Below are 57671 nucleotides of genomic sequence, written 5' to 3'. Positions count from 1 at the left end.
CCCCGGGGGCCTCCCGGACATCACTCAGGAAACGGTCGGACAGCTACTTGTCGCCGCCCTTGCCACCCTTGCCCTTGTCGTCTCCGCCGGCGCCCATGGACTCGTAGATCTCCTTGCACATGGGACACACGGGGTACTTCTTCGGGTCGCGGCCCGGCACCCAGACCTTGCCGCACAGCGCCACGACGGGCGTACCGTCGAGTGCGCTCGCCATGATCTTGTCCTTCTGGACGTAGTGGGCGAAGCGCTCGTGGTCACCGTCGCCGTGGGAAGTCTGCGGCGTGGGCTCTACGAGTGTCCCCGTACCAGTCCCGCGCTCGGGCTCGAGAGTGCTCATACGGCCAAGGGTACTGAAGCCGACAGGCAACGGTTGCGCGAAGGACGGCCGTCAGTTGAGCGAGGGATCGTCGGGGTACGTGGCCACCATCGCGAGCTCGCTGCGCTGGCGGCGCAGCACCTCGCGCCAGAGCCGTTCGGGGAACGGCGAGTAGACGTCGCCGGGCTCGGACTCCACGACGTACCAGGCGCCCTCGACCAGTTCGTCCTCGAGCTGGCCCGGGCCCCAGCCGGCGTACCCGGCGAAGATTCTCAACGAGCCCAGGGCGGAGGCCAGCAGCTCGGGCGGGGCCTCCAGGTCGACCAGGCCGATCGCGCCGTGCACGCGCCGCCAGCCGAGCGGGGCGACGTCGCCGGACGTGCCGCCGGGGATGACCGCCACACCGAGTGCGGAGTCCAGCGAGACCGGTCCGCCCTGGAAGACGACCCCGGGCTCACCGGTCAGCTCCGCCCAGCCCTCCAGGATGTCGCCGACCCCCACCGGAGTCGGCCGGTTGAGGACGACACCGAGCGAGCCCTCCTCGTCGTGGTCGAGAAGCAGCACGACCGCACGGTCGAAGTTCGGGTCCGCCAGGGCGGGGGTGGCCACGAGCAGCCGCCCTGTGAGCGAGGACACCTCGGTCATGCCAGACATGATCCCGCAACTTCCCCCCACGTGGGGAGTCAATCCGGCGACAGGAGTGAACGCAGCTCAGGGCGGACGGAAGCGTCCCCGGCGCACGGCCGCCCGTCCGGCGGCCTTCGTGACCCCACGTGCCCGGTACAGAACGGTTCGTGTTGTGACAGAGCTATGACAGGGCTGAGTGGTCCTCGGGCTTACGGCAGGGGGGTCGACGGCGATTACTCTGTCTCTCCGGCCCTTGCCCAACTCATCGGAACGCGAGATACATGACCGTCAACGACGATGTCCTGCTTGTCCACGGCGGCACCCCGCTGGAGGGCGAGATCCGTGTCCGCGGTGCGAAGAACCTCGTACCGAAGGCCATGGTCGCCGCCCTGCTCGGCAGTGCTCCGAGTCGGCTGCGCAACGTCCCGGACATCCGTGACGTCCGTGTGGTCCGCGGTCTGCTCCAGCTGCACGGCGTGTCGGTGCGTCCGGGCGAGGAGCCGGGCGAACTGGTGCTCGACCCGACGCGGGTGGAGAGCGCCAACGTCGCCGACATCGATGCCCACGCGGGGTCGAGCCGCATCCCGATCCTCTTCTGCGGCCCCCTTCTGCACCGCCTCGGCCACGCGTTCATCCCCGGCCTCGGCGGTTGCGACATCGGCGGCCGGCCCATCGACTTCCACTTCGACGTGCTGCGGCAGTTCGGCGCGACGATCGAGAAGCGGGCGGACGGTCAGTACCTGGAGGCCCCGCAGCGGCTGCGCGGTACGAAGATCTCGCTGCCGTACCCGTCCGTCGGCGCGACCGAGCAGGTGCTGCTGACCGCCGTCCTCGCGGAGGGCGTCACGGAGCTCGCGAACGCGGCCGTGGAGCCGGAGATCGAGGACCTGATCTGCGTCCTGCAGAAAATGGGCGCCATCATCGCGATGGACACCGACCGGACCATCCGCATCACCGGTGTGGACCAGCTCGGCGGCTACACCCACCGCGCCCTCCCGGACCGGCTGGAGGCCGCCTCCTGGGCGTCCGCGGCGCTGGCGACCGAGGGCAACATCTACGTCCGGGGCGCGCAGCAGCGGTCCATGATGACGTTCCTCAACACCTACCGGAAGGTGGGCGGGGCCTTCGAGATCGACGACGAGGGCATCCGTTTCTGGCACCCCGGCGGCCAGTTGAAGTCCATCGCCCTGGAGACGGACGTCCACCCCGGCTTCCAGACGGACTGGCAGCAGCCGCTGGTCGTGGCCCTCACCCAGGCCACGGGCCTGTCCATCATCCACGAGACGGTCTACGAGTCCCGTCTCGGCTTCACCTCCGCGCTCAACCAGATGGGCGCCCACATCCAGCTCTACCGCGAGTGCCTCGGCGGCTCGAACTGCCGCTTCGGCCAGCGCAACTTCCTGCACTCGGCGGTCGTGAGCGGCCCCACCCGCCTCCAGGGCGCCGACCTGGTCATCCCCGACCTGCGCGGCGGCTTCTCGTACCTCATCGCCGCGCTGGCCGCCCAGGGCACGTCCCGGGTGCACGGCATCGAGCTCATCAACCGCGGCTACGAGAACTTCATGGAGAAGCTCGTGGAGCTCGGCGCCAAGGTGGAGCTGCCGGGCAAGCCGCTCGGCTGACGGCGGGCACAGCGGTACGCCGATGGGGCGGCCACCCGGTCTCGGGTGGCCGCCCCATCGGCGTTGTGCTGCGACGCCCTCAAGGGGCGCGGGGAACTACGCGACAAGCCACAACGGACCCGCGGCCGCCCCGCGGCGCTGATCCGGCGCGGCGTCTGCGCGCTTACTTGCCCTTCGCGGCTTCCTTGAGCTTGGAGCCCGCGGAGACCTTCACGCTGTAACCGGCCGGGATCTGGATCGGGTCACCGGTCTGCGGGTTGCGCGCGGTACGAGCGGCACGGTGGGTGCGCTCGAAGGTCAGGAAGCCGGGGATGGTGACCTTCTCGTCGCCCTTGGAGACGATCTCGCCGACGACGTCGGCGAACGCGGCCAGCACGGCGTCGGCGTCCTTGCGGGTCACCTCGGCGCGGTCGGCCAGCGCGGCCACCAGCTCACTGCGGTTCATGTTGTTACTCCCGTGTTCTTCTTGCCATTGAGGCGTGCCACGCGGCGGAGCCGCATATCGGGCACAGCGAAGCCGATGCTGCCAGGGTCCTCGGACGGTCCCGGACCCGGGTCCGTCGTCAGACGCTCGCGCCCAGGGACGCATCCTGCCCCCACCTGCGGCGGGAATGCCAATCCGGCACCCGCAGGAGTCGTGAGAACACCCTTGGGAGTCACACGAAAAGCGCCACTGACCAGGGGCCGGTCCCGCGGACGCTGCCTCCGGACAGGCCCTAGCCGCCCACCCTAGAGGGCGGCCAGGGTTACGACGTCCCGCGACGCGCCGGTCCGCGGGGCGGCCGTGGTGATCCTCACAGCCCGGCCGTCGGGGCCGGAGGGACGAGCGCCGGGGTCAGAGCCCGGACGGGTCGGCCGGGGCCGCCCCGACCGCCTTCGCGGCCTCCCGCACCGCACCCGCGACCGCGCCCGCGACCTTGTCGTTGAACACGCTCGGGATGATGTAGTTCGGGTTGAGCTCGTCCTCGGTGACGACGTCCGCCAGCGCCTTCGCGGCCGCGATCATCATCTCCGTGTTGACGGTGCGGGACTGCGCGTCCAGCAGGCCACGGAAGACGCCCGGGAAGACCAGCACGTTGTTGATCTGGTTCGGGAAGTCGGAGCGGCCGGTGGCCACAACTGCCGCCGTCTGACGGGCGATTGCCGGGTCGACCTCGGGATCGGGATTCGCGAGCGCGAACACGATGGCGTCGTCGGCCATGGCGGCCACGTCGTCGCCGTCGAGCACGTTCGGGGCGGAGACACCGATGAAGACGTCCGCGCCGCGCACGGCCTCCTTCAGGGTGCCCGTGATGCCCTCGGGGTTGGTGTTGTCGGCGATCCAGCGCAGCGGCGAGTCGGGGGCGGCCTCGACCAGGTCGTTGCGGTCGGCGTGCACGACACCGTGGATGTCGGCGACGACGGCGTGCTTGACGCCGGCGGCGATGAGCAGCTTCAGGATCGCCGTGCCGGCCGCGCCGGCGCCGGACATGACGACACGGATGTTCTCGATCGCCTTGCCGGTGACGCGCAGCGCGTTGGTCAGCGCGGCGAGCACCACGATCGCCGTGCCGTGCTGGTCGTCGTGGAAGACGGGGATGTCGAGGGCCTCACGCAGCCGTGCCTCGATCTCGAAGCAGCGGGGGGCGGAGATGTCCTCCAGGTTGATCCCGGCGAAGCCCGGGGCGATCGCCTTGACGATCTCGACGATCGCGTCGGTGTCCTGGGTGTCCAGGCACAGCGGCCAGGCGTCGATGCCGGCGAACCGCTTGAAGAGGGCCGCCTTGCCCTCCATGACGGGCAGCGCGGCCTTCGGGCCGATGTTGCCCAGTCCCAGCACGGCGCTGCCGTCCGTCACGACCGCGACGGAGTTGCGCTTGATGGTGAGGCGGCGGGCGTCCTCGGGGTTCTCGGCGATGGCCATGCAGACGCGGGCCACACCCGGCGTGTAGACCATCGAGAGATCGTCACGGTTGCGGATGGGGTGCTTGGACTGCATCTCGATCTTGCCACCGAGGTGCATCAGGAACGTACGGTCCGAGACCTTGCCCAGCGTGACGCCCTCGATGCCACGCAGCTGCTGGACGATCTGGTCGGCGTGCGCCGTGGACGAGGCCGCGATCGTGACGTCGATGCGGAGTTTCTCGTGTCCGGACGCGGTGACGTCGAGGCCGGTCACCGAGCCTCCGGAGGACTCCACCGCGGTGGTGAGCTGCGAGACGGCCGTTCCGCTCGCGGGCACCTCCAACCGGATGGTCATCGAGTAGGAGACGCTGGGCGCCGTTGCCATGGCCGACTTCCTCTGCTTTCACCGTGTCGCCGATTTGCCGTCCGATCGTCGCACCTACCGCCGAGTACGTGGTAGCCGCCCTGGATTGCGCTCATTTAGTTCACAGGCGAACAGCCTCGGTCCACCGACAGGTGACGACTTCGGAAAACTTCTTCCACCGTACGAGAGACGATCAGACAGGAAAAGAGGCCCACGTCACATCGGACGTGGGCCTCTCACCCGTTCAGTGACACCGACCCGCCATGCTCGCCTCGCGGCAAGTGGTCGCTCGTAGCGACGAAGGTTGGGCCCGGGGGCTTGGATCGGGTCGGTGCCACTGCCCAGGCTAACAAACGGATCCCGTACGGCCATTCCCGTCCCGCCGGTTGGTCCGGTTCAGTCCCTCAGCAGATCCGGCACCCCCGCCGCGTCGGGCTCGTCCCGCTCCCCGGAGACGATCGTGAGCTGCTGGGTCGCCCGGGTGAGTGCGACGTACAGCACACGCAGCCCGGCGGGCGACTCGTCGGCGATCTCCGCCGGCGAGACGACGACGGTCGCGTCGTACTCCAGGCCCTTGGCCTCCAGGCTGCCGAGCGCCACCACCCGGTCGCCGAGCCCGGTCAGCCAGCGGCGGGCCTCGTCGCGCCGGTTCATGGCCACGACGACGCCGATCGTGCCGTCGACGCGGTCCAGCAGCCGGGCCGCCTCCTCGCGCACGCTCTGGCCCAGAGACGCGCCGACGACGGCGAAACGCGGCTCCACGCCCGTGGAGCGCACGGCCCTCGGGGACTCGGAGCCGGGCATGGCCAGGGCCAGCACCTTGGCGGCCAGCTCGGCGATCTCGGCAGGGTTGCGGTAGTTCACCGTGAGCTCGAAGCGGCGGCGCGGGCGGGTGCCGAGAGCCTCGTCGCGGGCCTCGGCCGCCTCGTCCGGGTCGGACCAGGAGGACTGGGCCGGGTCGCCGACGACCGTCCAGGTGGCGTGCCGGCCGCGACGGCCGACCATGCGCCACTGCATCGGCGTGAGGTCCTGGGCCTCGTCGACGATGACGTGGGCGTACTCGGTGCGCTCCTGCGCCAGCCGCTCGGCCCGCTCCCACTGCGACTCCTCCCGCACCGGCATCAGCTCCTCCAGGCCGGTGAGATGGTCCAGCGGGTCGAGTTCGCGCCGCTTCCTCGGGCGGGCGGGGGCGCCGAGGATCGCCTGGAGCTCGTCGAGCATGGCGATGTCGTGCACGGAGAAGCCGTCGCGTCTGAGCGACCGGGCGACCTTGCGCACCTCCCCCGGGTTCATGATCCGCCGGGCCCAGCGGCCGAGGCGCCGCTCGTCGGCCATGACCGAGAGGACCGCGCGCGGGGTCAGCTCCGGCCACCAGGCGTCGAGGAACGTGAGGAAGTCGTCCTCGGTGGTGATGTCCTCGTCGAACGACGACCGCAGCTCGGCGGCCAGCTCCGGGTCCGAGTGCCGGCCGGCGGCGCCGGACCGCTCCCACAGGGCGTCCAGCAGCAGCTTGCGGGCGCGCGGGCGCAGCAGGTTCACCGGGGCCGTGCCGCCCAGCGCGGCGCGCCGGATCCGTTCCAGCTCACCGGCTTCCAGTTCGAGGCGGCGGCCGAAGGCCACGACGCGCAGGCGCTGTGGTGAATCGTTCAGCTCCAGCGTGGCGCGGGCGGCCTTCCGCAGCACCTTGAGCATGCGGTACGAGCCCTTGGCGCGAGCCACGGACGGGGAGTCGTACAGCACGGCCTCGGCGCCGTCGACCAGCGAGCCGATCGCCCGGATCGCGACCTGGCCCTCCTCCCCCAGGGAGGGCAGCACGCCCTCGGTGTACGCCACCAGCAGCGGCGTCGGCGAGACGATCAGGATGCCGCCCGCGTACCGCCGCCGGTCCTGGTAGAGCAGGTAGGCCGCCCGGTGCAGGGCGACGGCGGTCTTGCCGGTGCCGGGGCCGCCTTCGACGTAGGTCACGGAGGCGGCGGGGGCGCGGATGACCAGGTCCTGCTCGGCCTGGATGGAGGCGACGATGTCCCGCATGGTGTGGCTGCGGGCCTGGCCGAGGGCGGCCATCAGGGCGCCGTCGCCGATGACGGGCAGCTCGTGGCCGTCGAGGGACGCCTTCAGCTCCGGACGCATCAGGTCGTCCTCGACGCCGAGGACACGGCGGCCCTTGGAGCGGATGACCCGGCGGCGCACCACCCGGCCGGGGTCGACCGGCGTGGAGCGGTAGAAGGGGGCGGCCGCGGGCGCCCGCCAGTCGATGACCAGCGGGGCGTAGTCCTCGTCCAGGACACCGATGCGGCCGATGTGCAGGGTCTCGGCGATGTCGGCCGTGTTGTCCGGCCGCACGGCGCCCTCGGCCGGCTCCACGGCGGTGTAGGCGCCGTCCGGGCCCTTCTTGCCGTCCTTGCCTCGCAGCAGGTCGATGCGGCCGAAGAGGAAGTCCTCGAACTCGTTGTTCAGCCGGCTCAGGTGGACGCCTGCCCGGAAGACCTGTGCGTCGCGCTCGGCGAGCGCGCCGGGGGTGCCGACGTGGCCGCGCTGGGCGGCGTCGTGCATGAGGAACTCCGCCTCGTGGATCTTCTCCTCCAGGCGGCTGTACACCCGGTCCAGGTGCTCCTGCTCCGCGCCGATCTCTCGGTCGCGTACGGAGTCCTGGGCGGGGTCGAGCGCGGCTTCCTGTTGAGCCTGAGCGGCCACCGGGCCCCCTTCTGACGTGCTGGGCAGCCGTCTACCGTACGCGAAGGGGACCCCTGAAGGCTACGCGTGAGCCCCGGGTCCGTCACCTGACGGCCCCGGGGCTCGGGTCGTGACCGCTTCGCAGCAGTCGTCGTACCGCGCTACGCGCCGATCTCCACCAGCAGATCGCCGTCGAACGTCATGACCTCGAAGTGGTCGATCTCGTTCGGGGCGAAGGCGGCGCCGCCCTGGATGTAGAGCGGGTTCTTGGCCTGCTCGGTGGTGGCGTTCGGCAGGCCGTAGCCCCAGTCCGGTACGGACCAGTTGCTGAGCGTCTCCCGCTCGCCGTTCTTGCCCACGGCGATCAGCGAGCACTTCTCGGGGCCCTTGACGTTCTTCAGCTCCAGGACCGCGTCGGTGCCGTGGGGCTTCTCCTGCATGGCCACCGTGCCGCTGACCTGCGTCTTGGGGTCGGTCGCCGTGACCCGGTCGGGCATGCCCTTGAAGGCCTGCTGGGCCGGACTGACCGCCTGCACGGTGCGGTTGCCGCCGCCGGAGTCCTCGCCCCCGGTCGCCGCGACGGAGACCAGCGGGCCACCGACGATCAGCGCGGCCGCGGCCGCGACCATGTACATGCTGCGCCGGCGCTTCTGGGCGCGGCGTTCGGCGACCTCGTCGACCAGCTTCTCCGCCAGCCGCGGGCTCGGGCGGGCGGACAGCGACTCGCCGATCGAGGGCGTGCCGGTGCCGGGCAGGTCGGCGAGCGCGGCCAGCATCGGTTCCATCCCGGCGAGTTCGTCGAGCTGCTGGGCGCACCACTCGCAGCCGGCGAGGTGGACCTCGAAAGCGGTTGCTTCGGTGTCGTCGAGGATTCCGAGGGCGTAGGCGCCGACGGTCTCGTGTTCGTTCGGGCCCGTTGATCCCTGCATGGGGCCAGACATACCCGGACCCCCCGCTCCGTATCCCCCGTATGTGTTCATCACGCCGTCACCCCCCGCTCCTCCAGCGCCAGCTTCATCGACCGCAGGGCGTAGAACACCCGGGAGCGCACGGTGCCACTCGGTATGCCCAGGGTCTCCGCCGCCTCATTGACGGTACGCCCCTTGAAATACGTCTCGACGAGCACCTCCCGGTGGGCAGGGGTCAGGTCGTCGAGCGCGTCAGACAGCGTCATCAGCCACAGCGCCTTGTCGATCTCGTCCTCCGCGGGGATGACCTCCAGCGGCGACGGGTCGACCTCCTGCGGCCGGGCCTGCCGGCTGCGGTGGCCGTCGATGACGATGCGGCGCGCGACCGTCACCAGCCAGGGGCGTACCGAACCGGTCGCCCGATTGAGCTGACCGGCGTTCTTCCAGGCACGGATGAGCGTTTCCTGCACGACGTCCTCGGCGCGCTGCCGATCTCCGGCGACCAGCCTGAGGACGTACGCGAGCAGAGGTCCGGCGTGCTCCCGGTACAGGGCACGCATCAGCTCCTCATCAGGTTCCGAGGGCTGCGAGGACATGCGATGTCGGGCCCTCGATCCACGTTCATTGGCCACGGCCGCATCCTTGCGCACGCCCACCTCCGGTGTCCGGGGGTTCCCCCAGTCGGTCGCTCGACACGGGGTACGGACAGGGGGCGTTGAGTGTTCAAAGCGAGGGGACAGTTTTCTTCGGGGTGACGTGACGTGAGGGGACATGGGGGCACATTCCCCCCGCCTAGCCTTTACATTTCCGCCACATCGACAGGTCGGCCGCACCGGAAACCGCCACCGAAGTCTGAAACGGCGTGTTGTCGAAATCACTCGGCGGCCGGGAAGGCCAGGTACGCACAAGCCGCATAACGGGCCGTCAGGCTCGGGACACCGCCGCACGCCGCCGGTGCCGGGCCACCCGCTCGCGGTTCCCGCACACCTCACTGGAGCACCAGCGCCTGCGCCGCCCCCGGGAGGAGTCGAGGTAGACGATGGGGCAGTTGTCCCCCGCGCACTGCCGCATGCCCGCCCGGGCGACGGGGTCGGTGAGCAGCTCCACGGCGTCCCGGGCGATCGCGCCGAGCAGCGCGGCACACTCCGGCGGACCGTCCAGCTCCCGCACGAGCGTGCCGTCCTGACCGCGCCGGGCGCACGGCGCCGGGGGCGCGGCGCGGGCGACGGCGTTGACATGGGCGAGCGGGAGGTCGAAGGGCCGGGGCTCGGGGGACAGGGTGGCGCGGACCAACTGGTCCACGTCGCCGCGCAGTTCACGGAAGGCGGCGAGCCAGGAGGTGTCGGCCCGGGCCGCCACGGTGCCGGGCGGGACGAGGCCGGACCCGGTGATCCAGGCGTGCAGCGCCGCCGCGGAGCAGAGCCGTTCGACGGGGTGCGCGGTCGCCAGCAGATCGAGGCAGATCCGTCCGGCGCCGAACCGCAACTCGTAGGGGGCCGTGGCCATTCCCAGTGCCATGTGCGCCTCACCGCCTAAGCGCTCCGCCGTCCGTTGCCGCCTGCCGTCGTTCGTCTGCGGCGCCGTCGTGGCCGGTCGCGCGTTCCCCGCGCCCCTTCCGGACGCGCCGCCGAACCGCAGACCTCCCAATGTGCCTGCCCGCTCCGGCGATCGGTACCCCTGGGGGCCGGCGCCTTCTGGACGCCCGCCGCCCGGCACGACCGTCAGTCGTCGGCGTACTTGGCGTCGGCCGCCGGGTCCAGGGCGAGCCGGTAGCCCCGCTTCACCACGGTCTGGATCAGCTTCGGCGCCCCCAGGGCCGTCCGCAGACGGGCCATCGCCGTCTCCACGGCGTGCTCGTCCCGGCCCGCCCCGGGCAGTGCCCGCAGCAGCTCGGAGCGGGCGACCACCCAGCCGGGGCGGCGGGACAGGGCGCGCAGCAGCGACATACCGGCCGGCGGCACGGGTTTGAGGTCGCCGTCCACCAGGACCGCGTGGCCCCGGATCTCCACCCGGTGCCCGGCGACGGGCAACGAGCGGGCCCGGGTGGGCAGTTCCTTGCACAGGAGCTGGACGAGCGGGCCGAGGCGGAAGCGTTCGGGCTGGACGGTCCCGATGCCACGGGCCTGCAACGGCAGCGCGGTGACCGGGCCGACGCAGGCCGGCAGCACGTCGTGGTGGAGGGCGGCGAGCAGCTCCGCCAGCAGCCCCCGCTCCTCGGCGCGGGACAGCAGGGACGCGGCGGCGGGCGCGCTGGTGAAGGTCAGCGCGTCGACGCCGCGCGCCACCGTGGCGTCCAGCAGCCGGTCCACAGGCGTGAGGTCCTCCGGCGGCATCCACCGGTAGACGGGCACGCCGACCACCTCGGCGCCGCCCGCCCGCAGCGACTCCACGAACCCGGGCAACGGCTCACCGTGCAGCTGCACGGCGATGCGCCGCCCGTCGACGCCCTCCTCCAGCAGCCGGTCGAGCACCTCGGCCATGGACTCCGAGGAGGGCGACCAGTCCTCGGTCAGCCCCGCGGCCCGGATCGCGCCCTTCACCTTCGGCCCGCGGGCGAGCAGTTCCACGCCGCGCAGCCGGTCGAGCAGCGTCTCCCCGAGCCCCCAGCCGTCGGCGGCCTCGACCCAGCCCCGGAAGCCGATGGCGGTCGTGGCCACGACCACGTCCGGCACCCGGTCAAGAAGGTCCTTGGTGGCGGTCAGCAGCTCACTGTCGTCGGCGAGCGGCACGATCCGCAGGGCCGGCGCGTGCAGTACGGCCGCGCCGCGCCGCTGGAGCAGCGCCCCCAGCTCGTCGGCCCGCCGCGCGGCCGTCACGCCCACGGTGAATCCGGCGAGGGGCCCGTGCTCCGCGCCTCGCTCCGGTTGTTCAGGTCCCTGCTGTCGCTCGTGCATCACTCAGTCTCGTCCCGCACTCGGCTCGTTCCCACCCGCATGTCGTCGCCCTTGGATGCCGAACGAGCCTGTCAACGACGCGTGACAGGCTCGGTTCGGCGCGATGTCGGCGGTGTTACGTCACACCTCGGCATAGCTGAGCTGCGGCTTCGTCTCCGTGGCCGCCCGGGTGGACGGAGCCTGCGCGGCCGGACGACGAAGGTATACGGCCCAGGTGACCACGAAGCAGAGACCGTAGAAGACCAGGAAGGCGACGAAGGCGCCGGTGCCGGTGCCGACGCTGAGGAACGACTGCCGGAAGGCCAGGTTGATCCCGAGCCCGCCGAGCGCGCCCACCGCGCCGATGAGCCCCATGGACGCCCCGGACAGCCGCCGTCCGTAGGCCGCGGCCTCCTCCCCCTCGAGCCCCATGGCGAGGGCCTTGTTCCGGAAGATGCCGGGGATCATCTTGTACGTCGACCCGTTGCCGAGCCCGCTCAGGACGAAGAGCGCGATGAACGCGGTCGTGAACAGCGGCAGCGACTCCCGCATGCTCGCCAGGACGACCACGGCGGTGGCGGCGGCCATGCCGACGTAGTTCCACAGCGTGATCCTGGCGCCGCCGTACCGGTCGGCGAGCGCGCCGCCCACCGGCCGGATGAGCGAGCCGAGCAGCGGGCCGATGAAGGTGACGTAGGCGGCCTGCAGCGGCGTACGGCCGAACTGGGTCTGGAGCACCAGGCCGAAGGCGAAGCTGTAGCCGATGAACGAGCCGAAGGTGCCGATGTAGAGGAAGGACATGATCCAGGTGTGACCGGCCCGTACGGCCTCCTTGGCGGCGCCGGAGTCGTTGCGCAGCGACGCGATGTTGTCCATGTACAGCGCGGCGAGCACCGCGGCGACGACGATCAGCGGGATGTAGATCCCGAGCAGCAGCCGCGGCCCGCCGCTCGCGCCGATCACGGCCAGCCCGACGAGCTGCACCACCGGCACCCCGATGTTGCCGCCGCCGGCGTTCAGGCCGAGCGCCCAGCCCTTCTTCCGCAGCGGGAAGAAGGCGTTGATGTTGGTCATGGAGGAGGCGAAGTTGCCGCCGCCGACCCCGGCGAGCATCGCGCAGACCAGGAAGGTGGTGTACGAGGTCCCCGGCTCCATGACGAGGAAGGCGGCGACGGTGGGGACGAGGAGGAGGCCGGCCGAGACGATCGTCCAGTTCCGGCCGCCGAAGACCGCGACGGCGAAGGTGTAGGGGACGCGGACGACGGCGCCGACCAGCGTGGCCATCGAGACCAGGACGAACTTGTCGGCCGGCGTGAGGCCGTACTCCGGGCCCATGAACAGCACCATCACCGACCACAGGGTCCAGACGGAGAACCCGATGTGCTCGCAGAGCACGGAGAAGAGCAGGTTCCGGCGGGCGACCCGCTCCCCGGTCTCCTGCCAGAAGGTCTCGTCCTCGGGATCCCAGTTCTCGATCCAGCGGCCTCCCCCGCTGCTGGATGCGGGGGCTGTACTCGGGGCTGTCATGACGCCTCCACGGTGCTCCGGGCTCGGTGGTGCCGCGCTGAGTGGCTGAGTCCCGAAGGTAGGGAGGGCGCGTTTCCGGTCTGTGGCGGTGGGTGACCGGAAGGGAACTTTGCTCTCACCCCGGGCGGGGGTGGGGTGAGAGGTCGCCGACGGGTCAGCCCCGCGGGGGCTGCCAGTGGGGTGGGGGCCTGCGGGGCAGGCGTTCGTGTAGGGATGTCCCGGCATCGGCGTGCCCGGCGGCAGGTGGCCGGTCTCGTCCGTCAGCGGGGTGAAGCCGGCGGCCTGGAGGCGGGCGGCGTTCTCGGCGTTGCGGCGGCGGCCCCACGCGAAGGCGCCGGCGAGCAGCGCCACGCACACGGCCCACATGATCCCGGCGACAAGGAAGGCGCTGTCGCCCCCGGGACCTCACCCCGACCACCAGGCTGCCGACGGTGACGGCGAGCGCCCCGTATCCCAGCCGCTGCCGCTCGGAGTGCCGGCCGGTGAGGTCGAAGTCGATGCGGGCCTCGAGCACGCAACGCGGGTGGCAGTCTGCCGCAGCGGCGCGAGCCGCCGGAGCCGCCCGCGCCTCAGTCCCCGCGGGCCGGCCGGTCCGCCGCGGGCAGCCACGCCCCGTCCGGCACCCGCAGCCACCCGTCCTCCCGGCCGGCCTCGGCAGCCGCCCGCCACAGCGCCTCCAGCGCCGGATGCGCCAGCCCCTTGCGCCACACCAGCGACACCGGCGACAGGGGCACGGGGTCCACCAACGGCCGCCGCACCGCTCCGGGCATGGCCGGGAAGTCCACCACGGCGAGCACCGGGCACCGGGTCCGGGCCATCACCCGCTGGAACTCCTCGTCCCCCACCGCCAGCGGCACGGGCGCCGCGACCTCGATACCCCGGCCCTCGAACAGCCGCCGCGCGAGATCGGTCCACTCCGGCGTCCGCGGATTCCCGGCCCCGGCGTACACGGTCTCCCCCGCCAGCGCGGCCAGCGGCACCTGAGCCAGCGACGCCAGCCGATGGTCCTCCGGCAGCAGGACCGCCATCGGTTCGTACCGGACGATCCGGTGCTCCAACTGCCTGCGCAGCGCCGGGTCCAGTCCCGCGAACCGCCCGAACGACACGTCGATCCGCCCCGCCAGCAACTCCCCCGCGGCTCCGGTCAGCCCACTCTCGTAGCGGGCCATCAGCTCGTGCTCCGGGGCGAGTTCGCGGGCCCGGTGCAGCACCCGGCGCGGGGTGCCGAGGCCGGGGGAGTTCAGGTCGACGAGCAGGGGTCTGGCCTGCCCGAAGGCCGCGAGCAGCGCCTCCTGCGCCGCGAGCACCCGGCGTGCGTGCGGCACCAGCCGCTCCCCGTCCGCCGTCAGCGTCACCTGCCGGGTCGTCCGGACGAACAGCTCGGCGCCCAGCTCCCGCTCCAGCCGCCGTACATCCCGGCTCAGCGCCTGCTGGGCGACGTACAGCCGGGCCGCGGCGCGGGTGAAGTGCAGCTCCTCTGCGACCGTGACGAAGGCGCGCAGGAGGCGGGGGTCGAGATGGGCGGGTGCGGACATGGCGGGAACTTACAACAGGAGTGCGTGAATCGGGACGGAGAAGGTGTTGGACCCCTTGATCGTCCACGGGCGACGGTTGCCCCATGCCGCGACCGACGTCCGCCCGCCGACCGGGCCCCTACCGCCGCCTGTTCGCCCACCCCGGCACCCGCGCCTTCACGCTGGGCAACCTCGTCGCCCGGCTGCCGATGGGCATGTTCAGCGTGAGCGCGGTCGTGATGATCGCCGGTAGCCGCGGATCGTACGCCCTCGCCGGCGCCGTCACCGCTACCGGGCTCGCCGCGACCGCGCTGGTCGCCCCCTGGGTCGCCCGCCTCGTCGACCGGCACGGCCAGGCCCGTGTTGCCGTCCCCGCCACCCTCGCGGCGGCCCTGGGCAGCCTGGCCCTCCTGCTCTGCCTGCATCACGACGCCCCGGACTGGACCCTCTTCGCCGCCTACGCCGCCACCGCCACCACCCCCAACATCGGCGGCATGTCCCGCGCCCGCTGGGCCCACCTCCTGGAGGGCGACCCCGACGCCCTGCACACCGCCAACTCCTTCGAACAGGCCGCCGACGAGCTGTGCTTCATGCTGGGCCCGGTGCTCGCGGCCTTCCTCTGCGGGACGTTCTTCCCGGAGGCGGGCACGCTGACCGGGGGCGTCCTGCTGCTCACCGGCATGCTCCTGTTCACCGCCCAGCGCGCCACGGAACCGCCCGTGGCGCCGCGCACGAAGGCCCCCTCGCCGCTGCGCTCCCCCGGTATGCCCGCGCTGCTCGCGGCCTTCCTGGCCACGGGCGCGGTGTTCGGCGCGACGGAGGTGGTGACGATCGCGTTCGCGGACGCGCAGGGCCGGCGCACGGCGGCCGGCGTCCTGCTCGGCCTCCAGGCGGCGGGCTCCTGCGCGGCAGGGCTGCTCTTCGGCACGCTGAAGCTCAAGGCGCCGGCCGACCGCCGCCTGCCCTGGTGCACGGCCGCGATGGCCGTCCTGCTGGCCCTCCCCCTGCTGGCCGCCACCGTCACCTCCTCCCTCCTCGCGCTCGCCCCCGCCCTCCTCATCGCCGGGATGGCGACCGCCCCGACGATGGTCACGGGCATGGCGCTCGTCCAGCAGCGCACCCCCGCCGACCGCCTCAACGAGGGCATGACCCTCGCCGTGACCGCCCTGCTCGGCGGCATCGCGGGCGGCAGCGCGCTCGGCGGCTGGACGGTGGAGCGGGCGTCGGCGGCCACCGGCTTCGGCATGCCGGTCACCGCCGCCGCCCTCGCCCTGGTCATCACCCTCCTGCCCCGCGTCGCCCGCGGCTCCGGAGGGGCGGGCGGCGTGCCTCAGCCCAGTCCCCAGGCGAGCCCCAGCCGGTAGGCGGCGCACAGGTTCACGTCGAGCATGTACTCCCCGGCGGTACCGCACTGCGTACTGCCGCTGCCGGGGTCCACGGGCTGCCCGTGTCCCATCCCCGTGAGTGCGTACGTCTCGACGACCGCGCGGCCGCCCGCGTCCCGGAAGACCTGGTGCGGATACCCGGCGACCGAGTCGGACACGTCGGCCGTCTGGTCGGTGCCGTGCACGTTCGTCCACTGCTCGACCAGGTCGGTCATGTTGACGGGCTTGACGGTGTAGTCGGCCGTGCCCTGCAGCACGGTGAGGACCGGCCAGGGCCCGGTGTGTCCGGGCCGCGCGGCCCGTACCCGGTCGCCCCACTGCTTCGGGGTCTGCGTGGCACCGACGTACATGCACACGTACGGCGACCCGGCGGCCTGCGCGCACCCGTACGGCAGGCCCGCGACGACACCGCCCGCGGCGAACTTCTCCGGGTAGGCCGCCATCAGCACGGCGGTCATCGCACCGCCCGCGGACAACCCGGTGACATACACCCGCCCCCGGTCGCCGGAGACGTCGGCGAGCTGCCGGTCCACCATCTGCGCGAGGGACGCGGCCTCGCCCTGGCCGCGCGCGATGTCACCGGTCTCGAACCAGTTGAAGCAGGAGGAGAGGTTGTTGGCGCTCTGCTGCTGCGGCAGCACGACGGAGAAGCCCCAGCGGTCGGCGAGCTGCGTCCAGCCGCTGCCGGTGCCGTAGCCGGAGGCGTTCTGCGTGCAGCCGTGCAACGCGACGACGACGGGGCGCCCGGCGGGCAGCCCGTCGGGCACGTACCGGTACATCTTCAGCGCCCCGGGATTGCTCCCGAACCCGGTGACCTCCTGAAGCGACGCGGCCACCGCCCGCCCCGGCGTGAGGACGGCGGCGATCAGGGCGACCAGCAGGGTCACCAGGACGGCGATACGAGGCTGTGCGGCTCTGGTCTGTGTCATGGGGAGGGACCGTAGAACCGTGAACGACCCCTCGATATGGAGTCGGACCCCACAAAAACGACGAGAGCCCGGTGGTTGAACACCACCGGGCTCTCGTCGCATGGAGATTGTGGAGATGGCGGGAATCGAACCCGCGTCCAACGGTGCGGAATCAGGGCTTCTCCGTGTGCAGTCCGCTGCGCTTTTCTCGGCCCCGGAGATCACGCGGACAAGTCTCCGACGGGCTCAGTCACTGTTTGGTTTCCCTCTTCACCCCGTGACCGGGATCAAGGTTTAGTCCCCTAGCTGATGCCAGGATCCGGGTCGGGAACAGCCCCGGGCTGACACTTCGCAAGTCGCTACTTAGGCAGCGAGGGCGAAGGAATCGCGCTTGGTATTGGCGATTATTGTTTTCGGCCTGTGGTTTACGAGATCATGGCCGCTTCCTCGACACGCTTCCCCTGCTTCGACAGCCGCTGTCGAAACCGATCATCCCCATGTTGTTTTTTCAAACGCCGCACCCGCTGTGGGGTGCAGATGCCATCGTACGGGATCACCCGCCGCCGATGCCACCGTATTCCCGGCGGTCACTCCGCCGTCGTACCCGGTTCAACGCGACCCTGCGCCGGGGCATTCCCCGCTCAGGCCCGCTGCCGACGCCGCACCGCCGACATGGCGCGGTCGGCCTCGCGGCGGTCCTGCTTCTCCCGCAGGGTCTGCCGCTTGTCGTACTCCTTCTTGCCCCTGGCCAGCGCGATCTCCACCTTGGCCCGGCCGTCCTTGAAGTACAGGGCGAGCGGCACGATGGTGTGACCCGTCTCTCCCGCCTTGGACGCCAGCTTGTCGATCTCCTCGCGGTGCAGGAGCAGCTTGCGCTTGCGCCGGGCACTGTGGTTGGTCCAGGTGCCCTGGCTGTACTCCGGCACGTGCACGTTGTACAGCCACGCCTCGTGCTCGTCCATCTGGACGAAGCCGTCGACCAGCGAGGCGCGGCCCTGGCGCAGTGACTTCACCTCGGTGCCCGTGAGGACCAGGCCGGCCTCGTAGGTGTCCAGGATGTGGTAGTCGTGCCGCGCCTTCTTGTTCTGCGCGATCAGCTTGCGCCCTTTTTCCTTAGCCATAGTGCCGACCATTTTCGCACTACGAAGGGGGTGTGAGGGAAGCCGATTACCGAGGCGGCGCTAGCGGCCGAGTCCGGCGAGGACGGTCCGCGCCCTCTGGAGCGCGCGTTCGCCGGCCTCCAGGTCGGGGGTGATGCCGCGGCCGTCGACGCCACGGCCGGAGGGGGTGCGGTAGTGGCCGACGGTCAGCTCGGCGACGGAGCCGTCGGGCAGCCGGCTCGGCATCTGGACCGAGCCCTTGCCGAAGGTGCGGGAGCCCACGACGACCGCGCGGCCGCGGTCCTGGAGGGCGCCGGTGAGCAGCTCGGCCGCGCTCATCGTGCCGCCGTCGACGAGCGCGACCACGGGTCGGGCGGAGTCGCCGCCGGGCTCGGCGTGCAGGGCGAGCTGCTCACCGTCGACGTCGTAGGTGGCGACCAGGCCGCCGTCGAGGAAGGCGGAGGCGGCGGTGACCGCCTCCGTGACCAGGCCACCGCTGTTGGCGCGCAGGTCGAGGACGACCCCGGAGGCGGCCGGGGCGTGCCGTACGGCTTCGCGGACCACCTCGCCGGAGCCCTTGGTGAAGGCGGCGATCCTGATGACGGTGGCGCCGTCGGGGAGCGTGCGGACGGTCACGGAGTCGGTGGACAGCCGGGCCCGGCGCAGCGTCTCGGTCCACGCGCGCGTGCCGCGCTCCATCCCCAGGCGGACGGTCGTACCGGCGTCCGCGTCGGTGGCGTCGCCGCGCAGCAGGGAGACCACCTCGGTGACCGGGCGCCCGTCGACCTTGCGCCCGTCGACGCTGCGCAGCCGGTCCCCGGCGCGGATCCCGGCCTCGGCTGCGGGTGAACCGGTGGCGACCTCCGTCACCTCGATCCGCCCGCCCCGCTCGCGGCGGGCGGACAGGCCGACGCCGGTGTACTCGCCGTCGAGGGCCTCCTGGAACTCCTCGTACTCGCCCCGGGAGTAGACGGCGTCCCAGCGGTTGCCGCTTCGGCTCACCGCGCGTTCGGCGGCCTCGATGGGGGACTTGCCCTCGGCCATGGCCTCGGCGGCGGCGCGGGCGACCTCCTGCTGACTGCCGACGGGGGCCGCGGAGGGCGTCGTACCGGATGCGGCGCCGGGCTCGTCCCCCGGCAGCGAGCCGGTCGCGGCGCCGGCGACGAGCACGCTCGCGAACACCAAGGTCAGGGCGGCCCCGCGGCCGAAGCGGCGGGGCTGACAGAACAGGTCACGACCTGACATGCCGGTGAGTCTAGGACAACGCGAAGGGCCGTACGGTCGGTTGACCGCACGGCCCTCTTGGCATGTGTCACACCTTCAGGTACTTGCGCAACGCGAAGAACGCCGCCAAGGCGGGCATCAGGAGGCTCGTCGCGAGGATGAGCGGCAGCTTCGTGAGCACGGCGTCCCACCCGATGAAGTTGATCAGGTTCAGCTTCTCGGACAGGGCCAGGCCGTTGTCGATGATGAAGTACCGCCCCAGCATCAGGAAGCCGCACGCGAGGGTGCCGCCGATGAGTCCGGCGACCGCGGCCTCCATGATGAACGGCGCCTGGATGTAGAAGCCGGAGGCACCGACCAGGCGCATGATGCCGGTCTCACGCCGCCGGCTGAACGCCGAGACACGCACGGTGTTGACGATCAGCATCAGCGCCACCACCAGCATCAGGGCCATCACCGCGCGCGCGGCCCAGTTCATGCCGTTCAGCAGCTCGAAGAGGTTGTCCAGGATGCCCTTCTGGTCCTGCACCGACTGCACGCCGTCCCGCCCGTTGAAGGCGGTCGCGATGACCTGGTACTTCTCCGGGTCCTTCAGCTTGATGCGGTACGACTCCTGCATCTGGTCCGGCGTGAGGGAGCTGGCCAGCGGGGAGTCGCCGAACTGCTCCTTGTAGTGCTTGTACGCCTGGTCCTGCGACTCGGTCGTCACGTTGTCGACGACCGACATCTTCTTGAGGTCGGTGAGGATCTGCTCCTTCTGCTCCCCCGTGACCGCGCCCTTGGCGCAGTTGGGGTCCGACTCGGCGTCGCTCTTGTTGCAGAGGAAGATCGAGACGTTGACCTTGTCGTACCAGTAGCCCTTCATGGTGTTCACCTGGTCGCTCATCAGCAGCGAACCGCCGAACAGGGCCAGGGACAGGGCGACCGAGACGATGACCGCGAAGGTCATCGTCAGATTGCGGCGGAGACCTACACCGATCTCCGACAGAACGAACTGGGCGCGCATGGCGTCTGCTTCAAGCCTTTCCGTGGATCTCGCTGCTGTCTCAGTGCTGGTAGCCGTAGACGCCGCGGGCCTGGTCGCGGACGAGGCGGCCCTTCTCCAGCTCGATGACGCGCTTGCGCATCTGGTCCACGATGTTCTGGTCGTGCGTGGCCATCACCACGGTCGTGCCCGTCCGGTTGATCCGGTCGAGCAGCTTCATGATGCCGACGGAGGTCTGCGGGTCGAGGTTGCCGGTGGGCTCGTCGGCGATCAGCAGCTTGGGCCGGTTGACGAAGGCCCGCGCGATGGCGACGCGCTGCTGCTCACCGCCGGACAGCTCGCCCGGCATCCGGTCCTCCTTGCCACCGAGGCCGACCAGTTCGAGCACCTGGGGCACGGACTTGCGGATCTCGCCGCGCGACTTGCCGATGACCTCCTGCGCGAACGCGACGTTCTCACCGACGGTCTTGTTCGGCAGCAGCCGGAAGTCCTGGAAGACCGTCCCCAACTGGCGCCGCATCTGCGGCACCTTCCAGTTGGAGAGGCGCGCGAGGTCCTTGCCCAGAACGTGCACCTGACCGTGGCTGCACCGCTCCTCGCGGAGGATCAGCCGCAGGAAGGTGGACTTTCCGGAGCCTGAGGACCCCACAAGGAAGATGAACTCACCCTTTTCCACCTCAAGGGAGACATCCCTGAGGGCGGGGCGGGTCTGCTTGGGGTAGACCTTGGACACGTTGTCGAATCGGATCACGGATGCACCACGGGTCGCCGGGGGTAGATGTGCGTGACCATACGCGACGCGGGTACGCAAGCGCAGGCACAGGCGGTGGTTGTGCAATACTTGTGCACTTTTGTCCACTACACCTTTCTGAGAGCGCCCGCGCCCTTTCCGGAGGAACCTGGCACAGTGGAGGGGGAACGTTTGCGTTCCCCCGGGCGTTGTAAGCACGAACCGGTACCGGTGCGAGGAGGCGAGCACATGACGTACGACCGACTGGTGTGCGCGAACTGTGCCGCGCCCGTGAACGAGGGCCGCTGCCCCGTGTGCCGGGCCAACCGCGAGCGGCTGCAGCAGGAGAACCCCTTCGCGGCCCTCAACCCCATGACGTTGATCGCCCTGCTGGTGGTGCTGATCGCGGCGGTGGCGCTTCTCGCGCACCAGACCGCGTAGGACCGCGAGCTATACGCCGAAGGGCCCGGAGCGGTTGCTTCGGGCCCTTCGGCGATCACGCTCGGCCACCGTCAGGCAGCGGCTCCGCCACGGCCGCCCACCAGGCGCGGCAGCACACGGAAGCCGATACCGCCGGCGATCATCGTCGCGGCGCCGATCAGCAGGAACGTGGTCTGCGCGGCACCCGTCTCGGCGAGCTCGTCGCCGCCGCCCTGGGCGGAGGTGTCGGCCGCCGGGATCTCCGAGCCGGTGTCCGTCAGGGACGAGGAGCCCTCGTCCTGCGGGGAGGTGCCACCGTCGGGGTCGGTGTTGTCACCGTCACCGGTGCCGGGGGCGCTGGTCTCGTCGTCCGAGGGCTCCTCGGTCGGGTCCTCGGTGGGCTCCTCCGGCTCGGTGGGCTCCTCCGGCTCCGTGGGCTCCTCGGTCGGGTCGGTCGGCTCGCCCGTCGGAACGGTCGGCTCACCGGTCGGGATGGTGGGCTCGCCCGTCGGGGTCGTCGGCTCGCCGGTCGGGATCGTCGGGTCCGGCTCCGGACTCGGCGAGCGCTCGTCGCACAGGATGCCGACGAAGCAGTCCTCGGCCTCGGTGGCGGAAGCGGCACCCGCGGCGGTCAGCGAGGCGCCGGCCGCGATCACTGCGCCGGCGGCGATCCGCGCGATGCGGACGCGCGTCTTGTTGGTCATGTGTTTGCTACCCCCAGTAGCTCATCGTCATTGAGGCGGCGCTCGGGGCCGTGATCGACGGGAGTAGCTGATGCAGTGAAGCCCCCCGGTTCACATGCGCCCCGGAGATACGCATGCCACGCTTCACCCTTCCCATTTTTCAAAGCAACGTCAAGGCCGTTGCGTACGCGATGTCCAGGTACGGGTTCTTTGCCGTGCGTTGAAGTGTGTGAGTGTGATGTAAAACCCAGACATCCAGGCATGGAAAAGGCAACTGCCGCCGAATGGGCGGCAGTTGCCTTGTCGACAAAACGCTTCGCTTACTTCTCCTGCTGCTTGCGCCAGCGAATTCCGGCCTCCAGGAACCCGTCGATCTCACCGTTGAACACGGCCTCCGGGTTGCCGACTTCGTGCTCGGTGCGCAGGTCCTTGACCATCTGGTAGGGGTGCAGGACGTACGAACGCATCTGGTTGCCCCAGGAGTTGCCGCCGTCACCCTTGAGGGCGTCCATCTTGGCCTGCTCCTCCTGGCGGCGCCGCTCCAGCAGCTTGGCCTGGAGGACGTTCATGGCGGTGGCCTTGTTCTGGATCTGCGAGCGCTCGTTCTGGCAGGAGACGACGATGCCGGTGGGGAGGTGGGTGAGGCGCACCGCGGAGTCGGTGGTGTTCACGCCCTGGCCGCCGGGCCCGGAGGACCGGTAGACGTCCACCCGAAGCTCGGTCTCGTCGATCTCGATGTGGTCGGTCTGCTCGACCACGGGCAGCACCTCGACCCCGGCGAAGGAGGTCTGGCGGCGTCCCTGGTTGTCGAACGGCGAGATGCGCACCAGGCGGTGCGTGCCCTGCTCGACGGATAGGGTGCCGTAGGCGTACGGCACCTGCACCGCGAAGGTCGTGGACTTGATGCCCGCCTCCTCCGCGTACGAGGTCTCGTAGATCTCGGTCTTGTAACCGCGCTGCTCGGCCCAGCGCAGGTACATCCGCTGGAGACGCTCGGCGAAGTCGGCCGCGTCGACGCCACCGGCCTCGGCGCGGATGTTCACGAGCGCTTCCCGGGAGTCGTACTCACCGCTGAGAAGCGTCCGCACCTCCATCTCGTCGAGGGCCTTGCGGACGGCGGCGAGCTCGGACTCCGCCTCGGAGCGGGTGTCCGGGTCGTTCTCCTCCTCGGCAATCTCGAACAACACCGAGAGATCGTCGATCCGCCCGCGCAGTGCCTCCGCCTTCCTGACCTCGGCCTGGAGATGGGAGAGCTTGCTGGTGATCTTCTGCGCCTCGTCCGGGTCGTCCCAGAGGGACGGCGCGGCCGCCTGCTCCTCGAGCACGGCGATGTCTGCCCTCATCCTGTCGAGGTCCAGGACGGCCTCGATCGACTCCATGGTCGAGGAGAGGGACTTGAGCTCTTCGGATACATCGACGACTGCCACGCCTCCCAGCGTAACGGCTGTGGCAACCGACCTCGGCCGCGCCGGTCCCCGGGCCGGTGAGGGAGGGGTTCACCCTTGACGGAGCGGGGACGGGTGGTGGGGCGTGGGCCCGTGGTCCAGGGGGCGGATCCCCCTGGGGGTCACGGGGACGCCGGCGCCGTGTTCTTCGTGTCCTGCGGGGACGCCGCCTCGTCGTCCGACGTGGCCAGCCAGGCGCCGGTGCCCGCCGCGGCGGCCACGGCGACGGCGGCCGCCGCCAGGATCAGGCGGCGGCGCCGGGTGGTGGAGCGGTGGCGGGCCGAGCCGGGCCGGGGGGTGCCCGCGGCGCGGGGGGCCCGGGCGGTGCCTCGCGCGCCGCCGGCCAGCTCGTCCGGCGCCGGGACCCGCATCGACGTATGGGTGTCGCGGTTGGAGTCGGGCTTCGCGCCGGGGACCAACGGGACCGCGCCCCGGCGTACCCGTACCGGCGTCTCCGGCTGCCCGGCCGGTGGTGTCTCGGCGGGCTCCTCCGGCTCCGTGTCCGGCTCGTCCACGTCCAGCGGCGGCATCCCGCGCAGTATCGGCAGCTGCTCGCGGAGGCGGGCGGCCAGCTCGGACGCCCGAAGCCGCGAGGCCGGCGCCTTCGCCAGGCACTGCACCAGCAGCTGCCACAGCTCCTCGGGGATACCGGGGAGGGGGACGACCGTCTCCGTGACGTGCCGGCGCAGCACCGCGCCGGGGTGGCCGCCGCCGAAGGGGGTGAAGCCGGCCAGCAGCTCGTAGAGCACGGTCGCCAGCGCGTAGATGTCCACGGAGGCCCGGGGCGGGAGGCCCTCCACGATCTCCGGCGCCAGATAGTCCGGCGTGCCGATGATCTTCGTGGCGCGGGTCCGGCGCGGGGAGTCGATCAGTTTGGCGACACCGAAGTCCGTCAGCAGGGCGCGGTGCGAGCCGCCCGGTCCGAGCGGGCCCTGCATGTCCAGCAGGACGTTCTCCGGCTTGACGTCCCGGTGCACCACGCCGGCCGCGTGTGCCGCCGCCAGCCCCTCCGCGACGTCCGCCGCGATCGCGACCGCCGCCTCGGGCGCCAGCCGCCGCTCCCGGTCCAGCCGGGTGCGCAGGTCCGTGCCGCGGACCAGGTCCATGACGAGCGCGAGATCGTTGCCGTCGACCACCAGGTCGCGGACGGAGACGACGTTCGGGTGCTCCAGGCCGAGCAGGGCCGTCCGCTCCTGGACGAAGCGCCCCACGAGCTCCTGGTCGGAGGCAAGATCCTCACGCAGCAGCTTGATGGCGACGGGCCCCTCGGGTCCGTCGCCCAGCCACACCGTGCCGGCGCTGCCCCGCCCCAGGATCTGGTTGGCGGTGTACCGGCTACCGATCTTCCGTGCCAAGGCTGCTCCTACAGACGCGTGTTGTCGCTAAAACTACGCGTCCGAGGAGCCAACCTTCACCGCGGAGGCGGAAATCACCCGCCAGGTGTCGACAAATCAACTGACCCGCTACGGCGTGGACGTACCGGAGCCTCCGGAGCCGTCCAGGTCCCCGATCCACCCGGTGACCGTGGTGAACCAGTCCGTGAGCTGGTCCCAGTAGCTCTTGCCGGTGCCGATCCACTCCTGGAGCGGGCTCAGCTCCCAGATCAGCCAGCCGGCCACGAACAGGATGACGATCGTGAACAGGCATCCCTTCAGACACCCGAGGCCCGGGATCCGCATCGGATTGGCGCCGCGCTGCCGCGGCTGCCGCGGCTCGCGCGCCGGCCGCTGGGGTTCGGGCGTGGGCGGCGGGGCGTACCGCTGGGGCTGTTGCTGACGCTGCGGCGCGTACTGCTGCGGCTGTTGCTGCTGCTGCTGCTGCTGCTGGGGATAGCCGTAACCGGGCGGCGGTCCCTGCGGGGGACGCTGCTGCTGGCGCTGCTGGGGTCGCTGCTGCTGCGGGCGGGCGACCTGCCGCTGCGGGCGGCGGCGCAGCGGGTCCTCGTCGGGATCGAGGTACTGGACCTGGGTCTGCTCGTTGCGGTCGCGTGCGGCGCGCAGCTGGGTCTGCCAGGGGTGCGGCTGCTCGGGCTGCTGCCCGTGCGGCAGGACCTGGGTCGGGTCGGCACCGCCGGGACCGGTGTTCGGCAGTACGGCGGTGGGGTCGGCGGCGCCGGCCGGGCCCCCGGTGTGCGGCAGCACGCTGGTCGCCGCGTTCGGGTCGTAGCCGGGCGCCCCGTGCGGCAGCACCTGCGTCGGGTCGGACGCGCCGGGCGTGCCGGGGACCGGCGCGGGCGCCGGGTCGGGGGCGAGGAGCACGGCGACGCTCTCGGCGGCGGCGATCTGCGCGGAGTTCGCGTGCACACCGACGCCCTCGGCGACGACCCGCAGCCCGCGCGCGAGGTTCTCGGCGCTGGGCCGCTCCGCGGGGTTCTTGCGCAGACAGCGCTCTATGACCGTCCACAGCGGTTCGGGGACGGTGGAGGGGCGGCGCGGCTCGGCGCTCAGGTGCTGGTGCAGGACCTCGAGGGCCGAGCCGCCGGAGAACGGCGGACGGCCGGTGACCAGCTCGTACAGCAGGATGCCGGCGCCGTAGATGTCGACGGCGGAGGTCTGCGGGCGGCCCTCGGCGGACTCCGGCGCGACGTACGCGGGCGTGCCCACGAACTCGTGGGTGCGGGTCAGGCCGGGGGAGTCCGCGAGGCGGGCGATGCCGAAGTCGGTCAGCATCGGGTGCATCTGGCCGCCGCCCTGCATGAGCAGCACGTTCGCCGGCTTCAAGTCGCGGTGCACCACGCCGTCGGCGTGGCTGGCGGCCAGCGCGTCGGCGATCTGCGCCGTGAGCAGCGCGGCGGCGACGGGCGTGAAGGGGCCGTTCTCGCGCAGGTAGCGGTGCAGGTCGGGACCGTCGACGAGGTCCATGACGAGGGCCAGCAGATCGCCCTCGACGACCAGGTCGCGAACCCGGACGATGTTCGGATGGGTCAGGCGGAGCAGCACGGACCGCTCGCGCAGGAACCGCATCACGATGTCGGGGTCGCTCGCGAGCTCCTCCTTGAGGACCTTGATCGCGACGGTCTCGCCGGGCTGCCCGGGCACGGCCGCCTCGGCCCCGGCGGTCTCCCGCTGGCGGGCTCGCCAGACGGTGCCTGTGGCGCCGCGTCCAAGCGGCTCCTCAAGGAGGTACTTGCTCCCTACCGGCCGCACGTCATGGCTCCCTGCTGCTTGCTTGCATGGTCCGACCCACTGTAGTGCCGTGGTGGGCGGGGGCGGGCTGTCGTCCGCCGAGCTTCCTAGGTACTCGTTCCCGCACGCGTTCGAAGGAAAGACGCTCGCCTTTGTCTACCGGTTGCCGCAAGACGGACGTGACTGATCTCAACTGATCGCCGGCGCCGTCCTGGGCAGGCACTTTTGCGGGCAGAGCCGACCAATCAAGATCACTTGTTCCGGAGCGGCGGGCGCGTTGTCAGTGGCAGGTGCAAGGATGCGTGCAGTACTGGCCGACGTGCTCGTGTGGGGTGGGGGATCTCCGCGCCCGTGCAGAAGGGACCGCTGACGGCGATGCAGATCCGGCTGACCGTCGTAGACCCGCTGGGCCCGACCTCCCCCGAGTTCCAGACTCCGCCGGAGCAGGGGGGACCCCCGTCGCCGCGAGGCCGGGCCGCGAGCCGCGACGTGCTGGTCACGGCACCCGCCGGCACCGCCCTGTCCGCGGTGGCCTCGGGCCTGGCCGCGGCGGCCTGCGGCGACGTCCCGTCGGGGCCCGTGGTGCTGTACGCCGGCGCGGAGCGGCTCGACCCGCAGCGCTGCACCCTCGGTGAGCCGCCGCTGCTCGACGGCGCCGTGCTGTCCGTGGGCGGCCCGGCCGCCCCCGAGCCCCACCCCGAGCTGGACGACGCCCCGGCCCGCCTGGACGTGGTCGCCGGCCCCGACGCCGGCGGCGTCCATCTGCTGCACGGCGGCGAGATCCGCGTCGGCCGTTCCGCCGAGGCCGACGTCCCGCTCGACGACCCCGACGTCTCCCGCGTCCACTGCGCGGTGACCCTGGGCGCGGACGGGCGCGTCGCCGTCGCCGACCTCGATTCGACCAACGGCACGACGCTCGACGGCACGCGCGTGGGCACCCGCCCGGTGCGCTTCACGCCGGGTGCGCTGCTGCGGATCGGCGAGTCCACGCTGCGGCTGGCACCGGCCGGAGGGCCGGGGCGGCGGGTCGGGACGGCGCCCGACGGCGAGGGATGTGTGCGGGTCGGCCGGACGAGCGGCGGACCGTCCCCGGCCGGGTCTTCGGCGGTGCGGCCGGACGGACCGTCCGGGAGGACGGGGCATGCCTACGGGGCTGCCGGGGGCTGGGGGCTGCCGGGAGGCGGCGCGGCCGCCGCGCAGGGCCCGGCGGCGGGCGCTGCCCAGGAGGACCGAGGGATCGGTACGCCGGGCACGGCCCGCGACACGGCGCCCACGGACGAGGACGCGCACACGCGGGCGGGCACGGCCCACGCGCGGACGAAGGAGGGCACAGCCCCTCACGACCGGCACCCCGGCGCACCCGGACCGGATCCCCGCGCCAAGGAGCACTCGCCGACAGCGCCGCCCCTCGTGCCCGAGCAGGGCAAGGCACCCCGCATCGAGAGCCGCGCCGCCGGTCCGCAGGATCCGCACCCGGGCCCCGGCCCCGCCGCACCCTCCGGTGACGGAACGCACGGGGGACGGCTCGGCGCCGGCGCGCTCGACGCCCCCGCCGGTGCCGCCACCGGCCACCGCAAAGGCACGCCGCTGCGCGGCACCGACGTACCGCAGGGCGTACGCAGGCGAGGCGGGCTCACGGCGTGGGCGCGGCGGCTGGCCGGTGGGCGCGGCGCCGAACAGGACGCGGCCGTGCAGGGGACGTACGACGTCGAGCCGGACGGTGGAGCCGTGGCCCCGCCCGTGCGCGCCGACGCGCAGGAGACGTGGCCGGACCCGGCCGCACTGCTGCTGACCGCGCTCGGCCCCGGGCCCCGACTGTGGGAGCGCGGGCCAGGGCACCCCGAAGCTCTCACCGTGCGACTCGGTACGGCGGACCGGGCGGCGCCGGACGGCTCGGGGCTGCTGCCCGCGGTGCCGGTCACCGCCGATCTGCGCGAGGTAGGCGCCCTGGGCCTGGCCGGTCCGCGCCCCCGCCTGGCCGGGCTCGCGCGCGCGGTCGTGGCCCAGCTCGCCGCGCTGCACTCCCCCGACGCCCTGGAGATCGTCCTGATCAGCACGGACCGTGCGCGCGCCCTGGAGGAGCGCACCGCGGAGTGGTCCTGGCTCGGCTGGTTGCCGCATCTGCGGCCGGCCCACGGCCAGGACTGCCGTCTCCTCCTCGCCCACGACCGCGAACAGGCCGCGGCCCGCACCGACGAGCTCCTGCGCCGTCTGGACGACCACCTCACGGATCGGGGCGGCGCGGGCGGCACCGGGACGGCCACCGCGTCTTCGGGCCGGCAGCACCCCGGGAGCACCGGGACGCCGGCCCACGCCTCGGACGCCCCGTCCCGCCGCCCGGCCTGGGCCCGCCCCGACGACGACGCGGCCTCCGGCGCGGCGGACCCCGCCGGTCTCCCCGGCCCCCGCACGGTCCTCGTCGTCGACGGCGATCCCGGCGGCGCCGGTCTCCGCGAGGCCGTGGCACGGCTGGCCTTGGAGGGCCCGCAGGCCGGCATCCATGTCATCTGCCTCGCCGAGACCGCCTCGGCCTCCCCCGCCTCCCCGGTCAGCGAGACCTTCGAGGCCGCCTGCGCAGCGGCCCCGGCGTTCCGTGACTGCGGAGCCGTCGCCCTGCTCAGCGGCGATGTGGCGACAGCCCTCCGCCTGCTCCGTATCGCCCAGTCCACAGCAGGAGCCGACGGCGGCGCCGGATCCGGAGGCGCGGCCGGGCCCAGGACCGGTTCCGCGTCCGGCTCCGCCTCCTCGCACCCCGCCCCCGTGGGCCACGGCACGGTCGGCGTCGTGGACGCCGTCTCCCCCGCCTGGGCCGAGCGGTTCGCCCGGGCTCTCGCCCCCCTGCGCACGGACGCGTCCGCCACCGGCACCCGGCTCGCGCGCGTCAGCGCCCCCCTCCCCCAGGCCGCCCGCCTGCTGGACGAGTTGGGCCTGGCGCGGGCCACCCCCGCCTCTCTCATGACCCGTTGGGCCGACGCCGCCGACGACACCGACGCCCTCGGCGGCCGGGCGCACGCCGTCCTCGGCGCCGGCCCGCGCGGCCCGGTCGCCGCCGACCTCGTCGTCGAGGGACCGCACCTGCTGGTCGAGGGCCCGCCCGGCAGCGGACGTACGGAGCTGCTGCGGGCCGTCGTGGCCTCGCTCGCCGCCGCCGAGCGGCCCGACCGGCTGAGCCTGGTGCTGATGGACGGCCGGGACAGCGTGGGCGCGGGCAGCGGGCACGGCGACGGACTGCACCTGTGCATGGACATCCCGCACGTCACCACGCACCTCCTCGCCAACGACCCGGTCCGCATGCGGGAGTTCGCCCAGTCCCTGTCGGCCGAGCTGAAGCGCCGCGCGGAGCTGCTCGGCCGCTCGCACTTCGCCGAGTGGCACACCGGGCGTGAGGTGTCGGGCCGCATGGTCAGCCAGCGCGCGGCGCCCACCGCCGGTGCCGGTGACCTGGACACCCCGCCCAGCGCCACCCTGCGGCTGCGCCCGGCCGCCCCCCGTCGCCCGACGGACGACGTGCCCCCGCTGCCCCGCCTCGTCGTGGTCGTCGACGACCTGGACGCCCTGGTCGCACCGCCGCTGGGCTCTCCGGGCCGGCCCGCGGCCGGGTCCGTGATGCGCGCGCTGGAGGCGGTGGCCCGCGAGGGTGATCGGCTCGGCGTGCACCTGGTGGCCGCCGCCGGACCGGGCGGCCGTACTGCGGAGACCGAGCCCGCCCGGCGGGCCTCGCTGCGCGTCACCCTCGACGCCCCCACGCCGGGACCCGAGGAACCGGCGCCCGGCCGGGGCCGGTTGACGCATCCCGACGGACGGATCACGCCGTTCCAGGGCGGCCGGGTCACCGGCCGTATCCCGCGCACGGCGACGCTGCGGCCGACCGTCGTCCCGCTGGAGTGGCACAGGATGGGCGACCCGCCCACCCGGCGCCCGGTCCGCGAACTGGGCAACGGGCCGACGGACCTGGCCCTCCTGGCGAGCGCGCTGGAGCGGGCGGCCCGGGAGGTGTCCGCCTCGGAGGTGCCGTCGCTCCTGTAGGCACCTGCAGGCGCCTGTGGTCACCGCCCCGCTCCCGCCCGCTGAACAGTCACGACGCGGTCACGATCGCCGACTTGACACGGTTCGCGCTCTTGCCGACCCCACGGACCCGGCGTAGACCAGTGCCACGGGACAGCGCTCGCACGTTCGACGAGGACGAAGAACGGGGCCGTAATGCACAGGAGCATGACCGACAGCCGCACCCGGACACGCAGGACCGCCCGCACCGCGGCGGCCGCACTGGCGGGAGCGCTCGCACTCTCGCTGAGCGCCTGCGGGGGCGACGACGACAGCGGAAACGAAGGAAGCGGCGGTACGGACGAGACCGCCACCACCGTGACACTCCCGAAGCTGGACGGCGAGACCCTGGAGGTCGCCGCCGTCTGGACCGGCCCGGAGCAGGCCAACTTCAAGAAGGTGCTGCAGGAGTTCGAGAAACGGACCGGCGCCAAGGTGACCTTCGTGCCCGCGCAGGACCCGATCATCAACTTCCTCGGCTCCAAGATCGCGGGCGGCGCGCCGCCGGACATCGCGATGCTCCCCCAGGTCGGCGCCATCCAGCAGGCCGTGGACAAGGGCTGGGCCAAGCCGATCGGGACGGAGGCCCAGGAGCAGCTCGGCAAGAACTACTCGCAGGGCTGGCAGGACCTCGGCCAGGTCGACGGCAAGCAGTACGGCGTCTACTACAAGGCCGCCAACAAGTCTCTGATCTGGTACAACACCCAGGTCTTCGAGAACGCGGGCGCCGAGGAGCCCCAGACCTGGCAGGACCTGCTCTCCACCGCCCAGACGATCTACGACTCCGGTGTCACCCCGTTCTCCGTCGGCGGCGCCGACGGCTGGACGCTGACGGACTGGTTCGAGAACGTCTATCTCTCGCAGGCCGGCCCGGAGAAGTACGACCAGCTGGCCAAGCACGAGATCAAGTGGACCGACCCGACCGTCACCGAGGCCCTGACCACGCTCGCGCAGATCTGGGGCAAGCAGGACTACATCGCGGGCGGCGCGAGCGGCGCGCTGCAGACCGAGTTCCCGGCCTCCGTCACGCAGACCTTCACCGGTGGCGACCAGCCGAAGGCGGGCATGGTCTACGAGGGCGACTTCGTGCAGGTCAACATCGCGGAGACGGACGCCGAGGTGGGCACGGACGCCAAGGTGTTCGCGTTCCCCAAGGTCGGCGACACCGAGCCGGTCGTCTCCGGCGGTGACGCGGCGGTCATCCTGGAGGACTCGAAGGCCGCGCAGGCCCTGGCCACGTTCCTGGCCTCGCCGGACGCGGCGACCATCCAGGCGAAGCTCGGCGGCTATCTGTCGCCGAACAAGAACGTGGACCCGAAGGCGTATCCGAACGCGGTGCAGCAGGAGATGGCCAAGGCGCTGGTCGCGGCCGGTGACGACTTCCGCTTCGACATGTCCGACCAGGCCCCGCAGGCCTTCGGCGGCACGCCCGGCAAGGGCGAGTGGAAGGCGCTGCAGGACTTCCTGAAGAACCCGAAGGACGTCAAGGGCACCCAGGAGCAGCTGGAGGCCGACGCGGCAACGGCGTACGGAGACTGAGCCGGCCATGGCGTCGGCATCCACGGCAGGGGTCCCGCCCACCAAGGCAGGGACCCCTCCCCGTAGTCGCAAGAGCGTGACCGGCACCCGCAGGACCGTGGCAGCGCTGTTCCTGTTGCCCGCCCTGGTGCTGCTCGGCGCGCTCGTGGTCTACCCGATCGGGTACTCGGTCGTGCGCAGCTTCTACGACCAGTCCGGCGACGGCTTCGCCGGATTCGACAACTACCAGGCGCTGTTCACCGACGAGGGCATCCGTACGGCGCTGAAGAACAACATCATCTGGGTGGTGTTCGCGCCGACGGTCGCGACCGCGCTCGGGCTGATCTTCGCGGTGCTGACCGAACGGGTGCGGTGGGGCACGGCGTTCAAGCTGGTCGTCTTCATGCCGATGGCGATCTCGATGCTCGCGGCGGGCATCATCTTCCGGCTCGTCTACGACCAGGACCCGGACAAGGGCGTGGCGAACGCGGTCTGGGTGGGGGTGCACGACACGTTCGCCGAGTCGTCGGCGTTCCCGAAGGCGCACCCGGGCCGGGAGTCCCCGTTGGCGGCGGACGGCGGCGGATTCCTCACCAAGGAGCCGGTCCGCCTGGGCGAGCCGGTGGGCCTGCCCCTGGTGGGCGTCGCCCCCGACCAGATGCCCGACGGCGCTGCGAAGGCCGTGGCGGCGAAGGCCGACCCGGGCAAGGTCACCGGCACCACCTGGCAGGACTTCACCCGCGGCGAGGGTGTCGGCACCCTCAACGCCCCGGACGCCTCCGAGCTGGGCTATCCCGGCATGAAGGTCGAGGCGGTCAAGGACGGCAAGGTGGTCGCCTCGGCCACGGCGGCCGCCGACGGCACCTTCACGCTCCCGGCCACCGCCGACGGGGCCCAGCTGAGGCTGCCCGCCGGCAACTTCAAGGAGCCGTACAACGGGCTGGACTGGCTCGGCCCGTCGCTGGTCACCCCGGCCATCATCGGGTCGTACATCTGGATGTGGGCGGGCTTCGCGATGGTGCTGATCGCCGCCGGGCTGGCGGGGATGCCACGTGAACTGCTGGAGGCGGCACGGGTGGACGGGGCCAACGAGTGGCAGGTGTTCCGGCGGGTCACGGTGCCGCTGCTCGCCCCCGTTCTCGCGGTCGTCGCCGTCACCCTGATGATCAATGTGCTGAAGGTCTTCGACCTCGTCTTCATCATCGCCCCGGGCTCCTCCCAGGACGACGCGAACGTGCTCGCGCTGGAGCTGTACCGCAAGGGCTTCTCCGAGGACCAGCCGGGCGTCGCGAGCGCCATCGCGGTGTTCCTGCTGCTGCTGGTGGTCCCGGTGATGTGGTTCAACATCCGCAGGCTCAGGCGGGAGGTGCGGCGATGACCACGGAGTCCGTGAAAGGCAGGGAGTCCCTCGGCTCACGCCTGGCACAGGGTGTCAGCGGCGGTCTGATGCGGGTCTTCCTGATCGTCGTCGGCCTGTTCTGGCTGGTGCCGACCATCGGTCTGCTGCTCTCGTCCCTGCGCACCCCGACGGACATGAACGAGAGCGGCTGGTGGACGGTGTTCACCGAGCCGGCCCAACTCACCTTCGAGAGCTACGACAAACTGCTGAGCAACGGGGACATCACCGGCTCCCTGCTCAACACGGTGCTGATCACGGTCCCGGCGACCGTGCTGGTCGTGGTCATCGGCTCGCTCGCCGGATACGCCTTCGCGTGGATGGAGTTCCCGGGCCGGGACTGGTGGTTCCTGGGCGTGGTCGGTCTGCTGGTCGTCCCGGTGCAGGTGGCGCTGATCCCGATCGCCGAACTCTTCGGTTCCATCGGGCTGTTCGGCTCGATGCTCGGCGTGATCCTGTTCCACGTCGGCTTCGGTCTGCCCTTCGCGGTGTTCCTGCTGCGGAACTTCTTCGCGGAGATCCCGCGCGAGCTGCTGGAGGCGGCGCGGCTGGACGGCGCCGGTGAACTGCGGCTGTTCGCACGGGTGGTGGTGCCGCTCGGCGGACCCGCGATCGCGAGCCTGGGCATCTTCCAGTTCCTGTGGGTGTGGAACGACATGCTGGTGGCGCTGGTGTTCACCGACTCCGGCAGCCAGCCGATCACGGTGGCGCTCCAGACGCAGGTACGGCAGTTCGGGAACAACATCGACGTGCTGGCTCCCGGCGCGTTCATCTCGATGGTGATTCCGCTGGCCGTCTTCTTCGCCTTCCAGCGGCAGTTCGTGTCGGGGGTGATGGCGGGCGCGGTGAAGTGAGCGCCGAGACAACGATCTTGGGGGCGGGCCGGGAAACGGCCCGCCCCTACGTGTCCACGGCGATATGCCCCGCAAGCCGTACACATCGTAACCAATTCACTCCATCGGTCGTTCCCGGGCAGAACGCCCGCGCAGACCCGCCGACCCATGGATGCCCCTTGCCCAGGTTCAGTGTCATCGTCCCCGCGTACCAGGTGCATGCGTATCTGCACGAGTGCCTGGAATCGATGCTCGGCCGGTCGTGTACCGATCTTGAACTGTTCGTCGACGACGACCGCTCGCCGGACGCCTGCGGCGAGTTCATCGACGAGTTCGCGGCCTGCGACCCGCGTGCACAGGCCGTCCACGTCCCGCAGGTGCGGGGACCCGGTCCCGCCCACCACGCCGGTCTGGAGCAGGCCACCGGCGACTACGTCCTCTTCCTCGACGGCGACGAGAGTCGGCGTTCCGTACGCACGTCCCGCAGGTGCGTACGGCGTGGATCGCACGCCCCGAGCGTCACCACACGCGCCCGACCGGCGCGTCCCGGATCACGCCCGGCACGGCCGGCCGAGCCGGGCGCCGCCTTCCGGGCGCGCTTCTGTCCGTACGACGACGGCCGCGCCGCCGAGCGCGTCGTACGCCATGCCGTGCTCGGGGAGGCCGAGGCGCAGCTGCCGCCGGTAATGCCGCCGACCGAGCGGCGGCCGGTGCCGTCGGCGGCCACATCGCGGGCGAATCCCCCGGCAGCCACCATTCCGCAACCTTCTGGTCACTTCACCGTCACCGAAAGCCACTGACCGCCGTTTCACCTACCGGGAGTCCGTATGCCCCGCAGCTCGTCGCGGCCCACCCCGACGCGGCCGTCCACGTGCCGGCCGTCCGGGCGGCCCGGCCGGTCCGCGCCCGGTCCGTGGCGGGCCGCTCGGCGGGACTTCCACGGCCCGAGGCGCGCGCCTCCCGCCGAGCAAGGATGAAAACGGAAAGAGGCGCATGCCCCGTTTCAGCATCATCGTTCCCTCGCACGGGGTCGAGGCCCTGCTGGCCCGGGCCCTGGAGTCGGTGCTGGCACAGTCCTTCGGCGACTTCGAGCTGATCACGGTGTGTGACGAGCCGGAGGCTCGGGCCGCGGACATCAGCGCCGAGTACGCGGAGCGGGACCGCCGGCTGAGACCGGCGTACTCACCACCCACGGCCGGTCTTGGCGCGGCCCGCACGACCGGGCTGCGGGCGGCGTCGGGCGCCTATCTGCTGTTCCTCGACGGCGACGACGTCCTCGTCCCGGGGGCGCTGGCGGCGCTGGACGCCCGGCTGCGGGAGACGGGGCCGGTGGACGTGCTGCACTTCGCGCACGAGCGGGTGCCGGCATCGGCAGGGGGCGAACGGGCCGGCGCCCGGCTCGTCGCTCTGCCGGCCGCCCCCGCAGGAACCTTCCACCCCGACGCGGCCCCCTGGCTCACGGTGGTGAACCGGCCCGTGTGGAGCGCCGCCTACCGGCGCGGATTCCTGATGGTTCACCAACTCGCCTTCCCTTACGGCCATTTCACCGACCTCGGCTGGGGCGCGGTGGTGACGGTGCTGGCGGAACGGGTGGCGGTGCTGCCGTCGGTGGTCGTACGGCATCTGGCGCGGGCACGAGGGAGCCTGCTCGACAACGCGGGCGAGCGCCGGCTCGATCTGCTGGACCAGATCGAGCCGGCGCTCTTCCAGGCGGGTGCCGCGCGAATGTCGGCGGCGCGGTCGCGGGCCCTGTTCGACCAGTTGTTCACCGTGGTCGTGGAGGTGGCGGCCGACGCGCGCGTCCTGCCGGCGCCTCGGCGGCGGGTCTTCTTCCGGCAGGCCGGCGCGCTCTACCGGCGCTACCTGCCCGCCGGGCACCGTCCTGCGCAGCTGCGGCTGCGGCTGCTGGGGGCCGGCGCCTACACGGCGTTTCGCGCGTTGCGGGGTATGCCCGGCCTGCCGCCCCGCGATCGGTTACTCGACGACGAGCTCGACCGGGATGTTGCCGCGGGTGGCGTTGGAGTAGGGGCAGACCTGGTGGGCCTGCTCGACGAGCTTGCGGCCGGTCGCCTGGTCCACGGTGACGGGCAGCTCGACGCGGAGGGTGACGGCGAGCGCGAAGCCCTCGCCCTGCTTGCCGATGCTGACCTCGGCGGTGACGGCGGCCTCGCTCAGGTCGACCTTCGCCATCCGGCCGACCACGCCGAGGGCGCCGGCGAAACAGGCGGAGTACCCGACGGCGAAGAGCTGCTCGGGGTTGGTGCCCTGACCGTTGCCCCCCATCTCCGTCGGCACGGCGAGCTGGAGGTCGAGCCTGCCGTCGGAGGAGACGGAACGCCCCTCGCGGCCGTGGGTGGAGGTGGCGACAGCGGTGTACAGCGCGTCCATGGGAAAGACCATCCCTCTCAGGTGATGTACCGGCGATCCGTCCGGCCGGTCCGACAACAGAAGTAGAGCACACAATTCAATTGCACACAACTAAATGACGCTCGGGGCTATCCTGGTGCCATGACCACCACGTCCGCGGCGGAGTGGCTCCGCCTCGACCGACAGATCTGCTTCACCCTGAACGCGGCCTCGCGCGCCTTCGGCGGGGTGTACCGCGTGGTCCTGAAGGACCTCGGGCTCACCTACCCGCAGTACCTGGTGATGCTGGTGCTCTGGGAGGACGGCGACCTGCCGGTCAAGAAGCTGGGCGAGCGACTACGCCTTGACTCCGGCACCCTCTCACCGCTGCTCAAGCGACTGGAGGCGGCCGGCCTGGTGCGCCGTGAGCGCAGCGTGCGCGACGAGCGTTCGGTGGAGGTGCGGCTGACCGAGGAGGGGGACGCGATGCGCGAGCGGGCGCTCCAGGTACCGGTGCGGATCGCGGCGGCGACCGGGTTCGGCGTCGACGAGATCCGCGAACTGGGGGCCCGCCTGGAGCGGCTGACGACGGCGCTCGACGCCGCGGCGGACGCGGCGGCGACGGAGGCCACGGAGTCCCGGTGAGCCGGGCGCATCCCCTGCCACTCGTGTCACGTTCGCACGAAAGGTGACATTTGCGCGGCGGACGCCCGATCACCTGCTTCACTGTGAGGCGAACGGCACACGGGCAACGGAAGAGGGGACTGCCGCGGATGACCTGGCTGATCACCGGCGGCGCCGGATACATCGGGGCGCATGTCGTGCGGGCGATGACCGAGGCGGGCGAGCGGACGGTCGTGTACGACGACCTGTCCACCGGCCTCGCGGAACGCGTCCCGGACGACGTCCCCCTGGTGACCGGTTCGACCCTGGACGGCGATCTGCTGAGCCGCGTACTGACGGAGCACCGGGTCACCGGAATCGTCCACCTGGCGGCGAGGAAGCAGGTCGGCGAGTCGGTGGACCTCCCCCTGCACTACTACCGAGAGAACGTCGAGGGCCTGCGCGTCCTGCTCGAAGCGGTCACCGCGGCGCGGGTCCCGTCCTTCGTCCTGTCCTCCTCGGCGGCGGTGTACGGCATGCCGGACGTCGACCTGGTCACCGAGGAGACCCCGTGCGTGCCGATGAGCCCGTACGGCGAGACGAAGCTGGCCGGTGAGTGGCTGGTCCGCGCGACGGGCCGGGCGACCGGCATGGCCACGGCCTCCCTGCGCTACTTCAACGTGGCCGGCGCGGCGAGCCCGGAGCTGGCGGACGTGGGCGTCTTCAACCTCGTCCCCATGGTCTTCGAGAAGCTCACCGAGGGCGCGCCCCCGCGCATCTTCGGCGACGACTACCCGACCCCCGACGGCACCTGCGTCCGCGACTACATCCACGTGGTCGACCTGGCCGAGGCCCACGTCGCGGTCGCCCGCGCCCTCCAGGACTCCCCCGGCCGCGACCTCACCCTCAACATCGGCCGCGGCGAGGGCGTCTCGGTCCGCGACATGGTCACCCGCATCACCACGACCACCGGCCACCACCACCCCCCGGTCATCACCCCCCGCCGCCCCGGCGACCCACCCCGCGTGGTGGCCTCCGCCGACCGCATCACCACAGAACTGGGCTGGAAGGCCCGCCACGACGTCCAGGACATGATCACGTCAGCCTGGGAGGGCTGGGTCCACACCCACCCGCAGGCAGCACTGGACCAGCCTGCCGGCAGGTGACCCCTGGTCACAGCGCCTTGAGTGCCGCCGCCGTCGTACGGGCCAGGGATGCCAGGTAGCCCTTGGGGAGTTCGGGGTTGCGGATCACGACCGAGCGCCAGTACAGCGGGCCGGAGATGAGGTCGAGGGCGAGGTCCCGGTCGTGGTCCGGGCCGACCTCCCCCCGCTTCTCCGCCGCGGCCACGATCTTGCTGGCGACGCCCTCCTGCCCCTCGCGCAGCGCCTTCTGGAGGGCCTCGGCGATCTCGGGGTTACGGGCCGCCTCCGCCTGGAGGTCGGGGATGATCTGCGAGGCCACGGGGTGCCGCAGCGCCCGGGACGTCACCTCGTACAGCAGCCGCAGGTCCGCCTCCAGGGAGCCGGTGTCCGGCGCGGGCAGTCCCTGTACGGCGATCGCCGAGACGACGTCCAGCACGAGGTGCAGCTTGGAGCGCCAGCGCCGGTACACCGCGGTCTTGCCGACCCCGGCCCGGCGGGCGATGCCCTCGATCGACATCCGCGCGTAGCCGACGGACGCGAGCTCCTCGAAGACGGCCGCCCTAATGGCCTCCGTGACATCCGCGCGGAGCACGGCCGCCCCGGCGGGGGTCCGGCGGCGCGGTCGCGGCTGGGGCCCGTCGGCGTTCGTCGTCATGCGGACCAGCATAGGGCGTTACGACGAAACGGTTGCGTTCCGACGTTGGAAAGGCCTACGCTCGCGTTGCGACGATACGGTCCCGTTCCGACGTAAGAAAACGTGAAGAGAAGCGCAGGAAAACGCCGGGAGCGCTTGCAGGGACCGCCGCCGCGCCCCCCACCCCCGACCGAAAGCAGCGGATGTGAGCCAGGTCCTCGACGCACCGCCCCCGACGACGGCCCGCACCACGGCCCCGGCCGTCGACGACCTCGCGGCCCTCGCCGCCCGCCACGGCCTCACCGTCAGCGGCGCCCGTCCCTCCCTGTCCCAGTACGTCCGTCAGCTGTGGGCACGGCGCCACTTCATCGCGGCGTTCTCCACGGCCAAGCTCACCGCCCAGTACAGCCAGGCGAAGCTCGGCCAGGTGTGGCAGGTCATGACCCCGCTGCTGAACGCCGCCGTCTACTACCTGATCTTCGGCGTGCTGCTGCAGACCAAGAAGGGCGTGCCCGACTACGTCCCGTTCCTGGTCACCGGCGTGTTCATCTGGACCTTCTCGCAGAGCTCGATCCTGGCCGGCACCCGCGCCATCGCCGGCAACCTCGGCCTCGTCCGCGCCCTGCACTTCCCGCGCGCGGCCCTGCCGATCTCCTTCTGCCTCCAGCAGCTGCAGCAGCTGCTGTTCTCGATGGCCGCCCTGGTCGTCATCCTGCTGGTCTTCGGCGTCCCGGTCGCCGCGTCCTGGGTGCTGGCGATCCCGGCCCTGGTCCTGCAGTTCACGTTCAACGCGGGTGTCTCGATGATCATGGCCCGGCTGGGCGCCAAGACACCGGACATCGCCCAGCTGATGCCGTTCGTGCTGCGCACCTGGATGTACGTGTCGGGCGTGATGTGGAGCATCGACCACCTGCTCAGCCGGCACAACGACCTGCCCGGCTGGGTCGGCCCCGTGCTCCAGGCCAACCCCGCCGCCGTCTACATCGACCTGATGCGGTTCGCACTGATCGACAGCTTCAAGGCGAGCCAGCTGCCCGACCACGTATGGATGCTCGCCACGGGCTGGGCCCTGCTCGCCGGCGTCGGCGGCTTCATCTACTTCTGGAAGGCTGAGGAGACCTACGGCCGTGGCTGAGAACCCCGACGGGACCACTCCCGACCAGATCCCCACCGTCGTCGCCGACCACGTCGACATCGTCTACCGCGTCAACGGCACCGGAGGTGGCCGGGGCTCCGCCACCGCCGCCCTCAACCGCATGCTGCGCCGCAAGAACGCCGAGAAGGCGGCCGGCGTCCGCACCGTGCACGCCGTCCGGGACGTCTCCTTCGTCGCGTACCGGGGCGAGGCCATCGGCCTGATCGGCACCAACGGCTCCGGCAAGTCGACCCTGCTCAAGGCCGTCGCCGGCCTGCTCCCCGTGGAGAACGGCCGGATCTACACGGGCGGCCAGCCCTCCCTGCTCGGCGTCAACGCCGCCCTGATGAACGACCTCACCGGCGAGCGCAACGTCCACCTCGGCGGCCTCGCGATGGGCATGACCCGCGAGCAGGTCAAGGAGCGCTACCAGGAGATCGTCGACTTCTCCGGCATCAACGAGAAGGGCGACTTCATCACCCTGCCCATGCGGACGTACTCCTCCGGCATGGCCGCCCGTCTGCGGTTCTCCATCGCCGCCGCCAAGGACCACGACGTCCTGCTCATCGACGAGGCCCTCGCCACCGGCGACCGCTCCTTCCAGAAGCGATCCGAGGCCCGCATCCGCGAGCTGCGCAAGCACGCCGGCACGGTCTTCCTGGTCAGCCACAACAACAAGTCCATCCGCGACACCTGCGAGCGGGTGCTGTGGCTGGAACGCGGTGAGCTGCGCCTGGACGGGCCCACGGAGGAGGTCATGAAGGAGTACGAGGCCTTCACCGGGGACAACAAGCCGAAGCCCAAGCCCAAGACGGCGGCGCCGCCGGTGCCCCAGCCGTCCTGACCGCCTGCCGCGCGGCGGTCCGACCGCCGGGCACCTGTCCGGCCGCCGTACGGCCGCCGTACCTGAACGAGGGCGCCCCGAGCCGCTTTTCGGCCCGGGGCGCCCTCACGTCGTACGTGGGCTGCCGCTGTCCGCGGACTACGAGTGGGTCCGCAGCAGCGTGCGCATCGTCCGCATCGCCACCGACAGGTTCGCCAGGTCGAACGCGTCGGAGCTCTGGATCTCCTCCAGGGTCGTCCGCGCCCGGCCCAGGATCGCCGCGTTCTTCTGCTCCCACACCTTGAACCGCTGCTCCGGCGTCGCCGTGCCGTTGCCCACCGCCAGGACGTCCGCCGTGACGGCCGCGTGGGCCGCGTACAGGTCCTCACGGATGGCCGCGCGGGCCATGGACTGCCAGCGGTCGGCGCGGGGCAGCTCGATGATGCGGTCCATGAGCTGGGAGATGCCGAGCCGGTCGGCGAGGTCGTAGTAGACCTCGGCGACGTCCAGCGGCTCCTTGCCCATGCGGTCGGCCACCGAGACGATGTCGAGCGTCGGGAAGGCGGAGGAGAAACCGGCCACCGGGGTGGCGAGTTCGTCCGGGACACCGGCGGCGGTCAGCTCGTCATAGATCTTCTGCCACCACTCCAGGTCCGCGCCGCGCATCAGCTTGGGCAGCTGCGCCCAGACGTGCTCGACGCGTTCGGCGAAGAAGTCGACCGTCTCGGCGAGCTGGAGCGGCTGCGGCCGGTTGTTCAGCAGCCAGCGCGTGCCGCGCTCCACCAGACGGCGGGAGTGCAGCCGGATCCGGGTCTGGACCGTCGCGTCGACCTTGTTGTCGAGCGCCTCGACGCCGTCCCACACCGACGCCGACCGGAAGATGGCACGGGCCGCGGTCTGCGCCCGGACGATCTCCTCCAGCGAGGCACCGGTCTCCTCCCGCAGCCGGTGCAGATACGTCGTACCACCGGTGTTGACCGTGTCGTTGACCAGCACGGTCGTGGTGATCTCGCGGCGCAGCGGGTGGCTCTCGATGTGCTGCGGGAACTGCTCGCGCAGCGCACTCGGGAAGTACGCGTAGAGCAGCCCGTGCAGATACGGGTCGTCCGGCAGCGAGGTGTGCAGCAGCTCCTCGGCGACCGTGATCTTCGTGTACGCCAGCAGGACGGCCGTCTCCGGGCTGGTCAGACCCTGACCCTGGGCGAGCCGCTCACGGATCTGGCGGTCGGCCGGCAGGAACTCCAGCGCCCGGTCGAGGTGGCCCTCGCGCACCAGGTGGCGCATGAAGCGCTGCTGGGCGTGGAGCATGTCCTTGGACTGGGCGAGGGCGTTGGAGATCGCCGTGTTCTGCGCGTAGTTGTTGCGCAGCACCAGGTGGCCGACCTCGCCGGTCATCTCGGCGAGCAGCCGGTTGCGCTGCTTGATCGTCATGTCGCCGTCGGTGACCAGGCTGTTCAGCAGGATCTTGATGTTCACCTCGTGGTCGGAGGTGTCCACGCCCGCGCTGTTGTCGATGGCGTCGGTGTTGATCCGCCCGCCGTGCAGCGCGAACTCGATCCGGCCCAGCTGGGTCAGGCCGAGGTTGCCGCCCTCGCCGACGACCTTGACCCGCAGGTCCTTGCCGTCGACGCGGATGGCGTCGTTGGCCTTGTCGCCGACGTCCGCGTGGGTCTCGGTGGAGGCCTTGACGTACGTGCCGATGCCGCCGTTCCACAGCAGGTCGACCGGCGCCTTGAGGATCGCCCGCATCAGGTCGGCGGGCGTCAGCTTGGCGACCTTCTCCTCGATGCCGAGGGCCGCGCGGATGTGCGCGTTCACCGGGATCGCCTTGGCGGTACGCGGGAAGATCCCGCCGCCCGCCGACAGCAGGTCGGTGTTGTAGTCCTCCCATGACGAGCGCGGCAGTTCGAACAGGCGCCGGCGCTCCGCGTACGAGGTCGCCGCGTCCGGGTTCGGGTCGATGACGATGTGCCGGTGGTCGAAGGCGGCCACCAGGCGGATGTGCTCGCTGAGCAGCATGCCGTTGCCGAACACGTCGCCCGACATGTCGCCGATGCCGACGACCGTGAAGTCCTCGGTCTGCGTGTCGACGCCCAGCTCCCGGAAGTGCCGCTTGACGGACTCCCAGGCGCCGCGCGCGGTGATGCCCATGCCCTTGTGGTCGTAGCCCGCGCTGCCGCCGGAGGCGAAGGCGTCGCCGAGCCAGAAGTTGTACTGCTGGGCGACCTCGTTGGCGATGTCCGAGAAGGTGGCGGTGCCCTTGTCGGCGGCGACCACGAGGTACGTGTCGTCCTCGTCGTGCCGGACGACGTCGGCGGGCGGGACGACCTCGCCGGCCACCATGTTGTCGGTGATGTCGAGCAGCGCCGAGATGAACGTCCGGTAGCTGGCGATGCCCTCCGCCAGCCACGCGTCCCGGTCCACGGAGGGGTCCGGCAGCTGCTTGGCGACGAAGCCGCCCTTGGCGCCGACCGGCACGATGACGGTGTTCTTCACCATCTGCGCCTTGACCAGGCCGAGGATCTCGGTACGGAAGTCCTCACGGCGGTCCGACCAGCGCAGGCCACCGCGGGCGACCTTGCCGAAGCGCAGGTGCACGCCCTCGACGCGCGGCGAGTACACCCAGATCTCGAACGCCGGGCGCGGCGCCGGCAGGTCCGGGATGGCCTGCGGGTCGAACTTCATCGACACGTACTCGTGCGGGCGGCCGCCCCACGCCTCCTGGAAGAAGTTCGTGCGCAGGGTCGCCTTGATGACCGTGAGGAAGGACCGCAGGATCCGGTCCTCGTCGAGGCTCGCGACCTGGTCGAGGGCGGCGTCCAGCTCCTCCAGCAGGGCGTCCACGATCTCGTGCCCGGCGCGCTGCCGCTCAGGGGCCATCCGCGCCTCGAAGAGGGAGACGAGCAGCCGGGTGGTGTGGACGTTGTTGCGGAGGGTGTCCTCCATGTAGTCCTGGCTGAACGTCGAACCCGCCTGGCGCAGATACTTCGCGTACGCCCGCAGCACCATCGCCTGCCGCCAGGTCAGCCCGGCGCTCAGCACGAGGGCGTTGAAGCCGTCGTTCTCCGCCTTGCCGGTCCAGCTGGCGGCGAACGCCTCCTGGAAGCGCTCACGGGCGTCGTCGCCGTGGTAGTCCGCGCCGGTCTGCGCCTTGGGCATGCGCAGGCCGAAGTCGTAGACCCAGGCGACGCTGCGGTCGGCGCAGCGCAGTTCGTAGGGCCGCTCGTCCATCACCTCGACGCCGAGCCGGTTGAGCACCGGCAGGACGCGGGACAGGGAGACGGCGTCACCCTTGCGGTAGATCTTGAAGCGGCGCTCGTCGGGGCCGGCGCCCACCGGCTCGTACAGGCTGAGCGCGAAGTTGTTCTCCTCGTCCAGCCGTTCGAGATGGCCCAGGTCGGCGACCGCCGCGCGCGGGCTGTGGTCGGCCTTGTAGCCCTCGGGGAAGGCGTTGTGGTAGCTGCGCAGCATCTCGGCCGCACGCTCCTCGCCGACCTCGGCGTTCAGTGCCTCGGAGAATCCGTCCAGCCAGGAGCGGGCGGCCTCGACCAGGCGGGCCTCGATGCGCTCCTTGTCGGCGTCCGACAGCTGCGGCAGCTCGGTGCCCTGCGGGACGCGGATGACGAAGTGCAGCCGGGAGAGGATCGACTCGGTGTTCCAGGCGGTGAAGTCGACGCTGGTGCCGCCGAGCTCCTCCTTGAGGATGTCGATGATCCGCAGCCGGACGCCGGTGGTGTAGCGGTCGCGGGGGAGGTAGACGAGGGCCGAGTAGTAGCGGCCGTACTCGTCCTGGCGCAGGTAGAGACGCAGCCTGCGCCGCTCCTGGAGGTACAGCACCGACGTGACGATCGCCTGCAGCTCGTCGGGCGGGGTCTGGAAGAGCTCGTCGCGCGGGTACGTCTCCAGGATCTGGAGCAGGTCGCGGCCGTCGTGGCTGTGGGGCGAGAACCCGGCGCGGCTCAGCACCTCCTCGACCTTGCGGCGGATGACCGGCACCCGGCGGACGGACTCGGTGTAGGCGGCGGAGGAGAACAGTCCCAGGAAGCGCCGCTCCCCCACGACGTTGCCCTGCTCGTCGAACTTCTTGACGCCGATGTAGTCCAGGTACGACGGCCGGTGCACGGTCGCCCGGCTGTTCGCCTTGGTCAGCACGAGCAGCTTGTGCTCGCGCGCCTTGGCGCGGGCGTCGGCGGGCAGCCGCTCGAAGGACGGGCTGACGGGGTGGCTCTCACCGGCCTCGTGGTGCGGGTCCGCGCGCAGTATGCCGAGGCCCGTACCGGGGACGGCACCGAGCGAGTCGTCGCGCAGCTCGTACTCGCGGTAGCCGAGGAATGTGAAGTGGTCGGCGGCCAGCCAGCGCAGCAGCTCGCGGGCCTCCTCGATCTCCTGCGCCGGCAGATCACCGGCGACGGGCTCCTCGGGCAGCCCCTCGGCGATCCGCAGCGCCCCCTCCCGCATCTTGCCCCAGTCCTCGACGGCCTCGCGGACGTCGGACAGGACGCGCAGCAGGTCGGCGGTGATCTGCTTCAGGTCCGAGCGGTCGGTCTCGCGGTCGCTCTCGACGTGGATCCAGGACTCGACGTGCGCGTCGTGCGGGAGCTCATCGGTGGGCGGGGTGGTGAGCACCTCGATGAGCCGGCCGGTGACATCGCGGCGCACCACCATCTGCGGGTGGATGACCACGTGGATGCCGCGGCCCTGCCGCGTCAGGTCGTTGGTGACGGAGTCGACCAGGAACGGCATGTCGTCGGTGACGACCTCGACGACGGAGTGGCTGCAGGTCCAGCCGTTCTCCTCGACCGTCGGGGTGTGCACCCGGACGTTCGCCGTGCCCTGAGGGCGGTTCTCGGCCAGTCGGTAGTGCGAGTAGGCGGCTCCGAAGACGTCGACCGGGTCGCGGTCGGCGAGGTCCTCCGGGGCGGTGTGCAGGTAGTAGCGCTGGAGGAACGCGAGTACGGCAGCCCGGTCAGGGGTGCCGTGCTCCGTCGTCCCAGTCGGTAGGTGCCCCCCGACCGGGCTGTTCTCAGCTACCCGGGCGGCCCGATCGAGCAGCTCGGCCTTGGCTTCGTCCAGCTTGGTCTGCATTGTCCTCTGGCTCCTGTCGCGCGCCGTTGCGTGACGTAGAAGGAAGTACGGTCTCCGGCCTTCCGACGCGACGTCGTGACGCGGGGTGTCCGGTCCGTTCCGACGCTATGCCGCAAGGCGAGATGAGCGGGGGGATATCAGCCATTTCCCACGCGCCCGGGGCATGTGACGCTGCTCTCGACGGCGTCCGCTCCCGGGGTGTGCGCGGTACCGCGGGGCTTCCGAAAGCCCCACCCCGCCCGCGAGGACCAGCGACCGCCGCCCGGACACGGATGTCTTCCATGCTCTCCGGGCGCGGGGCAGGGGCACGGAGGCCCCCGCGAACTATCGCGCTGATCACGCCACAAGGCTATCGCTCCTTACCCCGGGTCCGTCATGAGCCGTATGTGTACAAAACCGGGGGTGGAACTTTGACAGTCTGCACAGGGCCAAGAAGGCGAGGGCCGTCGTAACGGGCACGGCGGCGCCGCCCCACTCGTCCCAAAAACGGCGCGTCCCCTAGGCAAGCCCGCACGTTGGAGGCACGTTGGCAGGGAGACCGCACTCACAAAGCCACCTCAAAGGGGAGCAACCCCCATGACCGCCAAGATCCTCATCCTCACGGGCGACGCGGCAGAGTCCCTCGAAGTGCTCTACCCCTACCAACGCCTTCGCGAAGAAGGCTATGAGGTCCACATCGCCGCCCCCACCCGCAAGAAGCTCCAGTTCGTCGTCCACGACTTCGAACCCGGCTTCGACACGTACACCGAGAAGCCCGGCTACACCTGGGACGCCGACCTCGCGTTCTCGGAGGTCGACCCCGGCCGGTACGTCGCCGTGGTCATCCCCGGTGGCCGCGCCCCGGAGTACCTGCGCAACGACCCCGAACTCCGTAAGATCCTCAAGTCCTTCTTCGACGCCGACAAGCCCGTGGCCCAGATCTGCCACGGCCCCCTCCTCACCGCCGCGGTCGACAGCCTGCGTGGCCGGCGCGTCACCGCGTACCCCGCGCTGGAACTCGACATGCAGGCGGCCGGCGCCACCTTCCAGGACACCGAAGCGGTGGTCGACGGCACGCTGGTGTCGTCCCGCGCCTGGCCGGACCACCCGGCCTGGATGCGCGAGTTCCTCACCGTGCTGCGCGCCAAGGCCCCGGTGACCTGACGGCGGCGCTCCCTTACCGTCGAGGCGGGGCGGGGCGGCGTCGCGCTCCAGGCGACGCCTCCCTGCCTCACCCGGGCCTGGCTCAGGCAGCTATCTCGTGCGCCAGGGCGACCGCTTCTCCCAGCGAGTCCACCACCGGCACCCCCGCCTCCTCAAGGCTGGCCCGGCCGTGGGACCCCCCGGTGTAGAGCACGGCCTTGGCTCCCACATGCCGCGCCGCCACCGCGTCGTCCGCGGCGTCACCGATCACGACCGTGCGGGACGGATCCACCCGGGCGAGCGCGGCCAGATGCCGCACCATGTGCTCGGCCTTGCTGCCCCCGGAGGGTCCCGTCCGCCCGTCGACCCGTATGAAGTGCGTCTCGATCCCGAACCCCCGGACCAGCGGAACGAGTTCCTCGTGCCCGTACATGCTCAGGATCGACTGGCTGCGGCCGCCCGCCACCCAGTCCACGAGCAGTTGCTCGGCTCCCTCGGTCAGCGCGCACCGCACACGGTGCTCCGAGTAGTACCGATGGAAGGTCTCGTCCATCACCAGCCACTCGGCGTCTGTCGGCAACCGCCCGAGCAGGCGCTCGTAGAACTTCGGCACCGGCACGCAGTACAGCGACCGGTACTGCTCCATCGTGATCGGTTCCAGACCCAGCTCGGCGAATGCCGCGTTCGTCGCCCCGATGATCGCGTCATTGTCGTGGAACAGCGTGCCGTTCCAGTCCCACACAATGTGCGAAGCTCCCTGCATCCCCATGCCCGAAAACGTTACCTGCCCCCACTGACAACGGAGAGAACCGCAGTTCAGCGAGGTTCGACGGGCCGGTGACCGAGCGCCACCAGATTCGGGATCTCCTGCGTCGCGTACCAGAGCAGCTCGTGGTCCTCGGCCCCGTCCACGAGGAACTGTGCGTCTTCGTCCCCGGCGTCCGCCGCCGGCACCGCCCCGGCCGCCGCGGCCACATCCGCCTCCGCGTCCGCCGAGTCGACATGCACCGAGGCCACCTTGGCCAGCGGCACGACACCGGCGACCTTGACCTCACCCGGCGACGCCGGGTCGAGCCCCTGCCCGGGGTCGGCGCTCACCTGCCCGTCGGGTACGTCGACGGCGACCACGACCCGCCGTCGCGGCGCGCCTGGGTCCGCCGCGAGCAGCCTCAGCGAGGCCTGCGCGGCCCGGCCCAGCGCCGCGTACTCCAGCTCCTCCGTGTCCTCGGAGACGTACCACTCGCGCAAGGCGGGCGTGACGGCGTACGCGACGAGCGGCCCGGCCCCCACCTCGCCCGTCCTGTACGCCTCGGCGAGACCGGGGAGGGTCAGGGGGACGTAGACGCGCATGGCTGGCCGCTTTCGTGGTCGGAGGGGCTCCAAGCCCGTGTGAAGGGCCTTCAGGATACGTGTGGGGGTCCCCTTTCGAGTCCCTCCCCGCACGCGGGAGGCCGTCCACCCCACGCCGGGGATTCACCCGGCCCGCCCCCGTATATACGGGATCCCGTTCCCCTCCGTCACCCGGATAAGTGAAGTTCCCCGGCCCTTCGGCTCCGCGGCCGCCGGTTTGCCGCTCCTCGAATCACTCCCGTACAAGATCCCCAACAGAAGTTACTGCCCGGTACAGCACCTGCCGGCCGGGCCCAGCGACACGGGGATCCCCATGAACAAGGTCATGACCAGGACCGTCCAGCGCCACCCCGCCTCCCGTCCCCCCACGCGCCGCGACACACGCCGTCCCGGCGGCAGCCCACCTCGCCCCCCGGGCTCCGGCCCGACCCGCACGACGCCCTCTCTCCGGACGCCGACGGCCGTCCCGCAGCCTCGCCCGACCGACCTCTTCGCCGACCGCCTGCTCCTCGTCCTGAGCGGTCAGCGGCCCGTCCACGCCATGCTCCGCCACACCGCCGGCCCCGCCTACGACGACCTGGCCCACCTCGCCGAACACGGCCCCCTGCGCGCCGGCGGCCCGCGCCCCGTCATCCGCGACATCGGCTACTGCGAACCGCGCCCCGGCGCCATCGAGGCCTTCGTGCGCATCGGCACCGGTGACCGCCTGCGGGCCATGGCCTTCCGCCTGGAGCTGGGCCGCGACAACCGCTGGCGCTGCACGGCCGTGGAACTCGGCGGCGCCCGCCCCCCGGCGGGCCACTACTAGGGTCTGTCGTTTGGATCAGGTCGGCTGAGACCGACTGCGCCTTTCGGTCGACCAGCAGCCGCCTGCCATGAACGGTCAGCCGGGCACTACGGTGGGACACGAAGACCTCCTGTGCGGTGCAGTCCTAGACAGCTCCACCACACCGGAGGTCTTCGCCGTTAAGCAACCCGAGCACCAAGCGTTAACAACGCTCGTGATCAATACACCTAGCCCACCGGTGCCACCGCACGCCGAAGGGCCGGGCACCCCTCGGGTGCTCCGGCCCTTCGCCTGGCTGCGACGCTACGGCGCTACACGCACCGCTCGCCGTTACTTCTTCCGGCGCCGCCCGGCCTTGGCCTGCTTGCGGCGCTCGGCACGCGTGAGGCCGTCGGCCTCCGAGCGCACCGGCTCGCCGTCCTCGGTGAAGTCGCCCTCGATGGTGCCACCCTCACCGTCCACCGTCGGCGCGGTGAAGTGCAGGTTCCGCCGCTGCGGGGCCTCCAGGCCCTTGGCGCGGATCTCCGGGCGGGGCCCCGCCTGCGCGGGCACCGCGTCCTGCTTCTCCAGGGTCGGCTTGGTGTCCTCGACGGGGACCTCCTCGACCTGCTGCTCCACCTGGACCTCCAGGTTGAACAGGTAACCGACGGACTCCTCCTTGATGCCCTCCATCATGGCGGTGAACATGTCGAAGCCCTCACGCTGGTACTCGACCAGCGGGTCCTTCTGGGCCATCGCGCGCAGGCCGATGCCCTCCTGGAGGTAGTCCATCTCGTAGAGGTGCTCGCGCCACTTGCGGTCGAGGACCGACAGCACGACCCGGCGCTCCAGCTCACGCATGATCTCGGATCCGAGCTGTCCCTCACGCGACTCGTACTGCGCGTGGATGTCGTCCTTGATGGACTCCGAGATGAAGTCGGCGGTGAGCCCGGCGCGATCGCCGGCCGCCTCCTCCAGCTCCTCGATGGTGACCTTCACCGGGTAGAGCTGCTTGAAGGCGCCCCACAGCCGGTCCAGGTCCCACTCCTCGGCGAAGCCATCGGCGGTCTCCGCGGCGATGTAGGCGTCGATCGTGTCGTCCATGAAGTGCTGGATCTGCTCGTGCAGGTCCTCGCCCTCCAGGACGCGGCGCCGCTCGCCGTAGATGACCTCACGCTGCCGGTTGAGCACCTCGTCGTACTTCAGGACGTTCTTACGGGTCTCGAAGTTCTGCTGCTCGACCTGCGACTGGGCGGACGCGATCGCGCGCGTGACCATCTTGTTCTCGATCGGCACGTCGTCCGGGACGTTCGCCATCGACATCACGCGCTCGACCATCTGCGCCTTGAACAGCCGCATCAGGTCGTCACCGAGGGACAGGTAGAAGCGGGACTCGCCCGGGTCGCCCTGACGGCCGGAACGACCGCGAAGCTGGTTGTCGATACGCCGCGACTCGTGCCGCTCGGTACCCAGCACGTACAGGCCGCCGAGCTCCTTGACCTCTTCGAACTCGGTCCGCACCGCCTTCTCGGCCCGCTCCAGAGCGGCGGGCAGCGCGGCGGCCCACTCCTCGATGTGCTCCTCGGGGTCGAGGCCGCGCTGGCGCAGCTCGGCCTCGGCGAGGTCGTCGGGGTTGCCGCCGAGCTTGATGTCCGTACCACGGCCGGCCATGTTGGTGGCCACGGTCACGGAGCCCTTGCGGCCGGCCTGGGCGACGATCTGCGCCTCACGGTCGTGCTGCTTGGCGTTGAGCACCTCGTGCTGGATGCCGCGCTTGCTGAGCTGCTGCGAGAGGTACTCGGACTTCTCGACCGAGGTGGTGCCGACCAGGATCGGCTGGCCCTTCTCGTGCTTGTCGGCGATGTCGTCGACGACCGCGTCGAACTTGGCGACCTCGGTGCGGTAGATCAGGTCGGACTGGTCCTTGCGGACCATCGGCCTGTTGGTCGGGATCGGGACGACGCCGAGCTTGTAGATCTGGTGGAACTCGGCGGCCTCGGTCATCGCCGTACCGGTCATGCCGGAGAGCTTGCCGTAGAGGCGGAAGAAGTTCTGGAGGGTGATCGTGGCGAGCGTCTGGTTCTCGTCCTTGATCGGCACCCCTTCCTTCGCCTCGATCGCCTGGTGCATGCCCTCGTTGTAGCGGCGGCCGGCGAGGATACGGCCGGTGTGCTCGTCGACGATCATGACCTCGCCGTCGATGACGACGTAGTCCTTGTCCTTCTTGAAGAGCTCCTTCGCCTTGATGGCGTTGTTCAGGTAGCCCACCAGCGGCGTGTTCACCGACTCGTAGAGGTTGTCGATGCCCAGCCAGTCCTCGACCTTCGAGACACCGGACTCGTGGATGGCGACCGTGCGCTTCTTCTCGTCGACGTCGTAGTCGCCGGTCTCCTCGATGCCCTTGAGCGGCTGGCCCGCCTCACCGCGCTTGAGGCGCGTGACGAGCTTGGCGAAGTCGCCGTACCACTTGGTGGCCTGGTCGGCCGGGCCGGAGATGATCAGTGGCGTACGGGCCTCGTCGATGAGGATGGAGTCGACCTCGTCGACGATGGCGAAGTTGTGACCGCGCTGGACCAGTTCGTCCTGCGACCACGCCATGTTGTCGCGGAGGTAGTCGAAGCCGAACTCGTTGTTCGTGCCGTAGGTGATGTCGAAGCCGTACTGCTCGCGGCGCTGGGCCGGCGTCATGTTGGCCAGGATGCAGCCGACGGACAGGCCCAGGAACTTGTGGACGCGGCCCATCATCTCGGAGTCGCGCTCGGCCAGGTAGTCGTTGACCGTGATGAGGTGGACGCCTTCGCCGGACAGCGCGTTCAGATAGGCGGGCAGCGTACCCACCAGGGTCTTGCCCTCACCGGTCTTCATCTCGGCGACATAGCCGAGGTGCAGGGCGGCGCCGCCCATGATCTGCACGTCGTAGTGGCGCTGGCCGAGGACGCGCTTGGCGGCCTCACGCACCGTGGCGAAGGCCTCGGGCAGCAGGTCGTCCAGGCTCTCACCATCGGCGTACCGCTGCTTGTACTCATCGGTGAGGGCCCGCAGCTCGGCGTCGGAGAGGTCGACGAAGTCCTCTTCGATGGAGTTGACCTGGTCCGCGATGCGGTGCAGCTTGCGCAGGATCTTGCCTTCGCCTGCACGCATGATCTTCGAGAGGACGGACACGGGGGTTGGTCTCCTTGCCGGTCGGGCCTGGGACGGTCGGTTTCCTTCTGACGTACTGAGCAACGGCCATCGTATGCGAGGACCCGGCCACGCCGGGAGGCCTGCCGGACCATGACGGTCCGCAGTCACGCTTCGATGCCGAGTCTGCCGTCGGACTGGCTGGAAGAACCGCCTTCTCACTGGCTTCGATCTGCCTCAGATCTGCCTTCGATCTGCCTTTCACCCGGGACAACGGACGGGAGTCCCGGATGGTGCCGCGGCACGCCGACGAATTGTGCGAATCGTGATCGCACGCTCACACACGGCAAAGGCATGGCGTTTCGCCCGCTCCCCCGAGCAGAATCGGCCGATGGAGCCCGTCACCATCGCCACCGCCCGTCTCCGGCTGCGCACCGTGGGCCCGGACGACACCGACGCCGTGTACGCGGCGTGCCAGGACCCCGACATCCAGCGCTGGACGACGATGCCCTCGCCGTACCTCCCCGAGCACGCCAGGAACTTCACTGAGCACGACGTCCCCGAGGGCTGGGCGAACCGCTCGATGTTCACCTTCGGCCTATTCCTCCCCGACGGCGAACTCGCCGGAATGCTCGGCATCAGCATGCGCTCCCTCGGCGTCGGCGAGATCGGCTTCTGGCTGACCCGGCACCACCGCGGCAACGGCTACATGACCGAGGCCGCCCGCGCGGTCTCCCGCTGGTCCTTCGTCCACCAGGGCATCGACCGCCTGGAGTGGCGTGCCGAGGTGGGCAACACCGCCTCCCGCGCGGTGGCCGAGAGCGCCGGCTTCACCATGGAGGGCACCCTGAGAGCGGCCCTCAACAACAACGGTGTGCGCCGCGACTGCTGGATGGGCTCCCTGCTCCCCTCGGACCTGGGGCTGCCGTCGACGGCGCCGTATCTGCCGGCCCGGGCGCCGGCCACATGAGCCCACCCAGGGGCCCCCTCGCACAGATGCCCGGCTCAGTCCGCGCTGTCAGTACCACCCTCTATCGTTCGAAGACATGACGACCCCGCGCCCGGCGGAACTCTCCGCAGCCGAAGCCCGCCGCATCGCCCTTCGCGCCCAGGGCTTCCTCGGCACGCCCGACCGCAAGGCCGGTGTCCGCGGCATACTCCGCCACCTGGGCGCGGTGCAGCTCGACACCATCTCGGTCCTCGCCCGCTCCCACGAGCTCGTTCCCTATGCCCGCCTGGGCGGGGTCGGCCGCAAGACCGTCGAGGACGCCTACTGGAAGCCCACGGCGACGGGCGGAACCCCGGCCCAGCCCCACGCCTTCGAGTACTGGTCGCACGCCGCGTGCATCCTCCCCGTCGAGGAATGGCCCCACTTCGCCTTCCGTCGCCGCGCCTACCGCAGCCGCCCCCACTGGAGCCACGAACTCCCGGACGGCGCCTACGACCAGGTGATCAAGCAGCTGCGCGCCGAGGGTCCGCTGACGGCCACGGAGCTGGGCGGCGCCAAGCGCACCAGCGAGTGGTGGGACTGGTCCGGCACGAAGGTCGCCGTCGAACGCGCCCTGATGTACGGCGAGGTGGTCTGCGTGGAGCGCCGCGGCTGGAAGCGGGTCTACGACCTCGCCGAGCGCGCCGTCCCCGCGGCCCTGCTGCACGACGAACTCGACGACGCCGAATGCCTGCGCCGCCTGGTCCGCCTGGCCGGCCAGTCGCTCGGCGTGGGCACACGCGCCGACATCGCCGACTACCACCGCCTCAAGGGCGAGCAGGTCGACTCGGTGATCGCCGACTCGGGCCTGGTCCCGGTCACCGTGGAAGGCTGGGGGAAGCCGGCCTGGGCGGACCCGGCGGCCCTTCTGACACCCCCGCGCGGCCGCCACCGTACGACGCTGCTGTCCCCCTTCGACTCCCTGATCTGGGAGCGGGCCCGCACCGAGCGCGTCTTCGGCTTCACCCACCGCCTGGAGGCCTACGTCCCCAAGCCGAAGCGGGTCTACGGCTACTTCGCGATGCCCGTCCTCGCCGGTGGCCGTCTCGTGGGTCGCGTCGACCCGGCCCGTGAGGGCCGCACCCTCGTGGCCAAGCAGGTCACCCTGGACGGCCCGAAGGCGGTCCCGTCGGTGGCCCAGGCGCTGATCGAGGCGGCGAGCTGGGTGGACTGCACGAACGTGCGCGTGGAGCGGGTGGACACGCCGGAACTGCGCGAGCCCCTCACCAGGGAACTCGCCCGCGCACTGGCCTGACCGCGTCAGCGGGCCGACGGCTCGGGCGACGGTTGGGCGACGCTTCGGTCGGTCGACGATTCGGTCGACGGCTCAGCGGATTTCGAGGATCTTCTCCCGCATCGCGTACACCACCGCTTCCATCCTGGAGTGCAGTTGCAGCTTCTCCAGGATGTTGCGCACATGGTTCTTCACGGTGTTCTCGGAGATGAACAACTCCTTGGCGATGTCCCGGTTGTTCATCCCCGTGGCGACCAGCTTGAGCACTTCCAGCTCACGGTCGGTCAGCCGCGGGGCGGGCACCAGCCGTCGCTCGTCCGTGCGTTGGATCATCGACTTGAACTCGGTGAGCAGCTTCGACGCCATGGACGGACTGATCTGCGACTGTCCGTCGGCCACCGCTCGAATCGCCGTGGCCACCTCGTCCGTGGAGATCTCCTTGAGGAGATATCCGGTCGCCCCCGCCTTGATGGCTTCGTAGAGGTCCGCTTCCTCGTCACTGATCGTCAGCATGATGATCTTCGCGCTGGGCGCCACCTCCTTGATGGAGGTGCATGCCTCGATCCCGCCCCGCTTCGGCATGCGGACGTCCATCAGGATGATGTCGGGGAGCAGATCGGCGGCCTTCTCCACGGCCTCGGCCCCGTCACCCGCCTCGCCGACGACCTGGATGTCCTCCTCGGCCGCCAGCACGATCTCCAGGCCACGGCGGAAGAGGGCGTGGTCGTCCACCACCAGGACACGAATCGGTTCTTGGCGTGAGGAGCCCCCGTCCGTGCCCATGCCGACGACGCCGTCGCCGGCGTCCTCGTCCTGCATCGGTCCGAAGCTGTCCGCCATCGTTCCTCCCCCTGAAGGCTGTGGCCTGTGGTCCTGTGCCATCGCCAACCCAAGGCAACGGTCCACCGGTTGGGCCGTTGCGGCCATGATTTCATGCCCGGACGACACTCCGGTGACGAAGCGGTCGGTGAAGTGGTCGCACACAGGTGCCCCTGGGAGCGCACACGCGCGCTCCAGGGGCACCCGGATCAGCTGTCGTCCGGATCAGGTCAGCCGCCCAGCGGACCCCCCGCGTCAGGGGACGGCGTCTGGGTGACCATGGTGTCCGTGCTGAGGTGGATCACGCCGTAGTCGTACGCGTGCCGCCGGTAGACGACACTCGGTTCCTTCGTCTCGGAGTCGACGAACAGATAGAAGTCGTGCCCGACCAGTTCCATCTCGTAGAGAGCCTGGTCGAGGGTCATGGGTGCTGCGACGTGAGTCTTCTCGCGGACCACGAGGGGGCCGTCGCCCTGTACTTCCAGCGAGCCGATCTTCTTGGTGGGTACCGAGTCCGGCTCGTCCGCCTCGAAGGCACTGCCGTCGCCGGTGAGCGTCGCCGCGCCCGGAACGTGGTCGGCGACCTCGGCTGCCGTCAGCCGGCGCACCCCCCGGCGCGTGTGACGCTTGTCGTGCTGCCTGCGCAGCCGTGCGTCCAGCTTCTCGGCGGCGAGGTCGAGCGCCGCGTACGGGTCGTTGGCCGCTGCCTCCGCCCGGATCACCGGACCGCGGGAGCGGAGGGTGATCTCCACTCGGTCGCAACGGTCGGCCTGCCGGGGGTTGGGCTCCTTGGACACCTCGACGTCGAGGCTGATCACCTTGCCATCGAGCTTCTGGATCTTGTCCAGCTTCAGCTTCTCGGCCACGTGCTTTCGGAACCGCTCGGGCACCTCGGTCTTGCGGCCCTTGACGACGATGTCCACGCAGAACTCCGTTCCCGGATCGCTCCGCTCTACTGGCGGAGCATCTCCCTTGTGCACCAGGTCCCGGTGAGCCCCGGGACCGCGGACTCGGTGACGTCCACCTCCTCCCCCATGGGCAAGATCTCCACCCGGCCGGCCGGGGTGATTGCGAAAAACCACGGCACAGCATTCGGATAAGCGAGGTGTGGCCTGCGGCCTTTCCCTCACAACCGAACATATCTCGCCCGGGCGGATGTCGTCACCCTCTACTGCCGCGTACCTCCATTCCGGTGAATTGACCCTGTCACTACCTGCAACGATGCAACTTCGCAGTCAGTTCCGGTTTATTTCGAAAGAATCCGGCGACGCAGCGACCACCGCGGCACAGATCGCGACCCGGTCGCTCTTCGCCTTTCCCCGCACGGCCCACTCACGGTCCGTGCTCCCTTCCATTGATCCCGTCATCCGTTCCCCTCTCCTTTCCCCAATGGCTCCCCCGTACACGGCTGTCACCACATCTCCGCGCGTCGCAAATGCCGCACGCCCGTAACCAGCCGTTTCCTCCATCAGGGTCACCCGCACGGCCCGCGCGGCCTCCCTCAGCGACGCCCCCGTCGTCATCACGTCGTCCACCAGCACCACGTGCCCCTCACGCAACAGTCCGGCTCCACCGGGGGTCACCGACAGCGCCCCCGCGAGGTTCTCCAGGCGCCGCTGTCCGTCCAGCCCCGCCTGATCGGCGACCGGCCGCCGCTGCCGCAGCACCGCGAGTACGCGCGCGGGCGTCCCGGTACGGCGCAACTCGGCCGCCGCCGCGAAGGCGATCCGTCGGGCCGGATCATGCCCCCTGGCCCGCACGGCCCCGCGCCCCGACGGCACGGGAACGAGCAGCACCGGCCCGCCGGGCACCCCGGCCGGCCCCGCCCGCACGGCGCCCGCGAGAGCGACACCGAGCGGCCGGGCGAGCGGCAGCGCGCCCCGCTCCTTGTGAGCCAGCAGCACGGCGCGCACCGCCTGCGCGTACGGTGCCGCCGCGTGCACGACCGGCAGCCCGCGCGGCTCCGGCACCGGTCGCACCCGGCACGGTGCGGCCCCGCTCAGGGCGGCACGGCACTCCGGGCAGAGCACCGTGCGAGGCCTGCCACAGCCTCCGCACTCGGCCGGCAGCACCAGATCCGTGAGGTCCTGCCACCAACCCCGCATGCCCACCACTGTGCCAACGCCGTCGCGGCCTCACCAGCCCTGTGGACAACCGCCTGTGGACAACTCGCCGCACGACCGTGACAAGCAGAATCGGCCGACTCCGCCAGGCCTCTGCCCAGCGAGAACGGCCGTCCGGCACGACCATCCCTCAGAAACCGCGATGCAGTGCCCTACAGCGGCCAACCGCCCTCAGCCCCCGTTATCTTTTTCGCGGTCCTGCAATGGGGCCGCTGGCCTCCGGGCCCGGTATGACTGTGTCCCCTCTGTCGAACGGATGACCTGGGGGGTGGTG

At 71.1% G+C, this 57671-nt stretch carries 44 protein-coding genes, 1 other RNA gene and 3 pseudogenes; 18 read left to right on the top strand and 30 right to left on the bottom strand.

Annotated features, from left to right (window positions below):
• Positions 1-43: 43 nt before the first annotated feature.
• Together ACFV6X_RS05960 and ACFV6X_RS05955 are read right to left on the bottom strand one after the other, a co-directional pair.
• On the bottom strand, positions 44-337 hold the full coding sequence (locus ACFV6X_RS05960; protein WP_365454059.1) for a DUF3039 domain-containing protein: 294 nt from the start codon (positions 335-337) through the stop codon (positions 44-46).
• A 51-nt stretch (positions 338-388) separates the two neighbouring features.
• On the bottom strand, positions 389-961 hold the full coding sequence (locus ACFV6X_RS05955) for a YqgE/AlgH family protein (protein WP_385378263.1): 573 nt from the start codon (positions 959-961) through the stop codon (positions 389-391).
• Between the two features lie 263 nt (positions 962-1224).
• Between ACFV6X_RS05955 and murA the strand changes: the two genes are divergently transcribed.
• On the top strand, positions 1225-2565 hold the full coding sequence (gene murA / locus ACFV6X_RS05950; RefSeq protein ID WP_365454053.1) for a UDP-N-acetylglucosamine 1-carboxyvinyltransferase: 1341 nt from the start codon (positions 1225-1227) through the stop codon (positions 2563-2565).
• A gap of 163 nt (positions 2566-2728) precedes the next feature.
• Here the strand turns inward: murA and ACFV6X_RS05945 are convergent, their stop codons facing one another.
• The 9 genes from ACFV6X_RS05945 to ACFV6X_RS05905 all read right to left on the bottom strand — a co-directional run bounded on the left by ACFV6X_RS05945 (position 2729) and on the right by ACFV6X_RS05905 (position 14329).
• Positions 2729-3010, bottom strand: a complete 282-nt coding sequence (locus ACFV6X_RS05945) for an HU family DNA-binding protein (protein ID WP_365454050.1) — start codon at positions 3008-3010, stop codon at positions 2729-2731.
• A gap of 390 nt (positions 3011-3400) precedes the next feature.
• Positions 3401-4834, bottom strand: a complete 1434-nt coding sequence (locus tag ACFV6X_RS05940) for an NAD-dependent malic enzyme (protein ID WP_385378260.1) — start codon at positions 4832-4834, stop codon at positions 3401-3403.
• A 375-nt stretch (positions 4835-5209) separates the two neighbouring features.
• Complete coding sequence (locus ACFV6X_RS05935; RefSeq protein WP_385378257.1) at positions 5210-7507, bottom strand: HelD family protein; 2298 nt, start codon at positions 7505-7507, stop codon at positions 5210-5212.
• Positions 7508-7647: 140 nt separating this feature from the next.
• A complete protein-coding gene (locus tag ACFV6X_RS05930; RefSeq protein ID WP_385378254.1) occupies positions 7648-8415 on the bottom strand; it encodes an anti-sigma factor family protein in 768 nt (255 codons plus the stop codon).
• Positions 8416-8465: 50 nt separating this feature from the next.
• Positions 8466-9050, bottom strand: a complete 585-nt coding sequence (locus ACFV6X_RS05925) for a sigma-70 family RNA polymerase sigma factor (RefSeq protein WP_030167252.1) — start codon at positions 9048-9050, stop codon at positions 8466-8468.
• A gap of 268 nt (positions 9051-9318) precedes the next feature.
• Positions 9319-9912, bottom strand: coding sequence for a CGNR zinc finger domain-containing protein (locus ACFV6X_RS05920; RefSeq protein ID WP_385378251.1), 594 nt, complete (start codon positions 9910-9912; stop codon positions 9319-9321).
• A gap of 203 nt (positions 9913-10115) precedes the next feature.
• Entirely contained in the window at positions 10116-11288 is a 1173-nt protein-coding gene (locus ACFV6X_RS05915; protein WP_385378249.1) for a uroporphyrinogen-III synthase, read from the bottom strand.
• 120 nt (positions 11289-11408) lie between these two features.
• Positions 11409-12794 (bottom strand): nitrate/nitrite transporter, encoded by a 1386-nt coding sequence (locus ACFV6X_RS05910; RefSeq protein WP_385378246.1) that lies wholly within the window; start codon positions 12792-12794, stop codon positions 11409-11411.
• Positions 12795-13363: 569 nt separating this feature from the next.
• A complete protein-coding gene (locus ACFV6X_RS05905; protein ID WP_385378243.1) occupies positions 13364-14329 on the bottom strand; it encodes a LysR family transcriptional regulator in 966 nt (321 codons plus the stop codon).
• 83 nt (positions 14330-14412) lie between these two features.
• Between ACFV6X_RS05905 and ACFV6X_RS05900 the strand changes: the two genes are divergently transcribed.
• Positions 14413-15672, top strand: a complete 1260-nt coding sequence (locus ACFV6X_RS05900) for an MFS transporter (RefSeq protein WP_385378240.1) — start codon at positions 14413-14415, stop codon at positions 15670-15672.
• Here ACFV6X_RS05900 and ACFV6X_RS05895 read toward each other — a convergent pair.
• The 6 genes from ACFV6X_RS05895 to ftsE all read right to left on the bottom strand — a co-directional run bounded on the left by ACFV6X_RS05895 (position 15639) and on the right by ftsE (position 20661).
• A complete protein-coding gene (locus ACFV6X_RS05895) occupies positions 15639-16622 on the bottom strand; it encodes an alpha/beta hydrolase family esterase (protein WP_385378237.1) in 984 nt (327 codons plus the stop codon). The genes ACFV6X_RS05900 and ACFV6X_RS05895 overlap by 34 nt on opposite strands.
• A gap of 107 nt (positions 16623-16729) precedes the next feature.
• Positions 16730-17098, bottom strand: a transfer-messenger RNA (tmRNA) gene (ssrA, locus tag ACFV6X_RS05890).
• A gap of 144 nt (positions 17099-17242) precedes the next feature.
• Complete coding sequence (gene smpB / locus ACFV6X_RS05885) at positions 17243-17722, bottom strand: SsrA-binding protein SmpB (protein ID WP_365454018.1); 480 nt, start codon at positions 17720-17722, stop codon at positions 17243-17245.
• Positions 17723-17782: 60 nt separating this feature from the next.
• Positions 17783-18946, bottom strand: coding sequence for a S41 family peptidase (locus tag ACFV6X_RS05880; protein ID WP_385378234.1), 1164 nt, complete (start codon positions 18944-18946; stop codon positions 17783-17785).
• A 67-nt stretch (positions 18947-19013) separates the two neighbouring features.
• Complete coding sequence (ftsX, locus tag ACFV6X_RS05875; RefSeq protein WP_385378231.1) at positions 19014-19931, bottom strand: permease-like cell division protein FtsX; 918 nt, start codon at positions 19929-19931, stop codon at positions 19014-19016.
• A gap of 40 nt (positions 19932-19971) precedes the next feature.
• Positions 19972-20661, bottom strand: a complete 690-nt coding sequence (gene ftsE / locus ACFV6X_RS05870) for a cell division ATP-binding protein FtsE (protein WP_365454009.1) — start codon at positions 20659-20661, stop codon at positions 19972-19974.
• Positions 20662-20889: 228 nt separating this feature from the next.
• Between ftsE and ACFV6X_RS05865 the strand changes: the two genes are divergently transcribed.
• On the top strand, positions 20890-21081 hold the full coding sequence (locus tag ACFV6X_RS05865; protein ID WP_385378228.1) for a hypothetical protein: 192 nt from the start codon (positions 20890-20892) through the stop codon (positions 21079-21081).
• A 71-nt stretch (positions 21082-21152) separates the two neighbouring features.
• Here the strand turns inward: ACFV6X_RS05865 and ACFV6X_RS05860 are convergent, their stop codons facing one another.
• The 4 genes from ACFV6X_RS05860 to ACFV6X_RS05845 form a co-directional block, all read right to left on the bottom strand.
• A complete protein-coding gene (locus ACFV6X_RS05860) occupies positions 21153-21764 on the bottom strand; it encodes an LPXTG cell wall anchor domain-containing protein (protein WP_385378225.1) in 612 nt (203 codons plus the stop codon).
• A gap of 299 nt (positions 21765-22063) precedes the next feature.
• A complete protein-coding gene (gene prfB / locus ACFV6X_RS05855) occupies positions 22064-23170 on the bottom strand; it encodes a peptide chain release factor 2 (RefSeq protein ID WP_385378222.1) in 1107 nt (368 codons plus the stop codon).
• A gap of 140 nt (positions 23171-23310) precedes the next feature.
• Positions 23311-24543 carry a serine/threonine-protein kinase gene (locus ACFV6X_RS05850; RefSeq protein WP_385378219.1) on the bottom strand — a complete coding sequence of 411 codons (1233 nt, stop codon included), beginning with the start codon at positions 24541-24543 and terminating at the stop codon, positions 23311-23313.
• Positions 24544-24651: 108 nt separating this feature from the next.
• The gene (locus tag ACFV6X_RS05845) at positions 24652-26334 is read right to left on the bottom strand and encodes a serine/threonine-protein kinase (RefSeq protein ID WP_385378216.1); all 1683 of its coding nucleotides are present in this window, start codon (positions 26332-26334) and stop codon (positions 24652-24654) included.
• A gap of 354 nt (positions 26335-26688) precedes the next feature.
• Between ACFV6X_RS05845 and ACFV6X_RS05840 the strand changes: the two genes are divergently transcribed.
• The 7 genes and pseudogenes from ACFV6X_RS05840 to ACFV6X_RS05810 all read left to right on the top strand — a co-directional run.
• Positions 26689-30339 (top strand): FHA domain-containing protein, encoded by a 3651-nt coding sequence (locus ACFV6X_RS05840; protein WP_385378745.1) that lies wholly within the window; start codon positions 26689-26691, stop codon positions 30337-30339.
• Positions 30340-30525: 186 nt separating this feature from the next.
• The gene (locus tag ACFV6X_RS05835) at positions 30526-31896 is read left to right on the top strand and encodes an ABC transporter substrate-binding protein (RefSeq protein ID WP_385378213.1); all 1371 of its coding nucleotides are present in this window, start codon (positions 30526-30528) and stop codon (positions 31894-31896) included.
• 76 nt (positions 31897-31972) lie between these two features.
• Positions 31973-33253, top strand: coding sequence for a carbohydrate ABC transporter permease (locus ACFV6X_RS05830; protein ID WP_385378210.1), 1281 nt, complete (start codon positions 31973-31975; stop codon positions 33251-33253).
• Complete coding sequence (locus ACFV6X_RS05825; protein WP_385378207.1) at positions 33250-34125, top strand: carbohydrate ABC transporter permease; 876 nt, start codon at positions 33250-33252, stop codon at positions 34123-34125. The genes ACFV6X_RS05830 and ACFV6X_RS05825 overlap by 4 nt, the downstream gene beginning before the upstream one ends.
• A 158-nt stretch (positions 34126-34283) precedes the next feature.
• Positions 34284-34565, top strand: a pseudogene (locus ACFV6X_RS05820) (glycosyltransferase family 2 protein); the annotation flags it as partial.
• Between the two features lie 93 nt (positions 34566-34658).
• A pseudogene (locus ACFV6X_RS05815) lies at positions 34659-34904 on the top strand (CDP-glycerol:glycerophosphate glycerophosphotransferase); the annotation flags it as partial.
• Between the two features lie 193 nt (positions 34905-35097).
• Positions 35098-35430 (top strand): annotated as a pseudogene (locus tag ACFV6X_RS05810) (glycosyltransferase family 2 protein); the annotation flags it as partial.
• 648 nt (positions 35431-36078) lie between these two features.
• Here the strand turns inward: ACFV6X_RS05810 and ACFV6X_RS05805 are convergent.
• The gene (locus ACFV6X_RS05805; protein ID WP_385378741.1) at positions 36079-36492 is read right to left on the bottom strand and encodes an organic hydroperoxide resistance protein; all 414 of its coding nucleotides are present in this window, start codon (positions 36490-36492) and stop codon (positions 36079-36081) included.
• 120 nt (positions 36493-36612) lie between these two features.
• Here ACFV6X_RS05805 and ACFV6X_RS05800 point away from each other — a divergent pair, with 120 nt between their 5' ends.
• Both ACFV6X_RS05800 and galE read left to right on the top strand, forming a co-directional pair.
• The gene (locus ACFV6X_RS05800; RefSeq protein WP_385378204.1) at positions 36613-37095 is read left to right on the top strand and encodes a MarR family winged helix-turn-helix transcriptional regulator; all 483 of its coding nucleotides are present in this window, start codon (positions 36613-36615) and stop codon (positions 37093-37095) included.
• Between the two features lie 128 nt (positions 37096-37223).
• Positions 37224-38219, top strand: coding sequence for a UDP-glucose 4-epimerase GalE (galE, locus tag ACFV6X_RS05795; protein ID WP_385378201.1), 996 nt, complete (start codon positions 37224-37226; stop codon positions 38217-38219).
• Between the two features lie 7 nt (positions 38220-38226).
• Here the strand turns inward: galE and ACFV6X_RS05790 are convergent, their stop codons facing one another.
• Entirely contained in the window at positions 38227-38853 is a 627-nt protein-coding gene (locus tag ACFV6X_RS05790) for a TetR/AcrR family transcriptional regulator (RefSeq protein ID WP_385378198.1), read from the bottom strand.
• Between the two features lie 184 nt (positions 38854-39037).
• On the opposite strand from ACFV6X_RS05790, the gene ACFV6X_RS05785 reads away from it, so the two are divergent.
• Both ACFV6X_RS05785 and ACFV6X_RS05780 read left to right on the top strand, forming a co-directional pair.
• Positions 39038-39967 carry an ABC transporter permease gene (locus tag ACFV6X_RS05785; RefSeq protein ID WP_385378195.1) on the top strand — a complete coding sequence of 310 codons (930 nt, stop codon included), beginning with the start codon at positions 39038-39040 and terminating at the stop codon, positions 39965-39967.
• Positions 39960-40811, top strand: coding sequence for an ABC transporter ATP-binding protein (locus ACFV6X_RS05780; protein ID WP_385378192.1), 852 nt, complete (start codon positions 39960-39962; stop codon positions 40809-40811). The genes ACFV6X_RS05785 and ACFV6X_RS05780 overlap by 8 nt, the downstream gene beginning before the upstream one ends.
• A 138-nt stretch (positions 40812-40949) precedes the next feature.
• Here the strand turns inward: ACFV6X_RS05780 and ACFV6X_RS05775 are convergent, their stop codons facing one another.
• Positions 40950-45875, bottom strand: a complete 4926-nt coding sequence (locus ACFV6X_RS05775; protein ID WP_385378189.1) for an NAD-glutamate dehydrogenase — start codon at positions 45873-45875, stop codon at positions 40950-40952.
• A gap of 576 nt (positions 45876-46451) precedes the next feature.
• Between ACFV6X_RS05775 and ACFV6X_RS05770 the strand changes: the two genes are divergently transcribed.
• Positions 46452-47018 (top strand): DJ-1/PfpI family protein, encoded by a 567-nt coding sequence (locus tag ACFV6X_RS05770; protein WP_385378186.1) that lies wholly within the window; start codon positions 46452-46454, stop codon positions 47016-47018.
• Positions 47019-47100: 82 nt separating this feature from the next.
• On the opposite strand, the gene ACFV6X_RS05765 is transcribed toward ACFV6X_RS05770, so the two are convergent.
• Positions 47101-47766, bottom strand: a complete 666-nt coding sequence (locus ACFV6X_RS05765; protein ID WP_385378183.1) for an HAD family hydrolase — start codon at positions 47764-47766, stop codon at positions 47101-47103.
• Positions 47767-47813: 47 nt separating this feature from the next.
• Positions 47814-48347, bottom strand: a complete 534-nt coding sequence (locus tag ACFV6X_RS05760) for a DUF6912 family protein (protein WP_385378180.1) — start codon at positions 48345-48347, stop codon at positions 47814-47816.
• A gap of 313 nt (positions 48348-48660) precedes the next feature.
• On the opposite strand from ACFV6X_RS05760, the gene ACFV6X_RS05755 reads away from it, so the two are divergent.
• Positions 48661-49155 (top strand): Rv3235 family protein, encoded by a 495-nt coding sequence (locus ACFV6X_RS05755; RefSeq protein WP_385378177.1) that lies wholly within the window; start codon positions 48661-48663, stop codon positions 49153-49155.
• A 309-nt stretch (positions 49156-49464) separates the two neighbouring features.
• On the opposite strand, the gene secA is transcribed toward ACFV6X_RS05755, so the two are convergent.
• On the bottom strand, positions 49465-52275 hold the full coding sequence (gene secA, locus ACFV6X_RS05750; RefSeq protein WP_385378174.1) for a preprotein translocase subunit SecA: 2811 nt from the start codon (positions 52273-52275) through the stop codon (positions 49465-49467).
• Positions 52276-52624: 349 nt separating this feature from the next.
• Between secA and ACFV6X_RS05745 the strand changes: the two genes are divergently transcribed.
• Both ACFV6X_RS05745 and ACFV6X_RS05740 read left to right on the top strand, forming a co-directional pair.
• On the top strand, positions 52625-53203 hold the full coding sequence (locus ACFV6X_RS05745) for a GNAT family N-acetyltransferase (RefSeq protein WP_385378171.1): 579 nt from the start codon (positions 52625-52627) through the stop codon (positions 53201-53203).
• 76 nt (positions 53204-53279) lie between these two features.
• Positions 53280-54476 carry a winged helix-turn-helix domain-containing protein gene (locus ACFV6X_RS05740; RefSeq protein ID WP_385378168.1) on the top strand — a complete coding sequence of 399 codons (1197 nt, stop codon included), beginning with the start codon at positions 53280-53282 and terminating at the stop codon, positions 54474-54476.
• A gap of 72 nt (positions 54477-54548) precedes the next feature.
• Here ACFV6X_RS05740 and ACFV6X_RS05735 read toward each other — a convergent pair whose 3' ends face one another.
• The 3 genes from ACFV6X_RS05735 to ACFV6X_RS05725 all read right to left on the bottom strand — a co-directional run bounded on the left by ACFV6X_RS05735 (position 54549) and on the right by ACFV6X_RS05725 (position 57379).
• Complete coding sequence (locus ACFV6X_RS05735; RefSeq protein ID WP_365455780.1) at positions 54549-55295, bottom strand: response regulator transcription factor; 747 nt, start codon at positions 55293-55295, stop codon at positions 54549-54551.
• 209 nt (positions 55296-55504) lie between these two features.
• Positions 55505-56197 carry a ribosome hibernation-promoting factor, HPF/YfiA family gene (gene hpf / locus ACFV6X_RS05730; RefSeq protein WP_385378165.1) on the bottom strand — a complete coding sequence of 231 codons (693 nt, stop codon included), beginning with the start codon at positions 56195-56197 and terminating at the stop codon, positions 55505-55507.
• Between the two features lie 312 nt (positions 56198-56509).
• Entirely contained in the window at positions 56510-57379 is an 870-nt protein-coding gene (locus ACFV6X_RS05725) for a ComF family protein (protein ID WP_385378162.1), read from the bottom strand.
• Between the last annotated feature and the right edge of the window lie 292 nt (positions 57380-57671).

It is taken from the genome of Streptomyces sp. NPDC059861 (assembly GCF_042731435.1).
In the GTDB taxonomy this organism is placed as follows: Bacteria; Actinomycetota; Actinomycetes; order Streptomycetales; family Streptomycetaceae; genus Streptomyces.
This window is presented reverse-complemented; position numbering and strand designations above follow the sequence as displayed.

What these genes read in the sequence shown, in the direction of transcription:
- ACFV6X_RS05960 (WP_365454059.1), bottom strand. Translation starts at nt 337, where the DNA reads ATGAGCACTCTCGAGCCCGAGCGCGGGACTGGTACGGGGACACTCGTA.
- ACFV6X_RS05955 (WP_385378263.1), bottom strand. Translation starts at nt 961, where the DNA reads ATGACCGAGGTGTCCTCGCTCACAGGGCGGCTGCTCGTGGCCACCCCC.
- murA (WP_365454053.1), top strand. Translation starts at nt 1,225, where the DNA reads ATGACCGTCAACGACGATGTCCTGCTTGTCCACGGCGGCACCCCGCTG.
- ACFV6X_RS05945 (WP_365454050.1), bottom strand. Translation starts at nt 3,010, where the DNA reads ATGAACCGCAGTGAGCTGGTGGCCGCGCTGGCCGACCGCGCCGAGGTG.
- ACFV6X_RS05940 (WP_385378260.1), bottom strand. Translation starts at nt 4,834, where the DNA reads ATGGCAACGGCGCCCAGCGTCTCCTACTCGATGACCATCCGGTTGGAG.
- ACFV6X_RS05930 (WP_385378254.1), bottom strand. Translation starts at nt 8,415, where the DNA reads ATGCAGGGATCAACGGGCCCGAACGAACACGAGACCGTCGGCGCCTAC.
- ACFV6X_RS05920 (WP_385378251.1), bottom strand. Translation starts at nt 9,912, where the DNA reads ATGGCACTGGGAATGGCCACGGCCCCCTACGAGTTGCGGTTCGGCGCC.
- ACFV6X_RS05915 (WP_385378249.1), bottom strand. Translation starts at nt 11,288, where the DNA reads ATGCACGAGCGACAGCAGGGACCTGAACAACCGGAGCGAGGCGCGGAG.
- ACFV6X_RS05910 (WP_385378246.1), bottom strand. Translation starts at nt 12,794, where the DNA reads ATGACAGCCCCGAGTACAGCCCCCGCATCCAGCAGCGGGGGAGGCCGC.
- ACFV6X_RS05905 (WP_385378243.1), bottom strand. Translation starts at nt 14,329, where the DNA reads ATGTCCGCACCCGCCCATCTCGACCCCCGCCTCCTGCGCGCCTTCGTC.
- ACFV6X_RS05900 (WP_385378240.1), top strand. Translation starts at nt 14,413, where the DNA reads ATGCCGCGACCGACGTCCGCCCGCCGACCGGGCCCCTACCGCCGCCTG.
- ACFV6X_RS05895 (WP_385378237.1), bottom strand. Translation starts at nt 16,622, where the DNA reads ATGACACAGACCAGAGCCGCACAGCCTCGTATCGCCGTCCTGGTGACC.
- smpB (WP_365454018.1), bottom strand. Translation starts at nt 17,722, where the DNA reads ATGGCTAAGGAAAAAGGGCGCAAGCTGATCGCGCAGAACAAGAAGGCG.
- ACFV6X_RS05880 (WP_385378234.1), bottom strand. Translation starts at nt 18,946, where the DNA reads ATGTCAGGTCGTGACCTGTTCTGTCAGCCCCGCCGCTTCGGCCGCGGG.
- ftsX (WP_385378231.1), bottom strand. Translation starts at nt 19,931, where the DNA reads ATGCGCGCCCAGTTCGTTCTGTCGGAGATCGGTGTAGGTCTCCGCCGC.
- ACFV6X_RS05865 (WP_385378228.1), top strand. Translation starts at nt 20,890, where the DNA reads ATGACGTACGACCGACTGGTGTGCGCGAACTGTGCCGCGCCCGTGAAC.
- ACFV6X_RS05860 (WP_385378225.1), bottom strand. Translation starts at nt 21,764, where the DNA reads ATGACCAACAAGACGCGCGTCCGCATCGCGCGGATCGCCGCCGGCGCA.
- ACFV6X_RS05840 (WP_385378745.1), top strand. Translation starts at nt 26,689, where the DNA reads ATGCAGATCCGGCTGACCGTCGTAGACCCGCTGGGCCCGACCTCCCCC.
- ACFV6X_RS05835 (WP_385378213.1), top strand. Translation starts at nt 30,526, where the DNA reads ATGACCGACAGCCGCACCCGGACACGCAGGACCGCCCGCACCGCGGCG.
- ACFV6X_RS05825 (WP_385378207.1), top strand. Translation starts at nt 33,250, where the DNA reads ATGACCACGGAGTCCGTGAAAGGCAGGGAGTCCCTCGGCTCACGCCTG.
- ACFV6X_RS05805 (WP_385378741.1), bottom strand. Translation starts at nt 36,492, where the DNA reads ATGGACGCGCTGTACACCGCTGTCGCCACCTCCACCCACGGCCGCGAG.
- ACFV6X_RS05800 (WP_385378204.1), top strand. Translation starts at nt 36,613, where the DNA reads ATGACCACCACGTCCGCGGCGGAGTGGCTCCGCCTCGACCGACAGATC.
- galE (WP_385378201.1), top strand. Translation starts at nt 37,224, where the DNA reads ATGACCTGGCTGATCACCGGCGGCGCCGGATACATCGGGGCGCATGTC.
- ACFV6X_RS05790 (WP_385378198.1), bottom strand. Translation starts at nt 38,853, where the DNA reads ATGACGACGAACGCCGACGGGCCCCAGCCGCGACCGCGCCGCCGGACC.
- ACFV6X_RS05775 (WP_385378189.1), bottom strand. Translation starts at nt 45,875, where the DNA reads ATGCAGACCAAGCTGGACGAAGCCAAGGCCGAGCTGCTCGATCGGGCC.
- ACFV6X_RS05770 (WP_385378186.1), top strand. Translation starts at nt 46,452, where the DNA reads ATGACCGCCAAGATCCTCATCCTCACGGGCGACGCGGCAGAGTCCCTC.
- ACFV6X_RS05765 (WP_385378183.1), bottom strand. Translation starts at nt 47,766, where the DNA reads ATGGGGATGCAGGGAGCTTCGCACATTGTGTGGGACTGGAACGGCACG.
- ACFV6X_RS05760 (WP_385378180.1), bottom strand. Translation starts at nt 48,347, where the DNA reads ATGCGCGTCTACGTCCCCCTGACCCTCCCCGGTCTCGCCGAGGCGTAC.
- ACFV6X_RS05755 (WP_385378177.1), top strand. Translation starts at nt 48,661, where the DNA reads ATGAACAAGGTCATGACCAGGACCGTCCAGCGCCACCCCGCCTCCCGT.
- ACFV6X_RS05745 (WP_385378171.1), top strand. Translation starts at nt 52,625, where the DNA reads ATGGAGCCCGTCACCATCGCCACCGCCCGTCTCCGGCTGCGCACCGTG.
- ACFV6X_RS05740 (WP_385378168.1), top strand. Translation starts at nt 53,280, where the DNA reads ATGACGACCCCGCGCCCGGCGGAACTCTCCGCAGCCGAAGCCCGCCGC.
- ACFV6X_RS05735 (WP_365455780.1), bottom strand. Translation starts at nt 55,295, where the DNA reads ATGGCGGACAGCTTCGGACCGATGCAGGACGAGGACGCCGGCGACGGC.
- ACFV6X_RS05725 (WP_385378162.1), bottom strand. Translation starts at nt 57,379, where the DNA reads ATGCGGGGTTGGTGGCAGGACCTCACGGATCTGGTGCTGCCGGCCGAG.